This window comes from Celeribacter sp. (assembly GCF_048261515.1).
GTDB lineage: Bacteria > Pseudomonadota > Alphaproteobacteria > Rhodobacterales > Rhodobacteraceae > Celeribacter.
Genome location: NZ_JBLXFZ010000012.1, coordinates 1 through 57120, shown reverse-complemented (window position 1 = coordinate 57120; position 57120 = coordinate 1). Strand labels below are relative to the sequence as shown.

General features: G+C 62.1%; 52 protein-coding genes and 1 tRNA gene. 28 read left to right on the top strand and 25 right to left on the bottom strand.

All coding sequences use genetic code 11. The features are described 5' to 3' along the window. Positions 1–167: 167 nt before the first annotated feature. The 4 genes from kdsA to ACN0SC_RS16260 all read left to right on the top strand — a co-directional run bounded on the left by kdsA (position 168) and on the right by ACN0SC_RS16260 (position 2018). Entirely contained in the window at positions 168–998 is an 831-nt protein-coding gene (gene kdsA, locus ACN0SC_RS16275) for a 3-deoxy-8-phosphooctulonate synthase (protein ID WP_417250749.1), read from the top strand. Between the two features lie 181 nt (positions 999–1179). Beyond that, entirely contained in the window at positions 1180–1302 is a 123-nt protein-coding gene (locus tag ACN0SC_RS16270; RefSeq protein ID WP_417250748.1) for a hypothetical protein, read from the top strand. A gap of 78 nt (positions 1303–1380) precedes the next feature. After that, on the top strand, positions 1381–1719 hold the full coding sequence (locus ACN0SC_RS16265) for a TfoX/Sxy family DNA transformation protein (protein WP_417250747.1): 339 nt from the start codon (positions 1381–1383) through the stop codon (positions 1717–1719). Positions 1720–1844: 125 nt separating this feature from the next. Beyond that, the gene (locus ACN0SC_RS16260) at positions 1845–2018 is read left to right on the top strand and encodes a YqaE/Pmp3 family membrane protein (RefSeq protein ID WP_417250746.1); all 174 of its coding nucleotides are present in this window, start codon (positions 1845–1847) and stop codon (positions 2016–2018) included. A gap of 140 nt (positions 2019–2158) precedes the next feature. On the opposite strand, the gene ndk is transcribed toward ACN0SC_RS16260, so the two are convergent. Beyond that, positions 2159–2581, bottom strand: a complete 423-nt coding sequence (ndk, locus tag ACN0SC_RS16255) for a nucleoside-diphosphate kinase (RefSeq protein WP_417250745.1) — start codon at positions 2579–2581, stop codon at positions 2159–2161. 155 nt (positions 2582–2736) lie between these two features. Here ndk and abc-f point away from each other — a divergent pair, with 155 nt between their 5' ends. From abc-f to ACN0SC_RS16240, 3 genes are all read left to right on the top strand, one after another. Beyond that, positions 2737–4605, top strand: coding sequence for a ribosomal protection-like ABC-F family protein (abc-f, locus tag ACN0SC_RS16250; protein WP_417250744.1), 1869 nt, complete (start codon positions 2737–2739; stop codon positions 4603–4605). 77 nt (positions 4606–4682) lie between these two features. Next, positions 4683–5318 carry a MarC family protein gene (locus ACN0SC_RS16245; RefSeq protein ID WP_417250743.1) on the top strand — a complete coding sequence of 212 codons (636 nt, stop codon included), beginning with the start codon at positions 4683–4685 and terminating at the stop codon, positions 5316–5318. Positions 5319–5349: 31 nt separating this feature from the next. Further along, positions 5350–5928, top strand: coding sequence for a retropepsin-like aspartic protease family protein (locus tag ACN0SC_RS16240; RefSeq protein ID WP_417250742.1), 579 nt, complete (start codon positions 5350–5352; stop codon positions 5926–5928). Between the two features lie 9 nt (positions 5929–5937). On the opposite strand, the gene ACN0SC_RS16235 is transcribed toward ACN0SC_RS16240, so the two are convergent. Together ACN0SC_RS16235 and ACN0SC_RS16230 are read right to left on the bottom strand one after the other, a co-directional pair. Beyond that, positions 5938–6399, bottom strand: a complete 462-nt coding sequence (locus tag ACN0SC_RS16235) for a DNA polymerase III subunit chi (RefSeq protein WP_417250741.1) — start codon at positions 6397–6399, stop codon at positions 5938–5940. Between the two features lie 8 nt (positions 6400–6407). Continuing rightward, a complete protein-coding gene (locus ACN0SC_RS16230) occupies positions 6408–7886 on the bottom strand; it encodes a leucyl aminopeptidase (protein ID WP_417250740.1) in 1479 nt (492 codons plus the stop codon). 154 nt (positions 7887–8040) lie between these two features. Here ACN0SC_RS16230 and ACN0SC_RS16225 point away from each other — a divergent pair, with 154 nt between their 5' ends. From ACN0SC_RS16225 to rsmA, 6 genes are all read left to right on the top strand, one after another. Further along, a complete protein-coding gene (locus ACN0SC_RS16225; RefSeq protein WP_417250739.1) occupies positions 8041–9171 on the top strand; it encodes an LptF/LptG family permease in 1131 nt (376 codons plus the stop codon). Beyond that, entirely contained in the window at positions 9168–10265 is a 1098-nt protein-coding gene (gene lptG / locus ACN0SC_RS16220; protein WP_417250738.1) for an LPS export ABC transporter permease LptG, read from the top strand. Before ACN0SC_RS16225 ends, lptG begins: the two co-directional genes overlap by 4 nt. Continuing rightward, a complete protein-coding gene (locus tag ACN0SC_RS16215) occupies positions 10262–12460 on the top strand; it encodes an LPS-assembly protein LptD (protein WP_417250737.1) in 2199 nt (732 codons plus the stop codon). The genes lptG and ACN0SC_RS16215 overlap by 4 nt, the downstream gene beginning before the upstream one ends. A 113-nt stretch (positions 12461–12573) precedes the next feature. Next, positions 12574–13959 carry a peptidylprolyl isomerase gene (locus ACN0SC_RS16210; protein WP_417250736.1) on the top strand — a complete coding sequence of 462 codons (1386 nt, stop codon included), beginning with the start codon at positions 12574–12576 and terminating at the stop codon, positions 13957–13959. An 11-nt stretch (positions 13960–13970) separates the two neighbouring features. Beyond that, positions 13971–14993 carry a 4-hydroxythreonine-4-phosphate dehydrogenase PdxA gene (gene pdxA, locus ACN0SC_RS16205; protein ID WP_417250735.1) on the top strand — a complete coding sequence of 341 codons (1023 nt, stop codon included), beginning with the start codon at positions 13971–13973 and terminating at the stop codon, positions 14991–14993. Next, on the top strand, positions 14993–15835 hold the full coding sequence (gene rsmA, locus ACN0SC_RS16200; protein ID WP_417250734.1) for a 16S rRNA (adenine(1518)-N(6)/adenine(1519)-N(6))-dimethyltransferase RsmA: 843 nt from the start codon (positions 14993–14995) through the stop codon (positions 15833–15835). Before pdxA ends, rsmA begins: the two co-directional genes overlap by 1 nt. Before the next feature lie 119 nt (positions 15836–15954). Here rsmA and ACN0SC_RS16195 read toward each other — a convergent pair whose 3' ends face one another. The 7 genes from ACN0SC_RS16195 to ACN0SC_RS16165 form a co-directional block, all read right to left on the bottom strand. After that, complete coding sequence (locus ACN0SC_RS16195) at positions 15955–16596, bottom strand: DUF4167 domain-containing protein (protein ID WP_417250733.1); 642 nt, start codon at positions 16594–16596, stop codon at positions 15955–15957. Between the two features lie 317 nt (positions 16597–16913). Beyond that, positions 16914–17807, bottom strand: coding sequence for a peptide chain release factor N(5)-glutamine methyltransferase (gene prmC / locus ACN0SC_RS16190; RefSeq protein WP_417250732.1), 894 nt, complete (start codon positions 17805–17807; stop codon positions 16914–16916). Next, positions 17804–18856, bottom strand: coding sequence for a peptide chain release factor 1 (gene prfA, locus ACN0SC_RS16185; protein WP_417250731.1), 1053 nt, complete (start codon positions 18854–18856; stop codon positions 17804–17806). The genes prmC and prfA overlap by 4 nt, the downstream gene beginning before the upstream one ends. Positions 18857–18908: 52 nt before the next feature. Beyond that, complete coding sequence (locus ACN0SC_RS16180; RefSeq protein WP_417250730.1) at positions 18909–19352, bottom strand: DUF1499 domain-containing protein; 444 nt, start codon at positions 19350–19352, stop codon at positions 18909–18911. Between the two features lie 156 nt (positions 19353–19508). Further along, positions 19509–20102: an outer membrane protein gene (locus ACN0SC_RS16175; protein WP_417250729.1), complete on the bottom strand. Its 594-nt coding sequence runs from the start codon at positions 20100–20102 to the stop codon at positions 19509–19511. 205 nt (positions 20103–20307) lie between these two features. After that, a complete protein-coding gene (locus ACN0SC_RS16170) occupies positions 20308–22146 on the bottom strand; it encodes an ABC-F family ATP-binding cassette domain-containing protein (RefSeq protein WP_417250728.1) in 1839 nt (612 codons plus the stop codon). A 50-nt stretch (positions 22147–22196) separates the two neighbouring features. Continuing rightward, entirely contained in the window at positions 22197–22955 is a 759-nt protein-coding gene (locus ACN0SC_RS16165) for a GNAT family N-acetyltransferase (RefSeq protein ID WP_417250727.1), read from the bottom strand. A gap of 165 nt (positions 22956–23120) precedes the next feature. Here ACN0SC_RS16165 and msrB point away from each other — a divergent pair, with 165 nt between their 5' ends. After that, positions 23121–23561: a peptide-methionine (R)-S-oxide reductase MsrB gene (gene msrB, locus ACN0SC_RS16160; protein ID WP_417250726.1), complete on the top strand. Its 441-nt coding sequence runs from the start codon at positions 23121–23123 to the stop codon at positions 23559–23561. A gap of 86 nt (positions 23562–23647) precedes the next feature. Here the strand turns inward: msrB and ACN0SC_RS16155 are convergent, their stop codons facing one another. After that, positions 23648–24121 carry an outer membrane protein assembly factor BamE gene (locus tag ACN0SC_RS16155; protein ID WP_417250725.1) on the bottom strand — a complete coding sequence of 158 codons (474 nt, stop codon included), beginning with the start codon at positions 24119–24121 and terminating at the stop codon, positions 23648–23650. Positions 24122–24266: 145 nt separating this feature from the next. On the opposite strand from ACN0SC_RS16155, the gene ACN0SC_RS16150 reads away from it, so the two are divergent. The 8 genes from ACN0SC_RS16150 to ACN0SC_RS16115 all read left to right on the top strand — a co-directional run bounded on the left by ACN0SC_RS16150 (position 24267) and on the right by ACN0SC_RS16115 (position 30501). After that, positions 24267–24833: a YceD family protein gene (locus ACN0SC_RS16150; protein WP_417250724.1), complete on the top strand. Its 567-nt coding sequence runs from the start codon at positions 24267–24269 to the stop codon at positions 24831–24833. Positions 24834–25048: 215 nt separating this feature from the next. Beyond that, positions 25049–25255: a 50S ribosomal protein L32 gene (rpmF, locus tag ACN0SC_RS16145; RefSeq protein WP_417250723.1), complete on the top strand. Its 207-nt coding sequence runs from the start codon at positions 25049–25051 to the stop codon at positions 25253–25255. Positions 25256–25277: 22 nt separating this feature from the next. After that, a complete protein-coding gene (gene plsX / locus ACN0SC_RS16140; protein WP_417250722.1) occupies positions 25278–26432 on the top strand; it encodes a phosphate acyltransferase PlsX in 1155 nt (384 codons plus the stop codon). A 24-nt stretch (positions 26433–26456) separates the two neighbouring features. Beyond that, the gene (locus ACN0SC_RS16135; protein WP_417250721.1) at positions 26457–27431 is read left to right on the top strand and encodes a beta-ketoacyl-ACP synthase III; all 975 of its coding nucleotides are present in this window, start codon (positions 26457–26459) and stop codon (positions 27429–27431) included. A gap of 149 nt (positions 27432–27580) precedes the next feature. After that, the gene (ihfA, locus tag ACN0SC_RS16130; RefSeq protein WP_417250720.1) at positions 27581–27880 is read left to right on the top strand and encodes an integration host factor subunit alpha; all 300 of its coding nucleotides are present in this window, start codon (positions 27581–27583) and stop codon (positions 27878–27880) included. A 14-nt stretch (positions 27881–27894) separates the two neighbouring features. Beyond that, positions 27895–29139, top strand: coding sequence for a MerR family transcriptional regulator (locus ACN0SC_RS16125; RefSeq protein WP_417250719.1), 1245 nt, complete (start codon positions 27895–27897; stop codon positions 29137–29139). Positions 29140–29227: 88 nt separating this feature from the next. Further along, positions 29228–29304 (top strand) — tRNA-Pro (locus tag ACN0SC_RS16120). A 123-nt stretch (positions 29305–29427) separates the two neighbouring features. Further along, positions 29428–30501: a 2'-deoxycytidine 5'-triphosphate deaminase gene (locus ACN0SC_RS16115; RefSeq protein ID WP_417250718.1), complete on the top strand. Its 1074-nt coding sequence runs from the start codon at positions 29428–29430 to the stop codon at positions 30499–30501. 19 nt (positions 30502–30520) lie between these two features. On the opposite strand, the gene ACN0SC_RS16110 is transcribed toward ACN0SC_RS16115, so the two are convergent. From ACN0SC_RS16110 to ACN0SC_RS16065, 10 genes are all read right to left on the bottom strand, one after another. Continuing rightward, complete coding sequence (locus ACN0SC_RS16110) at positions 30521–31975, bottom strand: GGDEF domain-containing protein (RefSeq protein WP_417250717.1); 1455 nt, start codon at positions 31973–31975, stop codon at positions 30521–30523. A 266-nt stretch (positions 31976–32241) separates the two neighbouring features. Then, positions 32242–32463: a hypothetical protein gene (locus ACN0SC_RS16105; RefSeq protein WP_417250716.1), complete on the bottom strand. Its 222-nt coding sequence runs from the start codon at positions 32461–32463 to the stop codon at positions 32242–32244. A 132-nt stretch (positions 32464–32595) separates the two neighbouring features. Then, a complete protein-coding gene (scpB, locus tag ACN0SC_RS16100; RefSeq protein ID WP_417250715.1) occupies positions 32596–33282 on the bottom strand; it encodes an SMC-Scp complex subunit ScpB in 687 nt (228 codons plus the stop codon). Beyond that, positions 33279–34073, bottom strand: coding sequence for a segregation and condensation protein A (locus ACN0SC_RS16095; protein ID WP_417250714.1), 795 nt, complete (start codon positions 34071–34073; stop codon positions 33279–33281). The genes scpB and ACN0SC_RS16095 overlap by 4 nt, the downstream gene beginning before the upstream one ends. A 21-nt stretch (positions 34074–34094) precedes the next feature. Further along, positions 34095–35096, bottom strand: coding sequence for a glycoside hydrolase family 3 N-terminal domain-containing protein (locus ACN0SC_RS16090; RefSeq protein ID WP_417250713.1), 1002 nt, complete (start codon positions 35094–35096; stop codon positions 34095–34097). Between the two features lie 8 nt (positions 35097–35104). Then, on the bottom strand, positions 35105–36364 hold the full coding sequence (locus tag ACN0SC_RS16085; protein ID WP_417250712.1) for an SPOR domain-containing protein: 1260 nt from the start codon (positions 36362–36364) through the stop codon (positions 35105–35107). Between the two features lie 189 nt (positions 36365–36553). Beyond that, positions 36554–38272 carry an arginine--tRNA ligase gene (gene argS / locus ACN0SC_RS16080; RefSeq protein WP_417250711.1) on the bottom strand — a complete coding sequence of 573 codons (1719 nt, stop codon included), beginning with the start codon at positions 38270–38272 and terminating at the stop codon, positions 36554–36556. Between the two features lie 97 nt (positions 38273–38369). Next, entirely contained in the window at positions 38370–40361 is a 1992-nt protein-coding gene (locus tag ACN0SC_RS16075; RefSeq protein WP_417250710.1) for a cation:proton antiporter, read from the bottom strand. Positions 40362–40415: 54 nt separating this feature from the next. Beyond that, positions 40416–41375 carry an aldo/keto reductase gene (locus ACN0SC_RS16070; RefSeq protein WP_417250709.1) on the bottom strand — a complete coding sequence of 320 codons (960 nt, stop codon included), beginning with the start codon at positions 41373–41375 and terminating at the stop codon, positions 40416–40418. Positions 41376–41422: 47 nt separating this feature from the next. Then, positions 41423–42610: a deoxyguanosinetriphosphate triphosphohydrolase gene (locus ACN0SC_RS16065; RefSeq protein WP_417250762.1), complete on the bottom strand. Its 1188-nt coding sequence runs from the start codon at positions 42608–42610 to the stop codon at positions 41423–41425. 195 nt (positions 42611–42805) lie between these two features. Between ACN0SC_RS16065 and ACN0SC_RS16060 the strand changes: the two genes are divergently transcribed. From ACN0SC_RS16060 to xth, 3 genes are read left to right on the top strand one after another with little or no spacing between them, the layout of a single operon-like run. Then, a complete protein-coding gene (locus tag ACN0SC_RS16060; RefSeq protein WP_417250708.1) occupies positions 42806–43138 on the top strand; it encodes a HesB/IscA family protein in 333 nt (110 codons plus the stop codon). A 55-nt stretch (positions 43139–43193) separates the two neighbouring features. Continuing rightward, the gene (locus ACN0SC_RS16055) at positions 43194–44390 is read left to right on the top strand and encodes an NAD(P)/FAD-dependent oxidoreductase (RefSeq protein ID WP_417250707.1); all 1197 of its coding nucleotides are present in this window, start codon (positions 43194–43196) and stop codon (positions 44388–44390) included. A gap of 58 nt (positions 44391–44448) precedes the next feature. Next, positions 44449–45279 (top strand): exodeoxyribonuclease III, encoded by an 831-nt coding sequence (xth, locus tag ACN0SC_RS16050; RefSeq protein ID WP_417250706.1) that lies wholly within the window; start codon positions 44449–44451, stop codon positions 45277–45279. A 69-nt stretch (positions 45280–45348) separates the two neighbouring features. Here xth and der read toward each other — a convergent pair whose 3' ends face one another. From der to ACN0SC_RS16035, 3 genes are all read right to left on the bottom strand, one after another. Beyond that, positions 45349–46866 (bottom strand): ribosome biogenesis GTPase Der, encoded by a 1518-nt coding sequence (gene der / locus ACN0SC_RS16045; RefSeq protein ID WP_417250705.1) that lies wholly within the window; start codon positions 46864–46866, stop codon positions 45349–45351. Between the two features lie 156 nt (positions 46867–47022). Then, positions 47023–48429 carry a PQQ-binding-like beta-propeller repeat protein gene (locus tag ACN0SC_RS16040; protein ID WP_417250704.1) on the bottom strand — a complete coding sequence of 469 codons (1407 nt, stop codon included), beginning with the start codon at positions 48427–48429 and terminating at the stop codon, positions 47023–47025. A gap of 60 nt (positions 48430–48489) precedes the next feature. Beyond that, the gene (locus ACN0SC_RS16035; protein WP_417250703.1) at positions 48490–49152 is read right to left on the bottom strand and encodes a tetratricopeptide repeat protein; all 663 of its coding nucleotides are present in this window, start codon (positions 49150–49152) and stop codon (positions 48490–48492) included. 613 nt (positions 49153–49765) lie between these two features. Here ACN0SC_RS16035 and ACN0SC_RS16030 point away from each other — a divergent pair. Both ACN0SC_RS16030 and ACN0SC_RS16025 read left to right on the top strand, forming a co-directional pair. After that, positions 49766–50896, top strand: a complete 1131-nt coding sequence (locus ACN0SC_RS16030; RefSeq protein WP_417250702.1) for an efflux RND transporter periplasmic adaptor subunit — start codon at positions 49766–49768, stop codon at positions 50894–50896. After that, the gene (locus ACN0SC_RS16025; protein WP_417250701.1) at positions 50893–54726 is read left to right on the top strand and encodes an efflux RND transporter permease subunit; all 3834 of its coding nucleotides are present in this window, start codon (positions 50893–50895) and stop codon (positions 54724–54726) included. Before ACN0SC_RS16030 ends, ACN0SC_RS16025 begins: the two co-directional genes overlap by 4 nt. A gap of 96 nt (positions 54727–54822) precedes the next feature. Here the strand turns inward: ACN0SC_RS16025 and dusA are convergent, their stop codons facing one another. Beyond that, a complete protein-coding gene (dusA, locus tag ACN0SC_RS16020) occupies positions 54823–55764 on the bottom strand; it encodes a tRNA dihydrouridine(20/20a) synthase DusA (protein WP_417250700.1) in 942 nt (313 codons plus the stop codon). Positions 55765–56091: 327 nt separating this feature from the next. On the opposite strand from dusA, the gene ACN0SC_RS16015 reads away from it, so the two are divergent. Next, positions 56092–57120, top strand: a 1029-nt coding sequence (locus ACN0SC_RS16015) for a tyrosine-type recombinase/integrase (RefSeq protein WP_417250699.1), incomplete at its 3' end; no start/stop codon positions are given.

Below are 57120 nucleotides of genomic sequence, written 5' to 3'. Positions count from 1 at the left end.
TCACGAGTAGAGCCAATGCGCCATTCCCGACATGCACAATACGCATATCTATGCACCAGTTCGCATACCTCCGTCCCGCAGGCATCAACCCTCACATGCCCCCACACAGGCTTGCCCCGCCCCGCTCACCTGTGGTCTATGGGCAGCAGGAAATTCAGGAGCGCATCATGACCCCCGCAAAAACCGTCGAGATCGGCAATGTCACCCTTTCGAACGCCCTGCCCTTCGGATTGATCGCGGGGCCGTGCCAGTTGGAAAGTCTCGACCACGCGCGGATGCTGGCGGAGAAAATCGCCGAAGCCTGCGCGCCGACGGGCACGGGGTTCATCTTCAAGGGCAGCTATGACAAGGCCAACCGCTCCTCGCTTTCAGGCAAACGCGGGCTGGGCGCGGAGAAAGGTCTCGAAATCCTGTCGAAGATCCGCGACGAATTTGGCTGCCCCGTGCTGACAGATGTGCACGAGACGCACCATTGCGCCATGGCGGCGGAAGCGGTGGACGTGCTGCAAATCCCTGCCTTCCTGTGTCGTCAGACCGACCTGCTTCTGGCTGCGGGCGAGACAGGCAAGGCCATCAACGTCAAAAAGGGTCAGTTCCTCGCACCGTGGGACATGGACAACGTGGCGGCGAAAATCGCCTCCACGGGGAACGAGCGGATCATGCTTTGCGACCGAGGCACCTCCTTTGGCTACAACACGCTGGTCAGCGACTTCCGTGGCCTGCCGCGCATGGCGCAGACGGGCTATCCTGTGTGTTTCGACGCGACCCATTCCGTCCAGCAACCTGGCGGTCAGGGCAACGCCTCGGGCGGGGATCGCACCATGGTGCCCCCCTTGGCACGTGCGGCGGTGGCCGTGGGCACGGCCTGCCTCTTCATCGAGACACACGAAGATCCCGAGAACGCGCCTTCGGATGGCCCCAACATGATCCGCATCGAGGATCTCGGGCCACTCCTGCGCACGCTGAATGCCATTGAAGGGGCCGTCAAAGGCGCGTGACATCAAGCGCATATTGCCGCCGAAACGTTACCCGTTCCTTACCTGAACGGGCGCGTTCTTTGGGCAAATTTACCACAACTTCGCGTCAGATATCTTTGCAAGGTCTCATTTGAGGCCTCTCTATGGCATAGTTTTGTAACCGAATGGGCCCACAAGAGGCTCCAACAGATGAGGCATAGCAATGGCAAGTAAAGAGCATCCCGTCTCACGCGAGACGGCTCCCAGCGACCCGAAAGCACCGCGTCCCACGCCCGCGCCGCAACCGAAACCTCCCGTCAGTTTTAACGACTGGGCCGACATCTAGCGGCTGGCAAACGGGCGCGAAACGGGTAAGCTGCGTGCAAGTTACCAGCTCCCGCAACAACCGACCGTAAAAGCCGCAATGACCGCGCCCGTCTCCTCGATCCGCAACCTCGGCCCCGCCTCCGACGCGAGCTTTGCCCGCGCGGGCATCCATACGGCGGAGCAGTTGCGCGAGATCGGCCCTGACGCGGCCTACGAGATGCTCTTGCGCGCGGGAAGCGCGCCACATTTCATCGGTTACTACGCCATGGTGATGGGCCTTCAGGGGCGTCCATGGAACGACTGCAAAGGCGCGGAGAAAACAGCTCTGCGCGCGCGGTTCGACGCGATCAAGGCGCGGATCGCCGCCGACAAAAGCGCCCCACCCTCAGGGATCGAACGCATCCTCGACGAGATCGGCACGGGCACCAGACGCTAATTCGCGCCGCCCCATTTTGCCCGCAAGCCCCGTTCACCTTGGAAATTTCTTGGAACAATCCGCGCGGGGCACGCGTTCCTTTCCCAACACGACGGCAACGCTTTGCCACAGGAAAGGACACCGCAATGGACATCATTCGTATCATTCTCGCCGTTATCCTGCCGCCGCTCGGCGTGTTCGCGCAGGTCGGCATCGGCAAGCACTTCTGGCTCAATATCCTGCTCACGCTTCTGGGCTATATCCCTGGCATCATTCACGCCGTGTGGATCATCGCCCGAGAGCCGCAAGTCGCCCGCTAACCCGCTTCACAGATGCGTGCAGCGGTTCGCTCCCACATTCCGCGCTGCACGCGAAAAAGGCCGCTCCATTCAGGAGCGGCCTTTGACCGTTTCAAACCTTCCACCCGCGACCTTTGTCGCAGGTTTGGAAAATTTCGCGCTTAGCCGACCAGTTCGAGGCCGGAGAAGAAGAAAGCGATTTCCTGAGCAGCCGTTTCAGGCGCATCGGAACCGTGGACGGAGTTTTCGCCGATGGAGAGAGCGAATTCCTTACGGATGGTGCCTTCGGCAGCGTCGTCAGGGTTGGTTGCGCCCATGACTTCACGGTTTTTCGCAATCGCATCTTCGCCTTCGAGAACCTGAACAACGATCGGCTCGGAGATCATGAATTCGCAAAGTTCGTCGAAGAAGGGGCGGTCCTTGTGAACGCCGTAGAATTCTTGCGCTTGAGCGAGGGTCAGCTGGATGCGCTTGGATGCGACGATGCGCAGGCCGGCTTCCTCGAACTTGGCAATGATCTTGCCTGTGAGGTTGCGCTTGGTGGCGTCGGGTTTGATGATGGAGAAGGTGCGCTGGATAGCCATGGTTCAGCCTCTTTGATTGAACGGGCAGATGCCCTGAAAATATGGGGTTACGACGTGGAACACCCGCGCCGCGCGATTGGCGGCGGATTAGCATGGGGCGATGCGTTTGAAAAGCGGTGATTGACGCGGCCCCAAAGGTCGGGCAAGGGAGCGTCATGTTAAAAATCCAAGACATCTCTTACGCCGTCGACGGCCGCCTGCTGATCGAAAATGCCTCTGTCACCATTCCCACGGGTCACAAGGTCGGCATCGTGGGGCGCAACGGCGCGGGCAAAACCACGCTGTTCCGCCTGATCCGTGGCGAACTCGTCCTTGAGGGCGGCTCCATCGAAGTGCCGCGCGGCGCACGCATCGGCGGCGTTGCGCAGGAAGTGCCAGGCAACGAGGTGTCGCTTCTGAACACCGTTCTGGCCGCAGATACCGAACGTGCCTCCCTTCTGGTCGAGGCGGAGACCGCCACCGACCCGCACCGAATTGCAGAGATCCAGACCCGTCTGGCCGATATCGACGCATGGAGCGCCGAGGGCCGTGCCTCAAGCATCCTCAAGGGGCTTGGCTTCACCGAGGAAGAAATCCACATGCCCTGCTCCGCCTTCTCTGGCGGCTGGCGGATGCGTGTGGCGCTGGCGGGCGTGCTATTCTCGCAACCCGATGTGCTGCTGCTCGACGAGCCGACCAACTACCTCGACCTCGAAGGGGCGCTGTGGCTGGAGAATTACCTCGGCCGCTACCCGCACACCGTGCTGCTGATCTCCCACGACCGCGCGCTTCTCAACCGTGCCGTAGGGGCGATCCTGCATCTGGAGAGCAAGAAGCTCACGCTTTACACGGGCGGCTATGACACCTTCGCCAAGACCCGCGCCACGCAACGCGCGGTGCAGGCGGCAGCGGCGAAGAAACAGGACGCGCACCGCGCCCACCTGCAAAGCTTCGTGGACCGATTCAAGGCCAAGGCGTCCAAGGCGAAGCAGGCGCAAAGCCGCGTGAAGATGCTTGAGAAGATGGAAACCATCACCGCGCCCGAAGATGCCGCGCGGGTGGTCTTCTCCTTCCCCGAACCCGAGGAATTGTCCCCGCCGATCATCCGCATCGAGAACGGAACGGTCGGCTATGATGGCAAGGCGGTGCTGTCTCGCCTCGACCTGCGCATCGACCAAGACGACCGAATCGCGCTTCTGGGCCGCAACGGCGAGGGGAAATCGACGCTTTCCAAACTGCTCTCCGACCGCCTCGACGCGATGGAAGGACGGATCACACGCCATTCCAAACTGCGCATCGGCTTCTTCGCGCAGCACCAAGTGGACGAGTTGCACCTCGACGAAACACCCATCGACCACCTGCGCCGCGAATTGCCTGAAATGGCTCCGCCGAGACTGCGGGCCAAACTGGCAGGCTTCGGCCTTGGCGCCGATCAGGCGGATACGGAAGTGGGTCGTCTGTCGGGCGGGCAAAAGGCGCGTCTGTCGCTGCTGCTGGCCACGTTGGATGCCCCGCACCTGTTGATCCTCGACGAACCGACCAACCACCTCGACATCGAGAGCCGCGAGGCGCTGGTGGAGGCGCTCACGGCCTATACGGGCGCGGTGGTGCTGGTCAGCCACGACATGCACCTGCTCAGCCTCGTCGCTGACCGCCTGTGGCTGGTGAAGGACGGGCGTGTGTCCACCTATGAAGAAGACCTCGACGCCTATCGCAAATTCCTTCTTCAAGGCGACGATAAGCCCGAAAAGGCAAAAGCCGCCAAAGCCAAGGCGAAGGCACAGCCTGCGGCCCCTGCCCCGAAAGTCACCCGCGAGCAACGGTTGGCGCTCAAAGCGGAAGTGCGCAAATGCGAGGAGCGCGTGGCCAAGCTCGAAGACATGAGCAAGAAGCTCCAGAAGAAGCTGGCCGATCCCGACCTCTACGAGGACAAAGAGGCCGCAATCGTGTGGCAAAAGAAATACGCCGAAGTCTCGCAAGCACAGGAACGCGCCGAAGAGATGTGGATGGCCGCCCTTGAAAAGCTGGAGAAGGCGGGCGCCTGACCGCCCCCTTCACGCCGCCCTTTTCTCCGACACCACAGCCTCTCGACAGGCGCGTGCTTTTGGACTTTAGTGACCGCATGGATTTGCAAAGCCTCATAACCGCCTTCTTCACGATGTTCGTCATCATCGACCCCGTTGGTCTGGCTCCGCTCTTCGTGGCGCTGACGACGGGAACGGATGCGCGTCACCGTCGTGCCGTGGCCTTCCGTGCCATTGCCGTGAGCGCAGGGGTTCTCCTGCTCTTCGGTCTCTTCGGTGAGGCGGTGTTGGGCTTTGCGGGGATTTCCATGCCCGCCTTCCGCATCGCGGGCGGGGTGCTTTTGTTCCTGACCGCGCTCGACATGCTGTTCGAGCGCCGCACCAAACGGCGCGAGGATCAGGCCTCCCAAAGTCAGGCCGACGATCATTCCCCTGACGACCCGTCCGTTTTCCCACTGGCCACGCCACTCATTGCGGGGCCGGGCTCGATTGCCTCCGTCATCCTGCTCACGGGACAGGCGGGCACGCCTCTGGAAACCGTTGCGGTTTTTGCCGTGGTGGGTCTGGTGTTGCTGCTCGTCTTGCTGTTCTTCCTCGCGGGCGGCTTGCTCGAACGAGTGCTTGGACCGACGGGGATCAACGTGGTCACACGGCTCTTGGGGATGCTTCTGGCCGCGCTCTCTGTCCAATTCGTGATCGACGGTTTGCGTGAAATGGGCGCTTTGTCCTACTGACATCCTGCGCCCGCGTCCCTATCTTTGAGGGATGACAGCCGATGATACCGCCCGCATCCTATACTTGTCGCTCCTGCTGGGGGCGATTGGCTTCTATTACGTAATCGCCAACCGCCGTCGCATGGGGCAGATGCTGCGCCACGCCGTGCTGTGGGCGCTGATCTTCATCGGTGTGCTGGCGGCTGTGGGTCTGTGGCAGGATGTGAAGCCGCGACTAGCCCCTGCGCAGATCACCCATGGCGATGGTGTCGTCGAAGTGCCCCGCGACCGCAGCGGCCATTACGTGCTCTGGGCTAACGTGAACGGCACGGCGACCGAGTTTCTGGTCGACACAGGAGCGTCCAACGTGGTGCTTTCGATGGAAGATGCCCGCCGCGCAGGGATCGACGTGGACAGCCTCGCCTTCATGGGACAGGCACAGACCGCCAACGGCACCGTGCGCACCGCGCCCGTCTGGATCGACGCGCTTGAACTGGGCGGTATTCGTGATGAACGGGTAAAGGCCTATGTCACCGATGGTGAGTTGTTCGGCTCCCTGCTCGGCATGGACTACCTGCGCCGCTACGAGAAAATCGAGATTGCCCGCGACAAGCTGATCCTCACACGCTGAGGCTCGGCGTCACGGGGCGTTGGCCTCGGCCTTCTTCTCCCAGCGACCATCGGCCTCCGACCAGTATTGCGCCGCCACGCCCGCGTCCGTGAGGGATTTCCATTGCACGCGCGCACGGGCAACGGCCTCCTCGGAATGGCCATCAAAGAGGATGCAGACGCGCGAAAGCGCCGCGACCTCTTCCGCCGAGACATCCACCCCGTCAATCGCCATTAGGCAGGCCGTTCCCTCGGCGCATGTGGGGGCCGTGGTTAGCAGGATGGGCTGATCGGCATCATGCGGACCACCCGCAAGACCATGAGGAAGAAAACCCTCGCGCTGCCAGAGTGTTACGTCGATATTTTCAAGTAACGCATGAGCGCGGCCACGCACCTCCACACGCCACCCCGCCGCAAGAGACTTCTCGGCCAGCATGGCGAGAGTCACAGCAACGGGATTGCGTGTCAGGTGGTAGAAATAGGCCGCGCCCATGGGTTCGTTTACTCCTTGGCGTCCGCTGCGACGAGGTCATCGACAAGGCGGTTGAGCGCACGCACACCCCAGCCAGTCGCCCCCTTAGGCGCAAGCGTTGTGGGGGCTGCGACCTTGGCCACGCCCGCGATATCGAGGTGAATCCACGGCGTGCCCTCTTTGACGAAACGCTGAAGGAACTGCGCCGCCGTGATCGAGCCTGCGGGGCGTCCTCCGACGTTTTTCATATCGGCCACGGGGGATTTGAGTTGCTTGTCGTAGCTTGCGCCCAAAGGCATCCGCCATGCGCCCTCGCCCTCAGCCTCGGCGGCTTTGAGGAAGCTCTTGCAGAAGTCGTCGTCGTTTGAGAAGACGCCCGCGTTGTCATGGCCCAAACCGATGATGATCGCGCCTGTCAGCGTGGCCAGATCGACCATGGCACGCGGGGCGAAACGCTCCTGCGCATACCACATGACATCGCAGAGCACGAGGCGGCCTTCTGCGTCGGTATTGATGATCTCCACCGTGTCGCCCTTCATGGACTTCACCACATCACCCGGACGGATCGCATTGCCATCGGGCATGTTCTCGACCAGACCAACGAGGCCCACCACATTGGCAGAGGCCTTGCGCATGGCCAGCGTGCGCATCACGCCGGCGACTACACCCGCGCCGCCCATGTCCATGGTCATGTCTTCCATACCGGCGGCAGGTTTGATGGAAATGCCGCCCGTATCAAAAACCACGCCCTTGCCGACGAGCGCCAGTGGAGCATCATCTTTGTTGCCGCCCTGCCATTGCATCACAACGACCTTGGAGGGCGCGGTCGAACCCTGTCCCACAGCGAGAAGCGTGCGCATTCCGAGTTTTTCCAGTGCCTCTTCGTCGAGCACTTCCACCTCGACGCCCAGATCGCGCAGGGTTTCGAGGCGGGCGGCGAACTCGGTGGTGGTCAGCACGTTGGAGGGTTCGGAGACCAGATCGCGGGTAGTAAACACGCCCACGGCCTGTGCAGTCACGGCATCCACATCGAGGGTTTCGGGCTTGGTGTGGGCCACGGTGACGGTCGGCACATCCTTGGCCGCACCCTCGCCCTTATGATCGGTGAAATCATAGTGACGCAGGAGTGCGCCGAGCGCCAATTCGCCGATGCGTTTGAAATTACCAGCCAGAACCAAGGCATTGCGCCCCGAAAGCACCTTGCCGATCTCGGCCCCCGCCGCACGCGCCACATCTGCCTGCGCATTGCGCGCAACCTTGACGACGAGAAGGGTCTCGGCGGCCAGTCCCACGGGATAGGCAAGCTCGACCGCCCCGCCCGCATCGAGCTTTTCGAACCGCTCGGAGGCCACAAGACGCGCCAGCGCGCCTTTGGTCAGCCGGTTCACCCGCCGTGCAGCCTTGCCCAACGATCCATCTTCTTCGACGAGGAGCGCGACCACCCCTTCGGCGTCTGCAATGGTATCAATATCGAGCGCGATGGCAGAAAGTCTGGCGGGTGTGGTCATGAAAACCTCCATTTGGATAGGTGTCGGGATTGTTGCCCTATAGGTAGCGACCCGCCGCGCGGCTTACCAGAGCACTTTACCGCTTTCTCCGCCCTGCTTTGACCGTTAAGGTCGCCGCAGTTGCTAATCGGTCCTTCCGGGGGGGACGCATTAATTGGGACGATTCGACAGATACCTGCTGGGGCAGCTGCTCATGTTGTTCGGGTTCTTCGCGCTTGTCCTCGTGCTCGTGTTCTGGGTCAACGCGGCGGTGGCTTTGCTAGATAGCCTTCTGGGCGACGGGCAAGCGGTAGGCACCTTCCTGCTGCTCTCGGTCCTGACATTGCCCTCGGTGATGACCAAGGTGCTGGCCATTGCGGGCTTCGCAGCGACGGTCTTTGTCATCAATCGCCTCTCCTCGGAAAGTGAGCTGGTGGTGGCACAGGCTTCGGGCTTTTCGCCCTTCCGTCTGAGCCGCGCGGTTTTGATCTTTTCCCTCTTCGTTACCTTGATGATTGCGGCGCTCAGCCATGTGCTCGTGCCACTGGCGCAGCGCGAAAGCGATCTACGCCGCGCAGAGATCACACAAGACCTCACCGCGCGTTTTCTCAACGAAGGCACCTTTGTCCACCCTGCGAGCGGGATGACATTCTACGTACGTGAAATCAGCCCCGCCTCAGAGTTGCTCGACATCTATCTTTCATGGCATGACGAAGCATCAGGCACTCGCGATAATTTCACGGCGAAACGCGCGCTGATCGTGCGTGAGGAGGACGGGCCGATGTTGCTGATGTTCGACGGAATGTCGCAAAGCTATACCATCGAAGACCGCCGTCTTGCGGTGACGCGGTTCGACAGTTTTGCCTATTCACTGGCGGAATTCATGGGGGGCGACACAACGCCTGCGCAACGGATATCCTCAACGACGAGCTATGAGCTGCTGACGGGCGGCGCGGCTTTGCGTGAGGAACTTGACGCGACACAAGCTGAAACGCGCCTCGCCATTCACGAACGCACAGGTGAAGCGCTTCTGGCCGTGGCTGCCGTAATGATCGGCTTTGCGACCCTGATAGCCGGCGGTTTCTCGCGCTTCGGCCTGACGCGCCAAATCCTTTTTGCTGTGGTGCTTTTGGTTTCGGTAAAACTGGTGGACAATGCCGCCGCCACGCGCGCCTATGACGGGGCATGGCCTCTGCTCTACCTACCCGTCGCTTTTGGTGCGACGATTGCCTATGCGCTCTTGTGGCGCGCAGGGCGTCCCGATCTGGGGCAAAGGCGCATTCGCGCACGGGGAGCGGGCACATGATCCTCGATTTCTACTATGCTCGGCGTTTTGCCCGCGCCCTGATCATTGTTCTGGCCGTTCTTGGCGGCTTGATCATGATGATCGAGAGCATTGAGGCGCTACGACGGTACGGAGACACCGACCTGCCCGCCACGGGATTGCTCTACCTTGCCTCGCTGCGTCTGCCAGCCACTCTTTACGACATTTTGCCTATCGTCGTGGTCCTGTCCACGCTGGTGTTGTTTCTGGGCATGGCGCGCTCCTCCGAGCTTGTCGTGACACGCGCAGCGGGTCGGTCGGTCCTGCGTGCGCTTGTGCCGCCGCTGATGATGGCGATGCTATTCGGCGTCTTTGCCGTGGCCGTCATCGGCCCCGTCGCCGCCACGGCGACACGCACCTACGAGCAACGCACCGACGAGCTACGCGGCAGGGTCGGACAGGCTTTCTCGGTCTCCTCGGAAGGCCTATGGCTGCGTGAAGGCGATGAGCTTGGCCAGACGGTGATCCGCGCGGGACATTCCAATCTCGACGGCTCAGCGCTCTATGATGTGTCCTTCCTCGCCTTCGGCCCAGACGGCACTTTGGTGGAGCGCATCGAAGCAGGAAGCGCGCGGATCTATGGCGACGAATGGATTCTGACCGACGCCAAACGTTGGCCACTGAGTTCCGAATCCAACCCCGAAGCCGCAGCAACAACCGCCTCGAGCATGACACTGCCAACCGCGCTGACGCTCGACGAAATCCGCGACAGGTTTGGCACACCCAAGGCGGTGTCTATCTGGGACTTGCCTGCCTATATCGAAAAACTCGAAACCGCAGGTTTCTCCGCCCGTGCCTACAGGATGTGGATGCAATCCTCCTTCGCGCTGCCGCTGACCTTTGCCGCGATGATGCTGATCGGTGCAGGATTTACCATGCGCCACACCCGACTTGGCGGCACGGCCACTTTGGTTGTGACTGCGATCCTGTTGTCTTTCGGCTTTTTCTTCCTGCGCAGTTTTGCCCTGATACTCGGCGAAAACGGCGAAATTCCTGTGCTTCTGGCGGCATGGGGGCCTCCCGTGGCGGTGATCCTTGCCTCTACCGCACTTTTGCTTCACTTGGAGGACGGATGATGCCGAACGTCCCTGCCCCCCGTATGACCCGATTGTCACGCACGCTGCGCGCCAAGCCCGCACGCTATGTGTCCAGCCTCGCGCTTGCACTCGCGCTCGGCCTTTCCTCTCCTGTCTTTGCGCAGGATGCGACACCACCCGCAGCCCTTCTCGCCGATAGCATCTCCTTCGACGGCACGACCCTCACCGCGCGGGGCAGCGTTGAAGTTCTCTACGATGGCGCACGCCTGACCGCCACGCAGATCACCTACACCCGCGAGACAGGGGCGCTCGACATCAAGGGACCGCTGCGCCTGACGCAAGCGGACGGGGAGTCGGTAATCCTTGCCGATAGCGCGGCCCTCGACAGCGATCTGCGCAACGGCATCCTCAATTCCGCGCGCCTCGTCCTCTCCAACCGCTATCAACTCTCGGCTGCTCGGATCGAGCGTGCCGAAGGCCGCTACACGCGCCTGTCGAAGACCGTCACCTCCGCCTGCGACATCTGCGAGGGGTCGCCCGTACCCCTGTGGGAAATCCGCGCCCGTGAGGTGATCCACGACAGCGACGAGCACCAGATCTATTTCACGGACGCGCAGTTCCGTCTTGCGGGTGTGCCGCTACTCTACCTGCCGCGTCTGCGCATTCCCGATCCCTCGCTTGAGCGGGCCACTGGGATGCTGACACCCGAATTCGTCAGCTCCTCCTCGCTGGGCATCGGGGTCGAGGCGCCATATTTCATCACCCTCGGGCCACACCGCGACCTTACCGTCAGCCCGCTTCTGACCACGGAAACCAACACTCTGAAACTGCGCTACCGTCAGGAATTCGCGCGCGGCTCGATTACCGCCAACGGTGCGATCACCTCCGACAGCCTGCACGACGGGTTGCGGGCCTATGCCTTCTTCGACGGGACGTGGGACCTCGGCAACGACCTGACCTTCGGCGCACACCTCAAGGCAACCTCCGATATCGGCTATCTAGTCGACTACGACTTTTACGGACGCGACCGCCTGCCCTCGCAGCTGACCCTGACGCGCTACCGCGAAGGCGAGGCGCTCGATGCACAGATCATCGGGCTGCGCACCCTGCGGGAAGCGGAAGTGCCGATCGAGGACACGCTGCCCTTCCTCATTGGCGAGGCCACCTATACCCGCGACATCGACACCGATCTTGTGCCAGGGCGCCTGTCATTCGACCTCTCCGCCTCAGGCCATATCCGCGAATCTCATGTCGACGAGGATGGCATGGACGTCTTCCGCTTCGGAGCGGCGCTCGACTGGCAGCACAGCCATATCCTCGGCGCGGGATTGAAACTGGACGCCGCCGCACGCACCGCCGCCGATCTCTATTTCGTCAACGAAAACTCAAGCTATGACGACGTGACCCTTCGGCTCACTCAACAGGCTGCGTTGCGTCTGTCCTACCCGCTGATCCGCCAAGGTTCGACACGCGATGGCGGGACCGCATCGGAAGTCTTCACCCCCTTCGTGCAACTGGGCTGGGCCTATGCCTCGGGCAACGATGTGCCAAATTCGGATGCGCAACTGGTCGAGTTCGACGAGGGCAATCTCTTTGCGCTCAACCGCTTCCCCGGATCCGACGGGATCGACACGGGCACATCCGTCACCTTGGGCATGAATTACACGCGCTCCTCCGCACAGGGAAGCTATGGCATCACCCTCGGACGCGTGCTGACCGACAGCATCTCCACCGGTTTTACCGAAAGCTCGGGACTGGCAGGGAACACCTCCGACTGGCTTCTGGGCGGGCACCTCGATTTCGACATGGGGCTCAGTCTGGCCACCCGTGCGCTCTTCGACAGCAACCTGTCGATCACCAAGCTGGAAACGCGGCTGGCGCTTGAGCGCCCGCGCTACGACATTCAGGCCACCCATGCCTATGTCATTGCAGATGCAGATGAAGGCCGCTCCGACCCGATCAGCGAAGTCACCTTTGACGGGTCGGTCAAACTCGCGCCCAACTGGACCGCGACAGGCGCGCTGCGTCACGATCTGTCGGAGCGGGTCACAAACGAGGCGCGCATCGGCGTCACCTATCAAAACGAGTGCGTCCGCCTCGGCCTCGATGTCTCACGCCGGTTTACCGAAACATCCGCCATCGACCCCGAGACGAAATTCTCCTTCACCGTGGGCTTTGGCGCTTATGATACGCAAAACGGCGCAGCAGGGCATTGCGGCGTCAGCGGGCTGTGACCTTCCTTGGCGATGCGCGGCGTCAATCCGCTTGGCCCGCGCGGCGAAACCCCGTAAGAAGGTCACGAGAAACGGACGAAGAAACGACACGAGGGTTGGGCATGAAACGCATCATGAAAGCTGTAGCAGACGCAAGCAGTCGCGCGGCAACACGCACGCAACGCACCATCGCCTCCGCACGCGCGGCGTTTGGGGCCGTGGCGGGGCTGACAGCACTCACGCTGGCGCTTGGCCTTACGCCTCCGCCCGCCCATGCGCAAGGCAACCTCTTCGCCCCCGTTGTTCTGGTCAACGATCAGGTCATCACACGCTACGAGGTCAACCAGCGCATCGCCATGATGTCCGCTCTTGGTGGCAGCGCGACCGAAGAGGTCGCCATCGATGCGCTCATCAACGAACGCCTGCAACGCGAAGCCGCCTCACGGCTCGGCATTCAGGCCACACAAGCAGGGATCGACGCGGGTATTGCCGAGTTTGCCGAGCGTGGCGGACTGGAACCCGAAGCCTTCCTTAAATTCCTCGAATCCCGTGGCGTGGCCATCGAAAGCTTCCGCGATTTCGTGGTCGCAGGTGTGGTTTGGCGCGAATTTGCACGTAACCGCTTTGCGCCGCGTGTCAGCATTTCAGAGGCCGAGATCGACCGCGCCTTGCAGACCCAAGGCCCCACGGGCGGTCTGCGCCTGTTGCTGTCAGAGATCTTCCTGCCTGCACGCACACCTGAAGAGCGCGCCGAATCCGAGCGTCTTGCCTCCCGCATCGCCTCTGGCGCGACGCTGGGCAGTTTCGCAGCCGCCGCACGTCAATATTCCGTCGCCCCCTCGCGTGAGCGTTCAGGCCGTCTCGACTGGACACCCGTGGGCAACCTGCCCGCCCCCCTGCGCGCGGCGGTTCTGGCTCTGAAACCGGGTGAGGTCACTGCGCCTTTGTCTACAGGAAATGCCATTGGCTTCTTCCAGTTGCGCGCGATTGAAGAGACCGAAGTGCCCACACCCGAGCCTGTCTCCATCGAATACGCCGCCTATTACATCGACGGTGGCCGCACCGAAGCAGGCCTCGCCCGCGCTGCAAAAGTCGCCGCGAATGTGGACACCTGCAACGATCTCTACGGCATCGCGAAGGGTCAACCCGCCGAAGTGCTGCAAATCGACACCCTGCCTACGGCAAGCATTCCGCAGGACGTGGCGCTTGAGTTGGCGAAGCTCGACGCGGGCGAAGTCTCCACCGCCCTGACCCGTGCCAATGGTCAAACGCTCGTCTTCCTGATGCTGTGTCAGCGCAACTATAGCGAAGTCACGGTCGAAGCCTCCGCGCCCGCGCCCCGCGCCGATGACGAGGACGAGGCGCAGGACGAAGCCATGACCGAGGAAGAAGCCGCCGCCGCAGCCCGCGCCGAGCAGCGCGAGACCATCCGCAACCGCCTGCAAGGTCAGCGGCTGAATGCAATGGCCGCGAACTACCTTGCCGAGTTGAAAGCCGATGCTGTCATCGAGCGGCCCTAAGGGGCTGCACCATGGCTGACCCGCGCCAAAGCACATCATCACAAAACGCCCCCGCACCGATCGCCCTGACCTGTGGCGAACCTGCGGGCGTTGGGCCTGAACTGGCCATGCGCGCCGCCGAACGGCTTGAGGGGCGTGTGCCCTTCTTCTGGATCGGCGACCCGCGCCACCTGCCCTCTGGCGCGCGGATCACGGAAATCGCCGCCCCGAAGGATGCTGTCCACGTGCCCACGGGCACCCTGCCCGTCCTGCGCCACGACTTCCCTGCACTTGCCACAGCAGGCACCCCGAACCACGCCAATGCGCAAGGGGTGATCGACGTGATCACCCGCGCCGTGGGTCTGGTGCGGCAGGGTCTCGCGGGAGGCGTAACCACCGCGCCGATCAACAAGCGTGTGCTCAAGGACGGGGCCGATTTCGCCTATCCTGGCCATACCGAGTTTCTTGCCCATCTGGGCGGGGTCGAGCGCGTTGTGATGATGCTCGCCTGCCCTGCGCTGCGCGTTGTGCCGACAACGATCCATATCGCGCTGAAGGACGTGCCCGATGCCTTCACACCCGACTTGCTCGACGACACCATCCGCATCACCGCGCGCGACCTCAAACGCTATTGGGGCCTGAGCAATCCGCGTATCGCCGTGGCGGGGCTAAACCCCCACGCAGGCGAAGGCGGGGCCATGGGCCATGAGGAAGACGACTGGATGCGCACGCTGATCGAAGGGCTGCGCCGTGAGGGCTATGCCATCAAGGGGCCGATGCCCCCCGACACCATGTTCCACGAACAGGCCCGTGCGGGCTATGACGTGGCGATCTGCGCCTACCACGACCAAGCCCTGATCCCGATCAAGACACTGGATTTCGCGGGCGGGGTCAATGTCACCCTTGGCCTGCCCTTCATCCGCACTTCGCCCGATCACGGCACAGCCTTCGACATCGCGGGACAAGGCAAGGCCGACCCGACATCGCTTGTCGCCGCCCTTGATATGGCGTGGGACATGGCCCGCGCCACACCGCCCGCACAAGGAGCATCGTGATGGCCACGATAGACGGCCTGCCGCCGCTGCGCGATGTGATCGCGACCCACGATCTTGTCGCCAAGAAATCACTGGGTCAGAACTTCCTGCTCGACCTCAATCTCACCGCGAAGATTGCACGCCAGGCGGGTGATCTGTCGGCCTGTGACGTGCTGGAGGTCGGGCCGGGTCCGGGAGGCCTGACCCGTGGGCTACTGGCAGAAGGCGCGCGCAAGGTGCTTGCCGTGGAGAAGGACAAACGCGCGATGGCCGCTCTTGCGGAAATCTCCGCGCGCTATCCCGACCGCCTTGAGGTGATCAACGCCGATGCGCTCGACATCGACCCGCTGGAGCGCCTCACGCGCCCCGTGCGCGTGATCTCGAACCTGCCCTACAACGTGGGCACGGAACTGCTGGTGCGCTGGCTCACGCCGCCCGAATGGCCGCCCTACTGGGCCTCTCTGACGCTGATGTTCCAGCGCGAAGTGGCCGAGCGTATCGTCGCGCAGCCCGGATCGAAGAAATACGGCCGCCTCGCAATCCTGAGCCAGTGGCGCGCTACCCCACGAATCGTCATGGAGCTTCCGCCCGAAGCCTTCACGCCGCCGCCGAAAATCCACTCCGCCGTGGTGCACATCGAGGCCCTGCCCGCCCCGCGTTTCGAGGCCAATCCAAAGGTGCTCGAACGCATCGTCGCGGCGGGGTTCAACCAACGGCGCAAGATGCTGCGCGCCTCGCTCAAGGGCGTCGCGCCCGATATCGAGGACCGCCTCACAGCGGCGGGCATCAAACCCACTGACCGCGCCGAACAGGTGCCGATCGAAGGTTGGTGCGCACTGGCGCGCAACGTGGCTCAGGGGTAGGCGCACGCCGCGCCCCCTCACCCCAACCACCCACACGAGAAAAAAAGCCCCGCTCGACGAGCGGGGCTTTCTCTATACTGAATGGACCGAAGAGGTCGCAGGACGAAAGCGCCGCGCGCTTACTCTGCGGCCTCTGTTGAACCGTTGGTGTCGGAACCGTCAGATCCGTCGTCAGCCTTCTTCTCGACTTTCTCGGTCTTTTCAGACTTTTCAGTCTTTTCGGCCTTCTCCGCTTTCACCTCGCCATCAGCCGCTTTCGGCTTGCGTGGCTTGCGGGCGCGACGCGGTTTTTCCTGACGCTTCTCTTCGGGCGTCTCGACAAGGGCACTCTCGCCCCCTTCGCTCTCGCCGTCCTTGTTCTCGACAAAGACCAGATCGCCCTGATCACCGCCCGCGCTGGCCGCCTCGGCGGCGCGTTTTTCCTCTTGGCGGCGCTGGCGCTCAAGGCGCTCGGCCTCCTGACGCTCGCGGCGTTCCTCACGCTCGCGCTCCTCGCGCTCGCGCTGCGCCTCCTGCTCCCGTTGAGCCTCACCAAGCAGACGCAGATAGTGTTCCGCGTGCTGCTGGAAGTTCTCGGCCGCAACGCGGTCGTTGGAAAGCTGCGCATCACGTGCGAGCTGGTTGTATTTGTCGATAATCTGCTGCGGCGTTCCGCGCACCTTGCCCTCTGGGCCGGAGCTGTCGAACACGCGATTGATCACATTGCCGACGGAGCGGTTGCGGTTGTTCTTTGACCGCGCACGATTCTTCGAAGATCTCATATGAATATGTCTTTCGAGCCTTACTGAGCCGCCACCGAAGGGCGACTTACCTTGCTATGCCGAATCTCGGGTTCGGCTTACCTTACTCTGCGTTGGTATCGTCCTGCGCCGCGACTGGCGGGTGAATGAAACCTGCACAATTTGATTGAGTAGATGTGCCGGGGCAAACGCCCACTGGACACACATCTGAAAAAGCATGTCCCGCCCCCGTTTACAAGACGTTTTTTACCAAATCCCTTAAAAGGAGCGAAAAACGAGGGAAAAAGGCCCGTTTTCCCGCGCAAACGGGCGTCAGACGGGTCGCGCGCCTCACTTCCCTAACGGCCGAGATTGCGCGGATGCGGATTTGGCACCTGCGCGCGCACAACGCGGTCGCGGCCGTCGAGATCGGCAATCACCCGCACGCCTTTGAAGCCCGCCTCCAACAGCATGTCACAGACCGCCGCGCCCTGTGTCGGACCGATCTCCAAAGCGATCCGTCCCCGTGGCGCGAGATGCGCCCGTGCGCCTCGTGCAATCGCACGATAGGCCTCCAGACCATCGGCCTCGTCGGTGAGCGCCATGCGCGGCTCGTGGGAAAGTTCAGGCGCAAGCCCCGCCATTTCCTGCGCCGCGATATAGGGTGGGTTGGAAACAATCAGGTCAAATGTACCCTCGACACCCTCGAACCAGTCGGCCTGCACAAAGCGCACCTTGGAGGACAGACCAAGCGCCTCGGCATTGCCACGAGCCACCTCCAACGCGGCCTGCGACAGATCGGTGCCCACCCCCTTCGCCAAGGGTTGCTCGGCGAGAAGTGTCAGCACGATGGCCCCTGACCCCGTACCGAGATCGAGCACCGAGGAAAACGGGCGGCTCATGGCCTCCGCGATCAGTGTTTCGGTTTCGGGGCGCGGGTCCAGCACATCGCGGGTGACGCGGAAATCCCGCCCGTAGAAGTGCCGCCGCCCGATGATATGGGACACAGGTTCGCGCAGTTTACGGCGGTCCACATAGGCGTTGAATGCCAAAAAGGCCGGCGGGTCAATTTCGTCGGGCAGCACCAGCGTTAGGCGCTCAGGCGCGATATCGAGCGTATGGGCCATCAGGATACGGGCATCGCGCGCCGCGCCCTCGATCCCTGCCTCGGCGAGCCGTTTCGCGCCCTGAGCGAGGGCCGTTTTGACCGTGGGCGGCAACTTGGCGCCCTTTTGATCGGGCGGGAGCGTCATGCCGCACCCATCTCCGCCAGTTGCGCGGCTTGGTGGTCGGAAATCAGCGCGTCGATGATCTCGTCGAGATCGCCGCCCATAACTGCGTCGAGCCTGTAGAGCGTGAGATTGATGCGGTGGTCGGTCAGACGCCCCTGCGGGAAGTTATAGGTACGAATGCGCTCGGAGCGGTCGCCCGATCCGACCTGTGCCTTGCGGTCGGCGGAGCGTTCGTCATGCAGCCGCTGGCGCTCCAGATCGTAAAGCCGCGCTTTCAGCACATCCATCGCGATCTCGCGGTTGCGGTGCTGGGACTTCTCGGAGCTTGTCACGACGATGCCCGTGGGCAGGTGGGTGATCCGCACAGCCGAGTCGGTGGTGTTGACGTGCTGGCCGCCCGACCCGCTGGCGCGCATGGTGTCGATGCGGATGTCGTTGGAGGAAATCTCGATATCGACGTTGCGCGCCTCGGGCAGAACCGCCACGGTTGCCGCCGAGGTGTGGATGCGTCCACCGCTCTCGGTTTCGGGCACCCGCTGCACACGGTGCACGCCACTCTCATATTTCAGCCGCGCAAAGACCCCCTCGCCCGCGACATTGACCGTCACGGCCTTGATCCCGCCAAGCTCGCTTTCCTGCATTTCGATGATCTCGCAGCGCCAGCCACGCGCCTCGGCGTAGCGTTGATACATGCGCAAGAGATCGCCCGCGAAAAGCGCCGCCTCGTCGCCCCCCGTCCCAGGACGGATCTCGATAATGGCAGAGCCGCTGTCGGCGGCGTCCTTGGGCAAAAGCGCGATTTGCAGCGCCTCTTCGGCGGCAGGGATCTTCGCACGCAAGACGGGCAGCTCTTCCTCGGCCAAGGCGCGCATGTCGGGGTCGTCCAGCATCGCCTCCGCCTCGGCCAGATCGCCAAGCAGCGCCTGATAGGCGCGTATCTGGTCCACGACGGGTTTCAACTCCGAGTATTCACGGCCCAAAGCGACGATATCGCCGCCTGGCTGGTTCATAGCCGCTTCGACATACTCGAAACGTTCGATAATCTGGTGAAGGCGATCCTGTGGTATCATGCGCCATGTGTTGCCCGTGAAATCGGACGGGGTCAAGAGCGTGTGCGCGGTGTTACGGATCGGTGGGGTTTGCGGCCAGACCCGCCGCGTCAAGCCATGCCGCCACACGCCGCCCGTTGACGCCCACGTCTGACTTCCCAAAGCGCAGGCGCGCAAGGATGGTCAAAGTGGACCCTGTCGCGGTCGGGGTTGCGGCAATGGTCGTGTAATCGGGAAACCCCCAGAGAAACGACCGCGTGCGATAAGTGATGCGCCCGTCCTCGACACTACCCGCAATGCGGGTGGTTCGCGCAGTGGCCTCGGCGACATTCGCGAGCTTTGCGAGCACCTCATCAGGTGAGAGATCAACCTCGACCCGCTGCAATGTGCCCGCCTGCCCCGGATCGCCTGCGACAACCGGATCAACGTGCCAGCGCGCGGTATCGGTTGGCGCAAGACGGATCGCGGCCTGCAAGGCGAGGAACACGCCCGCGAGCGCAAGCAAGGTTAGTTTCAAGGCATATCTCCCGTGGTTTCCCCCTGACTATGCCTGCGCGCAGACCGCGGCAAGCCCATATAAAACCCGCCACGCGAGGGGGGCGCGCGGCGGGAGTGGCCCCTGCGTCGGGAAGAGAAAAACGCAGGGAGGGAGAGAGAAGATCTGGACGTGCGATCAGAAGCGCATCGACAGGCGCGCGCCAAGCGTGGTTGCGCCGACATCCGAACTGCTGTCATCGAACTCACTGAAGTCGGTGTGCAGCAATTCAACGCCCGCCGTCCACGCATCGTTGATGGCGTAGTCGACGCCAACACCGTAGCTCACGCCCGTGTCGGAATAGTCATTGCCGCTGATCGTGGCATTGGCATAGGTCGCGCCGAGGACACCGTAGAACAGCATGTCGCCCGCGTCATAACCTGCGCGCAGTTTCACACGCGCCATGTCGTCGATCTCGTCACCCGCTTCGGACATGCCCGAGCCGAGATATTCCACCTCGCCGCCGATCACATAGTCTCCAAAGTCGTAGTTGTAGCCGCCGTGAATCCCGTAGACTTCGCCGTCCACGCCATCGGCGTCATCAGCCCCCCAGCCGTAGCCGAGCGTTGCACCGGCATAGCCACCCGTCCAGTCGGTGCCCGTGGCGATGACGGGTGCTGCCGTGGTGATCACGGGCTCGGGGATGGCGGCTTCGGGCGACCCTGCCCAAAGGGGGCTCGCGGCCATCATTACGGCGGTTGCTGCCACGGAAGATTTGATAAAAGTTGTCATTGTTGTCTCCTTTTCTGCCTCAGTCTGGCGAATGCACTTGGCGCGCAACGGCGCGCTTTTCTGCGTTGCTCGATGAGGCATATGGGACATCTGCGGCAGGAAAAAACCCTCGCGGCAGTCACGGCTTCGTGAGAAGGTAAATGCGCGGAAATACAGGACAAATTCCGCCTATCGACAGGGTGAAATCGGCCAGTTTCTGCCGAGTTTACTCTTCCGTGGAACGTTCTTCGAGGGTGAGCCATTCCTCTTCTGCTGTCGCGAGCGCCTCTTGGCGTTGCGTCAACATTTCGGTGGCCTTGGCAAATTTCACAGGTTCACGGGTAAAGAGGTCGGGATCGGCCAGAAGATCACCGAGCTTGGCGATCTCCGCCTCGATCCGCGCAATCTCGTCGGGCAGTTCCGCCAAGCGGTGCTTCTCGGTGAAGCTCAGCCCGCTGCCTGCCTTTTTCGCCGCCTGCGCGGGTGCGGGCTTCTCGGCAGGTTTGGCCTTGGGCTTTGCGCCCTTGGTGGACGCCCCTGCCGCCGCGCCCGCTTTTGCGCCGCGCTGGTTGACGTAATCCGACCAACCGCCCGCGTAAACCGTGGCCTCACCATCGCCCTCCATCGCCACAGTCTGCGTGGCCACACGGTCGATGAAGTCACGGTCGTGGGAGACCAGAAGAACGGTGCCCGAGAAATCGGTCAGCAATTCCTGCAACAGATCAAGCGTCTCGATGTCGAGGTCGTTGGTCGGCTCGTCGAGCACCAGAAGGTTAGACGGTTTTGCCATGATCTTCGCCAGAAGCAGGCGCGCTTTTTCTCCACCCGACAGGGCCGCTACGGGAGCACGCGCCTGCGCATCGGTGAAGAGAAACTCCTTGAGATAGCCCACGACGTGCTTGGGTGTGCCGCGCACCATGATCTGATCGGCCTTACCAGAGACCGTCAGCCCCTTCTCCGAGGTCATCGCTTCCCACAGGGACAGGTCATCGCGCAGGTTCGAGCGGGTCTGGTCAAAGACCGCCATCTCCAGCTTCGTGCCCAGTTTCACAGTGCCCGTATCGGGGGCCAACTCGCCCGTGAGCATTTTCAACAGCGTCGTCTTACCCACCCCATTGGGGCCGACAAAGGCCACGCGATCTCCGCGCGCGATCTTGATGGAGAAGTCGCGCAGGATGGTGCGGTCGCCAAAGGATTTGGAGATCCCTTCGGCCTCCACCACACGCTTGCCCGAGGCTTCCCCGACATCCAGATCCATCGCCGCTGTGCCTTGACGCGAGATTTGGGCGCTGCGGGTGGCGCGCAAATCCTGAAGCGCGCGAACACGGCCCTGATTGCGCTTGCGGCGTGCTGAAATGCCTTCGACCGCCCAGCGGGCTTCGGCCTTGATCTTGCGGTTGAGCTTGTGGCGCTCCTGATCCTCTTCGTCCCAGACCTTGTCGCGCCACGCCTCGAACTCGGTGAACCCCTGCTCCTGACGCCGCACCATCCCGCGATCGACCCAGAGCGTCGCCCGTGTCAGCGCGTTGAGGAAGGCGCGGTCGTGGGAGATGATGACATAGGCGGTTTTGGTGGTCTTGAGTTCGTTTTCCAGCCACGCAATCGCCTCGATATCAAGGTGGTTGGTCGGCTCGTCGAGCAGCATCAATTCGGGCGCTTCGGCCAGAAGTTTAGCCAGAGCCGCACGCCGCCGCTCCCCGCCCGATGCGGTTTCGATCAGGCCTTCAGGGTCGAACTTCAATCCTTCGGCTACCATATCGACCTTGTAGCTCTCGGATGGATCAAGACCGCTTGAGGCAAATTCGCCCAAAGTGGAGAAACCGCTCATGTCGGGATCTTGCTCCATGTAGCCCACGGATGTCGCGGGGCCGAGCACACGGGAGCCCGTATCGGCCTCCACAAGTCCAGCCATCACCTTCATCAAGGTGGACTTCCCCGACCCGTTGCGCCCAACGAGGGCAACGCGGTCGCCCTCTTGGACCACCAGATCAAGATCGGCAAAAAGGGGATCACCGCCGAAAGTCAGCGAGATATTCGAAAGCTGGAGTAAGGGTGCGCGTGCCATGCGCAACCGCTACTTCGGCACGGCGCGAAGGTCAACGGGAAGCGCGCGCCCTACCCTGCCACGGCACGCAAAAGCCGCTTGCGCGCAGGCGGAATCGCGGCAATCTCGACACCTGTGAAGACATGCATCGTGCCAAGCGCACGATCCACCACCGCGTGATCAGACACCCAACCGCCCATCATCAGGTAGGTCTTGAGCAAGGGCGGCATGGCGCGCATGGCGCGTTTGGCATCGGGTTTACGCCGCAAGCGGGCGGCGAATTTAAACACATTTGGCGCTTTCACCCGCGGCAGCAGGCGTTTAGGCCCGAGGTGGCGATGCTTGAGCATGGCCAAAGCATCGGCATGGACGGCCCAATCAGTCCCCATGAAGGACGAACACCCGAACAGCAGGTCGATCCCGCGTGTATCAACATATTGCGTGAGCGCCCCCCACGCGACGCGCAGCACATCAGGGTCGTGGCATTCGGGATGGATACAGAATCGCCCCATCTCCAACATGCGCCCCTCATAGCTCTCCAACGCCTCCAGCCCGTAGTATTGCGCCGAGTAGCTTTGAGAAATCGCGGCACCATTATCGAGATCCATCATACGAAAGGTGCAAACAAGCCGTCCCGTCGCACGCTCTTCGATCAGAACGTGGTGACAACAGGCGTCAAAGGCATCGGCATCCGCGCCATCCCCCTCCGCAACCGCCCCATCGGCGCGGTTGGAAATAAAGGCGAGATAGCGGAGCCGTTGCGCGGCTTCCACATCCGCGGCCCTTTCGGCCAGTCGAACAATATACCGCCCCTTGCGCAGTGCGAACATCGCGGGTGCCTCCTTACGTGGCTGACTTCAATATGTGCCTGCGCCAGACTGCACGCAAGATGTGACGGTCATGTGACCCGCCCCTTGCCGAAAGTCGCGCACCGCATAGATTGAACAGACAGCCCCCCCGATTGGCGCACATCCGCCACAAACCAGAGGACCGCCATGACACAAGATGACAGCAAACGCAGCGCCGCCGCCGATCGCAGCGAGGAGGAATGGCGCGAGATTCTCGACCCCGAAACCTACCGCGTCACCCGCCAGCACGGCACAGAACGCGCCTACTCACACCCTGGATTTCCCGCCGTGGCAGGCGTTTTCACCTGCGCCTGTTGCGGAGAGGAACTGTTCACGCAGGAAGAGAAATACGAATCCCACTGCGGCTGGCCCGCCTTTTACGCCACCAAGGAGGGCGCGCCCGTGGGCGAAAGCCACGACACTTCCTTTGGCATGGTGCGCACGGAGGTGCATTGCGACAATTGCGGCGCGCATCTGGGCCACGTCTTTCCCGACGGACCGCAGGACAAAACGGGGATGCGCTACTGCATCAACGGGGTCTCGCTGCGCTTCACCCCCGCAGAGGGTGCCACGGAAAGCGACGGATAACGCAGGCGACATTTGCGAGAGACACGCATGAAAAAGGCGCGGCGACCATCGGTCCCGCGCCCTTTTCTTGTCCGTGAAGGCTCATCCTATTGCAGCAGGGTCGCCGTATCGAGGCGGCCAAGGTTGCCAAAGAGCTGTTGCAGGAAGGTGATCCCGCGCGTGTTCGACGTGGTCACGCGCCGCGACAGCGCGACGACATTTCCGCCCTCAAGTCCGAAACGCTCGACATTCGAGACAACGCCCGCATCGTCAAAGCTGATAGCAACGACCTGACGATCCACTTCCTTGGGGGCGAAGGCACCAAGATGGCGGAACTCGGAGCGCACGTAATACCAGCCCGACGAGGCCAGAAGACCCTCGGTGCCTGGACGCCCTGCGATTTCGGCCACGCTCTCGCGCGTGTCCTCGCCGACCGTGATCTCGGCCAGTGTCTCATCACTGGGCACATAGCCGTGGTAACGTGCCTGTGAGACACAGGCGCTCAGAACGATCCCCGCAATCAAGGCCAAGGCGACACGTAGGGCGCGCGGTGCGGTACTGGGCACGGTTCGGATTTGCATCTGCTCAATCGTCCTCATTCTCTGTCGGGCGCGCAGCGGACGATTCCCGCCCGACACGCCATTGCCTGCTCCCTCTTGCATCGGGGCCGCGTGGCTTCTACTTCCACCTACATCAAACACTGCGCTGCGATCAAGGAGAACGCACATGTCCGCCGAAGGTCTGAACAAATGGGGCGCAACCCTGCGCCTTGGCGATCTGTCACCCGCACGCACCCACGCCTTTTCCATTGAGGCGGATGCGCAGGCCATGGCGGCGATTGCTGACGAGCTGGAACTCTCCAGCGTGAAAAAGCTGCGTTTCGAGGGCACATTGGTCGCCGCAGGGAAGCGTGACTGGCGTCTTGAAGGCATGTTGGGCGCAACAGTGGTCCAGCCCTGTGTCGTCACGCTCGATCCCGTCACCACGCGGATCGACAGCCCCGTGGGGCGCACTTATCTGGCCGATTTCACCGATCCCGCCGAAGCAACTGCGGAAGAAGAGGTGGAAATGCCCGAGGACGACACGGTCGAGCCCCTGCCCGCCACGCTGTCACTGTCTGCCGTGGCCATAGAGGCGCTCGCGCTTGCCGTACCTGCCTATCCGCGCGCCGAAGGGGCCGAGCTGGGCGAATTGCGCGTTACCGAGCCAGGAAAGGATCCGATGAGCGACGAGGATGTAAAACCTTTCGCGGGGCTCAAAGCTCTACGTGACAAGCTCGGCGGAACCGACTAAGGAGGGCGCAAGCGGGTCCGTCTGGGCCTGCGCGAAAAAGCGGGAAACAAAAGGGTTGCATGATGTGCGATTCCGAGTATGTTCCCGCCCTCGTTTACACCCTTCGCCAAACGCATGTGGCGCCGCACCCGCAGCGCCCGCATTTGTCGAGAATACCGGGGGCAGATGCCCCGCCCATCGGGGCCGTTTTGCCCCCTAAATACCGAGGTTGAGACATGGCTGTCCCTCAGAATAAGATTACCCGCTCCAAGCGGAACATGCGTCGCGCACACGATGCGCTGGTGGCCGGCAACCCCGCCGAATGCCCTAGCTGCGGTGAACTCAAGCGTCCGCACCACGTTTGTGCCGCTTGTGGCACCTACGATGACCGTGAGGTTATCGCGCAGGCCGACGAGATCGACCTCGACGAAGACGCGGCATAAGCACCCCTGATACGGTGCCCCTATGAGCCCGACGACCACGCCCGAGACCGAAACTGCCCAATCCCCTACCCCGACTCCGGTCGCGGCAGGTGACGGCACTGAGGTTAAAGGCCGTCTTGCGGTTCGCTCAGGCACCAAGGTCACCCTGTCCATTGATGCAATGGGCGGGGATCGCGGACCGGCGGCAATTGTCGCCGGTATTTCGCGTTCTGCGGCCAAGAATCCCGCGCTGGATTTCATCCTGCACGGCAATGCTGCCACGCTCGAAAAACTTGTCGCCAAGCGCAAACACCTGCGCGGGCGTGTCGAGATACGCGACGCGCAAGGTGTTGTAACCATGGACGAAAAACCGTCGCAAGCCATGCGCCGCGCGGATACATCCATGCGTTCGGCCATTGATGCAGTGCGCGATGGCGAAGCACAGGCCGTGGTGTCATGCGGCAACACGGGGGCGCTCATGGCGACCTCGATGATCCGCCTGCGCAAGCTCGAAGGCGTCAACCGCCCCGCCATTGCCTGCCTGTGGCCCTCGCGCAATGCGGGTGGCTTCAACGTCATGCTCGACGTGGGCGCCGACATCCGTGCCGACCAGCAAGACCTGCTGCAATACGCGATGATGGGTGCCTCCTATGCGCGCAACGGTCTCGGCCTGTCCGAGCCGCGCGTGGGCCTGCTCAACGTGGGCACCGAGGAGCACAAGGGCCGCGCCGAACTCAAGGTGGCCTCCGACCTCATCGAAAAGACCCAGCAACTCGGCAACTACAGCTATGTCGGCTTTGTCGAGGGTGGCGATATTCCTGGCGACAAGGTGGATGTGATCGTCACCGACGGCTTTACCGGCAATGTCGCGCTCAAGACGGGCGAAGGCACGGCGAAATTCGTGGGCGACTCGCTCAAGGAAGCCTTCAAGGCCACGCCGCTGTCGCGTATTGCCGCCCTGCTCGCTCTGACCTCCCTGCGCCGTCTCCAAAAACGAATCGACCCCCGCCGCGTTAACGGCGGTGTCTTCCTCGGCCTGCGTGGCACGGTGGTGAAATCCCACGGCTCAGCGGATGCAACAGGCGTCTCTGCCGCGGTCAAACTGGCTTATGAACTGGCCGCCAGCGGCTTTACCGAACGACTGGCTGCGCGGGTTGCATCTGCCGCTGCGTCAGCGCAAACTGACAAACCAGAATAACAAGAGCGAAAGTTGGTGGAATCCATGACCGTTCGGGCAGTCATCGCAGGCGTCGGCCATTACCTACCCGAGCGCGTCGTAGAAAACGCCGAGTTCGAGAAAACCCTCGACACATCGGACGAGTGGATTCGCACCCGCAGCGGTATCGAACGCCGCCATTTTGCCGCCGTGGGGGAAACCACCTCGATGATGGGCACGGCAGCGGCGAAAAATGCGCTCGCGGACGCAGGCATTGAAGCCTCTGATGTGGATGCGGTGATCGTAGCCACCTCGACGCCAGACCTCACCTTTCCCTCCGTCGCCACCATGATCCAAAGCGAATTGGGTATGCGCACGGGCTTTGCCTTTGATGTGCAGGCAGTCTGCGCGGGCTTCATCTATGCGCTGTCCAACGCCAATGCGCTGATCGTATCGGGTCAGGCAAATCGGGTGTTGGTGATCGGGGCCGAGACTTTCTCGCGCATCATGGACTGGACCGACCGCTCCACCTGTGTGCTCTTCGGCGATGGCGCGGGTGCGCTCTTGCTCGAAGCGCAAGAAGGCGCAGGGACCGCCGACGATCGCGGCATCCTCTCCTCCGATCTCAACTCCGACGGCACCTACCGCGACATGCTCTACGTCGATGGCGGGGTCTCCACCACGGGAACGGCAGGGAAACTGCGGATGCAGGGCAATCCCCTCTTCCGACAGGCCGTCTCCAAACTCGCCTCCACCGCCACCGCCGCTCTGGAGAAGGCGGGCGTGGACCCCGAGCAGATCGACTGGATCGTGCCGCATCAGGCCAATATCCGCATCATCGAGGGCACGGCGAAAAAGCTCGGCCTGTCGATGGATAAGGTCGTTGTGACCGTTCAAGACCACGGCAACACCTCCGCTGCGTCGATCCCGCTGGCCTTCTCTGTGGGCAAGGAGCGCGGACAGATCAAAAAGGGCGATATCTGCGTCGCCGAAGCCATTGGTGGCGGTCTGGCATGGGGCGCGGTCGTGCTACGCGTCTGACGCAGGCACGGCGCCACATCCCTCCTCTCAAGCAATCCGTGACGCGCTTCCGTCGCGGAAATCGGCAAGAACAATGCCGCACAAGTCATTGATATTGACGCCTGCCGCCCGACCTGCCACTCTCACCACAAACCTAACAGGGGGACGCAATGAGTAAGACTTTGACGCGCATGGATCTCAGCGAAGCAGTGTTTCGTGAGGTCGGTCTGAGCCGAAATGAATCCGCCCAGCTTGTCGAATCGGTGCTGGCCCATATTTCCGATGCGATCGTTCAGGGCGAGACTGTGAAAATCTCTTCGTTCGGTACATTCTCTGTGCGCTCCAAATCCGCGCGCGTGGGCCGCAACCCCAAGACAGGCGACGAGGCCCCGATCCCCGCACGCCGCGTACTCACCTTCCGTCCTTCGCATTTGATGAAAGACCGCGTTGCCGCTGGCAACAAAAGCTAAGGCTCTGAATTATCATGCAAAAGTCTCCCGACGCCTTTCGCACGATTAGCGAGGTTGCGGACTGGCTGGACACGCCCGCCCATGTCCTGCGGTTCTGGGAGAGCCGTTTCACACAGATCAAACCGATCAAACGCGCGGGCGGGCGGCGATACTATCGCCCTGCCGACATGGCGCTTTTGGGCGGAATCAAGAAACTGCTGCACGAGGATGGCCTGACCATCCGCGGGGTGCAGAAACTGCTGCGCGAACACGGCGTCAAATACGTGGCGGCTATGTCCCCCGATATCGACGGTTACACACCCGAAGGCACCGATAGCGCAGCCGAATCTCCCGTGCCGCCCGCTCCCATGGCCGAGGATGTGCCCCAAGCACAGGACCTGCCGCAAAGCGAAGCGCCCAAGGTTCTGCCCTTTGCGCGCACGCCGACGGACACGAAAGAGACTGCGCCCGCTCAAGCCGCGCCACAAGGTACCGCCGAAAGCATCACACCTACGCCCGCCGTCGCGCAGGACGAGGCAGCAAAGGTCACGACAGACGCACCTCTCTCCGCGCCAGCGCCATCCGAGCCGCTTGAAACGTCTGACACCTCGACGGAAGAGCCCAGTGATGCGCAGGCAACAGATGACACGAAGGCTGGTGACAACATGACCGAGGACATGGGGAACCAACCGTCCTTCGCCTTTGACCTGCCCGATGAGGCACCACAGGAGCGCACGCCCGCCGCGGCCCCGCTGGCAGAGGAAAAAAGGGCTGCGCCTGTCGCGAGCGAGGCCGCTCCCGCGACGCCCGAATCCGACGAGACCGAGCCCGCGGAAGTTGAGGCCGCCGAGCCAGTGTCGACTGATTCTACGCAAGCCGATCCAGAGACAGCCGAACCCTTGGCCGCAATTTCCAATATCCTGCGTCGCGCCGATCCAACGCATGTCGAAGAGCCCGCATCGCTCCTCACCAAAGACACGGCAGAGGGCACGCCCGCACCGCTCGATCTTGGCGCTCCGAGCGATACGGCGGCTCCTCAAGACGCCGACACACCCGAAGCCACATCCGAAGAGCCGCCTGCCGCTGCGCCGACCGAGCCTCCCCTGCCCGCCGACGGACCCAGCATTCAGGCTTCGGACGACCAAGACCCGAGCAACGATGCATTGCCGCCCGATTGCGCCCCCGTCCTGCGCAGCCGCGATGCCCTGCGCGCCGCTGATCCCGCCGCGCTGGCCGCCGTGCTTGCCCGCGCCGAAGCCCTGCGCACCACCCTCGGCTAGCCGCAAAACCGCAAAACAACGCAAGAGCGAAAAAACCGAAATTTCCTGCTTGCCCCCCGCATCAAAATCATTATGTAGGGCTGCACGTCGGGCTATAGCGCAGTCTGGTAGCGCGTCCGTCTGGGGGACGGAAGGTCGCAGGTTCAAGTCCTGCTAGCCCGACCACTAAACCCCACAAAATCGCTCGTAAGCCTCTAGGCCTGCGGGCGATTTTGCGTTACTCCCGATGAAAACCACCCCCGCCTCCATCTCCACACGGGCGGGAGGCGCGCCAAGGAGGGGGATGACATGGGTGTTCTTGCCGATAGTGCAATTCGCGAGATGATTGAAAGCGGGGCGATTTCAGCCACGCCCGCCGTTGCTGATGCGCAAATCCAACCTGCCTCGCTCGACCTGCGTCTGGGCACCCGCGCATGGCGCGTGCGCGCCTCCTTCCTCGCGGGTGACGGGCGCACTGTTGCCGAGCGGCTGCAGGAATTCGAGATGCACCAGATCGACCTCACCGACGGGGCCGTGCTGGAGAAGGGCTGCGTCTATGTCGTGCCGCTGATGGAGGGGCTCGACCTCCCCCACGACGTCCACGCGGTCGCCAACGCCAAAAGCTCGACAGGGCGGCTTGACCTGCTCACCCGCACGATCACCGATGGCGGCACCGAATTTGACCGCATTGGCGCGAGCTACAGTGGCCCGCTTTATGCCGAGATCTGCCCCCGCTCCTTCTCCGTCCTTGTGCGTCCAGGAATGCGCCTCAACCAGATCCGTTTCCGTAAGGGGCACGCGGTCCTCTCGGATGCCGACCTCAAGGCGCTTCATGCCAAGACGCCATTGGTCGATGGCACGGCGGTGATTGATCAGGGGCTTGGCTTTTCCGTCGACCTGCGCCCCGAGACGGGCGACCTCGTGGGCTTTCGCGCCAAACCCCACACAGGTGTGATCGACCTCGACCTGATCGGCCATTACGACCCGACCGAATATTGGGAACCGATCCATTCAAAAGACGGCCGCATCATCCTCGATCCGGGTGCTTTCTATATCCTTGTAAGCCGCGAGGCCGTGCATATCCCGCCCGATACAGCCGCCGAGATGGCCCCCTATCTGGCGATGGTCGGTGAATTCCGCGTGCATTACGCGGGTTTCTTCGACCCCGGTTTCGGCCATGCCAACGCGGGCGGCGAAGGCTCGCGAGGGGTGTTGGAAGTGCGCTGCCACGAGGCGCCCTTCGTGCTTGAACACGGGCAGATCGTCGGTCGCCTTGTCTATGAGACGATGGAGCATCCGCCTGAACGCCTCTATGGCGCAGGGCTGAAATCGAATTATCAGGGACAAGGTCTGAAACTGTCGAAGCACTTCAAGCCCGTCTGACCCCGCATCCGCGCCGCATTCAAACAGGCCGAGCAGCCGAAGTCATGTCGTGCGGGGCAATCAGCCTCTCCGCCTCATCCGCGTTTTCCTCGACACGGTTGCGCCCGTGTTCCTTGGCCGCATAGAGCGCAGTATCGGCCATCTGGATCGCTTGCTCCAGCGAATGCGCCCCATCTGAGGCGAACATCGACACGCCGAGCGACAGGGTGATCGGATGAACCTTATCGCCCTCTGTCCAGACCACGGAAGTCTCCACGGCTGTCCGTAGCGCCTCGGCAATCTTAACCGTCTGATGCAAATCCGCGCCAGGCAAGAGCAGCAGAAACTCCTCCCCGCCCCAACGAGCCAGAATGTCGGCCCCTCGCACATTGGCGCGCAGCACCTTGGCCACGTTACACAGCACCGCGTCGCCCGCCTCATGCCCCGCCGTATCATTGACGCGTTTGAAATGATCGATGTCGGCGAGAATGATACCAACGCCTTCGGGCGCTTCGCCACAGCGATCCCGATCCGACTGAACAAGGCTGCGCACTGCACGACGGTTGAGCAGCCCCGTCAGCGGATCAATCCGCGCCTGACGCTCCAACTCGCGTTCCAACATGCGCCGCGCATGATCGGTGCGTTCATAGCGTGGGCCCGTGATCAGCACGAACAGCACGAAGAACCAGACTGTTCCCGCCGTCAGCACCTCGGGCGCATGGGACGAGGTCGGGAAGAAAATACGTGTCACGGCACCGAGGATCAGCACCCCGACCGAGACAAACGCCAGTTGTCGACGCACGAAGTTGCCCCATTCTGACCCAGCGAAAATGTGCCTCAGGAAAGGCGCGCGAACAAAGACCAAAAGCTGCGTCAGGCCCAACAGGTTGATCACCACCGCCGTCGAAATGGCCACACCTCCCGCAGCCCCCGTGTTGTAGACATAGGCGATCAGGGAAATCGACGGGACGAAGGTGCCCATGAGCGTCAGGACATAGGCCACAAAGGACCACTGTTGACGCAAAAGTGCGCCCAGTGACAGGCAAACGAAAGACAGGCAGGTGCTGAGCGACATATAGACATCATCGGCCTGCTCCAGACCGAAGAGCTGCTCGGCAAAGCGTGACAGGGGCTCAGAGGGAAAAAATGCCATCTCGGCAATCCGCAGGAGCGGAACTGCCAGCGCGAAGCAAAAGAACATGCGCCGCACCCTGCTTTGTCGTTTGAACACCCCGCCGCCAAACAAGGCTATGGCGTAAAACAGGGCCGAAATGGCGGACAGGATGTGCGGGGCGTTACGGAATTCTTCAAAGACATAGAGCCAGTTGTTCGTCACCGCGGTCTCAAAATAGACGATGGTGAACATCAGGCAAAAGACTGTCAGAACGCGACGGATGCCGATGGCATAGAGCACGGGCGTGAAGTCACCCGTGGCCCCTGTCGGCGCGACCTTCCGTGTGCGTTGGAACGCTTTGGGCAATAATGTGAGAGCCATTTCGCGCTCCCTTTTTCTCTGCACCCCCATCACGCGCAGAGCGAAGACGCCCGCGAGAGAGTCAGTTGACGTAACGGAACGCAGTCATCTGCCACAGAAGTTAACAAAAGGTTAACAAATTCGGATGGCGGAAAATGTAACGTTACGTCCTGCCGCAAAAGGCAGGAATCCGCCGAAAACACAGGGCGAAAACCCGCACAGTCACGGTCAGCGCACGAAACGCGCAAAGCCTACTATCGCTGAAGTCGTTAGCGCTCACTGGCGCGTTAGAACTTGCCCATGCGTCGCGCCATACGTGCCGCGCGACGGGCTTTCTTCGCGGCGCCAGCACTAGCCACCTGCGGACTTTGCGCCCCGCCGCTGCTCGCGCTTTGCGCCGCTCCGTTGCCGCGTTTCGACATCGCATTCACCCCCGATGAAATACCCTTGTTCACCGCACGTCGCATCACGCGCCGCAAGATCATCGAGATCAGTCGGTTCATATCCATCGCGTGTCCCCTTCACAGGCTCGTTGCGTCACATGCCCTCGGTGGGGCGGGCTACATCTCACCCTATCAAAATGGCGATGTCATGGCGAGGGCCCTCCGCAAACGTGATACCGTGCGCGGAAGGCGTGATGATCAGCTTTCATCCTCGAAGAGATCGTCCTGATCCTCGTCATCCTCATCGCTCCCCGCCCCCAGATCGGGCGCAGGACGGCTTTCGAGAAGACCTGCAGCACGCAACTCCTTAAGCCCCGGCAAATCGCGAGCGCTTTCCAACCCGAAGTGGTCGAGGAATCCAGGTGTCACCACGTAGGTCACGGGGCGGCCCGGCGACATCCGACGACGCCCGAACCTGATCCACTCCATTTCAAGAAGCTGGTCGATGGTGCCGCGCGAGACCGACACGCCACGGATTTCCTCGATCTCGGCGCGGGTGCAGGGCTGGTGGTAAGCAATGATGGCCAGTGTCTCGATCGCAGCGCGCGAGAGTTTGCGGGTCTCGACGGTTTCCTTCTGCATCAGGAAGCCAAGGTCGGGTGCGGTGCGGATGGCATAGGCCTCCCCCACTCGCGTCACGCGCACCCCGCGCCCCTCGTAGCGCTTCTGGAGTTGTTCAACAGCAACCTTGGCATCGCACCCATGCGGCATCCGCCCGTTCATCTCCGCGATGGAGACGGGATCGGCGGAAGCAAAGAGGATGGCCTCCACCATGCGTTCCTGCTCGGCCAGCGGCGGCGCTTCGAAAAGGCTTTCCTCGCCGTGGGAGGCGGGTTCCTGCGATTGCGGTGCGTCAATCTTTGCTGCGTCGGTGCTCTCGGTCATGTCTGCCCCTTGGCGCGAATTTCGATGGGGGCGAAGGTGCCGCCCTGCCTCAGTTCCAATTTGCCCAGCTTCGCCAGTTCCAGCGAGGCCGCGAAGGTTGCGGCGGTGGCTGAGCGTCGGCGTTTGGGGTCAAGTTGCCAGCCTTCGGGCAGATAGCTCGTCAGGTCGGCCCATTCGCCGCCGAACCCTAGCATCCCCCGCATCCGCTCCAATGCCTGCTCCATCGTCAGGATGCTCTCGCGATCCATCACGAAGGGGCGGAATTCGTCCTTGGTTCGGATGCGCGCATAGCCCTGCATCAGATCAAGGAGTGTCGCGGTATATGTTACATTGCGCACCCGCTCGACGGTTTCAGGAATGCCGCGCACAAAGAAATCACGCCCCTTCTGGTCACGCGCCATCAGCCGCGCGGCCGATTTGCGCATGGCCTCCAGCCGTTCCAGTTGGAAGGCCAGATGCGCGGCCAGTTCCTCGCCCGACGGTCCCTCGTCGGCGGGATCGGGCGGCAGGAGCAGACGCGATTTGAGGAAGGCGAGCCATGCGGCCATCACGAGGTAATCGGCAGCGAGTTCGATCCGCAACTCGGAGGCCTTCTCGATGAAGGCAAGGTATTGCAAAGACAGCTGCAGAACGGAGATCTGGCGCAGGTCCACCTTCTGCGTGCGCGACAGTTGCAGGAGCAGATCAAGCGGCCCCTCGAAACCGTCCACATCCACGATCAAGGCCTCGGCCGCAAGCCGTTCCTCGACGCTCAGGCCGGTGTCGATTGTGAACTCGTCCTCATCGGCCATGAAAGCCTTTTGCCCCGTCCGTCACCCTGTCAGGCTTCGAAATTCGGCGTCTATCTCGCGGATGTCAATGGGCTCGTAGGTCGGGCGAGCATCGGCGGCGGCATTGGCGCGGGTCTGTGCCGCCTCTCCAAGCGCACCAAGGGCGGCGAGCGCCTCCATCTCGGCCATGTCACCGTTGCAATGGAGCGCAAGATCGCAGCCCGCCGCAATGGCCCGCTGCGCGCGTTCCACCACCGTGCCCGAAAGCGCTTCCATAGAGACATCATCGGTCATCAGAAGCCCGCCGAAACCGATTTCCTCACGGATAAGCGCGATGGCCTTTTCGCTATGGGTGGCAGGCACTTCAGGCTCAATCGCGTCGATCACGATATGCGCACTCATCGCCATGGGCAGGTCATTGAGCGCCTTGAAGGGGGCGAAGTCGGTCTGCAATTCTTCCAGATCGGCGGTGACACGCGGCAGGCCCAAGTGGCTGTCCACCGTGCCGCGCCCGTGCCCAGGCAGGTGCTTCATCACCGCCGCCACGCCACCAGCGGCCATGCCCTCGACAAGCGCCTGCCCCATGGCGGCAACCAGATCGGGACTGTCGGAGAAACAACGGTTGCGCAGGAAGGGATGAGTATCAGGCCGCGCCACATCCAGTGTCGGCGCGCAGTTCACGTCGATGCAAACGTCGTGCAGGTCTTCGGCAATCAACCGGCCGCGCAGCCACATCGCGCGCAAGGCCCCCTCCTCGCCGTGGCGTTCAAGGGTCAGATCAACCTGCTCCATAGGCGGCAGAAACTCGCGCCAGTCAGGCTCGCGCATCCGCTGGACCCGCCCGCCCTCTTGGTCGATGAGGATCGGCGCCTCACGGCCCACAGCCTCGCGCAATTCGTTGGTCAGACGGTAAAGAAGATCAGGTGTATCGACATTGCGCGCAAACAGGATGAAGCCCCAAGGGTCGGCCTCACGAAAGAACCTCGCTTCACGCGGCTCAAGCCGCGCGCCCGCACAGCCGAAGATAAACGCTCCCTGTCCCATCGTGCGCCTTATTCGACAACCACGGGGACGCAGGAGGCATTCATCGCGTCAAGCGCGGCACAGAAACGGTTGCTGTCTTCTATGCCATCGAACCCCACAGCGCGCAGGCGGTAGAAGGTTTTGCCCCCCGCGCTGGCTTCAACGATCATACGCTGCTTGCCCTCCATGAAATCGGAGAACTGATCGACCAGACTGTCCCATTTCAACCGCGCGGCCTCCTGTTGGGCGAAGGCACCGAGCTGCACCACGGCGGTGCCTGCGGGCACGGCGGCAACGTCGACTTCACCGACTACCCCCACGGCTGCAAGAATATCTCCCGCAACGCCGTTAAGCGATGCACCGCCATCAGCCGAGGCCAGTTTGATGGCGCGCGCGGGGCGCGGTGTTGGGAAAGGCGAGATGAAGGCAGCGGGCATGGTCTCGATCGCGTCTGCCTCAGTGGCGGCGAGTTCCTGCATGGCGTCTACGTCAGGATTGACGGGAGCCGATGTCGGCTCGACCTGCGTCAGCTCTTCCGCGTAAGGGTTTGTATTTTCGGCATCTTCCACAGCGGTCAACGTTGCGGGTGCAATCGTGCCCATAGGCAGATCCTCATCCGTCAAGCCGATCTGACGCGGGGCAAGTGTGAGGCTGTCGGCGGGAGCTGCGGCGGAGCCGTCAGCGGTCACAGTGTTCACCGCGAGCCCTTGATGCACAGCCAGTTGTCCGCCCGGATCGTCGGGGATTACCCGCGCCTCGCCCTCAAGCGCGCGGATCACAGGAACGCCCGACACATCACGCACCATCTGCTTGTAGCCCCAAACGCCAATCATCACGATTAACGCCAAAGAAACCGTCGCCCCCGCCCATTGCGCAAAGCCAAGGCGGGGCATACCGCTCATATCCCGATCGTCAGTGGCAAGAGCGTCATCGCCGGCGAAACCGTCGTTATACCCGTCATGCCCGTTGTCATATCCCTGAGCATACTGACCCGCCGCACCATAACCCTGCGGCGCGAAACCTTGCAGGGCGGCATAGTGAGAAGCCTGCGCTTGTGTAGGCTGGGCATGATAGCCGGGCGCTTGCGGAGCGGCTTGCTGCTGATAGCCACCCTGCGGGGCTGCCTGCGCCGCCGTGTGCGACATATGCGCGACAGGTTGCGCGGGAATGTGAGGATGTCCGCCGCCTTGCTGCGCGCCATAACCGGCACCAGCCTGCGCATAGCCTCCATCGCGGGAGGTCGGAACATGAGGGGCACTGCGCCCGTGTGGATCTATATAGTCCTGCATCTTAACGCGCCTCAACGTCTATGGATCGACTGGACCCGCGCCACGACAATCGCCGCAGGCAAATCCGCCAACCTCGTCCCGCCTTTATTTTCAGCGGGTTATGAACTGCTCTTAATGCAACATGTGAAGTTGGCACTTTACGCTCGCCTCACATGCCCCATCAAAACCCTCTGCAAACGTGCGCTTTTATCAGCGCATCTCTTCCGCAGGGGTCACACCCAGAATACCCAAACCTTGCGAAATAACAACGGCCACGGCGCGCGGCAGGGCAATTTTCGCCGCCGACGCCGCCGCGTCATCTTGCAGGAAGCGCAAGGAAACATTGTCGTTGCCCTTGTTCCACAGCGCGTGGAATTCGGAGGCAAGGTCATAGAGGTAGAAGGCAATGCGGTGCGGCTCGTGCGCCTTGGCCGCGATCTCGACCTGACGCGGCCAGTCGGCAATCTTCTTGGCCACGGCCAGTTCGGCGGCATCTTCGATCACGGGGATATCGGTGAGCGCAATCCCCTGCTCTTGCGCCTTACGCAGCACCGAACGCACCCGAGCGTGCGCGTATTGCACGTAGAACACTGGGTTGTCTTTAGACTGCTCCAGCACCTTGTCGAAATCGAAATCGAGCGGCGCGTCGTTCTTGCGGGTGAGCATGATGAAACGGGTCACATCCTTGCCCGCCTGGTCGACCACATCGTTGAGCGTCACAAAGGTGCCCGCACGTTTGGACATCTTGAACGGCTCGCCATTGCGGTAGAGCTTCACCAGTTGCACCAGCTTGATGTCACAGGGCACCTTGCCATCGGAGAGCGCGGAAACCGCCGCTTTCATCCGCTTGACGTAGCCGCCGTGGTCGGCGCCGAAAATGTCGATGATCTCGTCAAAGCCGCGTTTCACCTTGTCATAGTGATAGGCGATGTCGGGGGCGAAATAGGTCCATGCGCCGTCCGATTTCTGGATCGGGCGGTCCACATCGTCGCCGTGGGCGGTGGAGCGGAAAAGGGTCTGCTCGCGCGGCTCCCAGTCCTCCAGCATCTTGCCTTTGGGCGGCTCCAAAGTGCCACGATAGATCAACCCCTTCTCACGCAGCTCCTCAATGGCGCTTTCGATCAGCCCCGTGTCATAGAGCGACTTTTCGGAGAAGAAATGGTCCATCTCGACGCCGAGCATTTTCAGGTCGGCACGGATCATGTCCATCATCGCATTGGTCGCAAAGACGCGCAGATCGGCGAGCCATTCCTCTTCGGGACGGTCAACGAGGCTGTCGCCGTATTTCTCCTTGAGCGCCGCGCCCACGGGCACGAGGTAGTCACCTGGATAGGTGCCTTCGGGGAACTCGACCTCTTTGCCGTGCTGTTCGAGATAGCGCAGGTAAACGGAACGGGCGAGTACATCGACCTGAGCGCCACCGTCGTTGATGTAATACTCGCGCGTCACGTCATGGCCCGCATAGGCCAGAAGGCTGGCCAGCGCGTCACCAAAGACCGCGCCACGCGTGTGCCCCACGTGCATCGGACCCGTGGGGTTGGCGGAGACATATTCGACGTTGACCTTGCGCCCCTGCCCCAGATCGGAGCGACCATAGCCCTCGCTGCCCAGAACTGTCTCGATCAGACCGCCCCAGACCGCAGGATCAAGCCGCAGGTTGATGAACCCCGGCCCTGCCACATCGACACTTGCGACACGGGCATCCGCACCCAGCTTGGCCGCCAGAGCCTCGGCAATGGCGCGCGGGTTGGACTTGGCGGGCTTGGCCAGCACCATCGCGGCATTGGTCGCCATATCCCCGTGCAACGGATCACGCGGCGGCTCGACGGCCACATTGGCGTAGTCGAGGCCCTCGGGCAACGTGCCCTCGGAGACCAGTGCATCGAGACTGTCGAGCACCAGAGCGCGGATATCGGCGAACAGGTTCATAGTGTCATTCCTCAAACGTCTGGCCCCATCGGCGGGGCAAGGCGGGGTTTAACATGCGGGACGGTCACGTCAACGGGGCAGCGGCGAGATGGCACTCTCAGGGCAGCTTGCCCACAGGACGGGGACGGTCGGACTTCTGATCGCCATTGGCCTGCGCCTCAGCCTCCGTTCGCGGCGGGACGAGCGCCACGATACGCACCCCCGCGCCGACCTTGGCCTGCGCGGCGCTACGACGCGCTTCCGTGAGACGGGCCTTGAGCGCCTCGCGGGCTTTCTCGCGGCGGTCCTCTGGCATCTTGTCAATCGCCGCCTCCGCATAGGAGGGGAAGAGCGCATCCACCTCGTCGGGCGTCAGTCGCATCAACCCGCCATCATCGCCAAGGTAGCCCAACAGGATGCCGCCCTCGCGCGCCTCGGCCCAATCGTGCACGGTGTATTCCTCCGAAAGCCGCGTGATCGAGATCTTCCACCCCGCGATCATCAGGTCTTCCAACTCGCGGAATGTCTTGCCCGCACCGAAGGGACGCCCGCCCAATTGCGAGGGCAGCGCGTGTCGCGCCAACTCGCCACGGTGCCGCGCGATCTGCCACGTCTGGTCCCGCCCGAACTCGGGGGCAAGGTCGGTGGCCACAAGCGTGTTATAGGCGTCGTTCTCCGTGGCCGCGATGATGGTGCGATAGCTCAGTACCTCTAGCGAATGTTCGGCGGCCTCGGAGAGAACATCACCGAAAAAGACATCAAGCCCCGCCGACCGCGGCCGCACAAGACGCGCGTGGTTCGGATCAACGATGAGCACGGGCACGTCCGCCTTGGTCAGCGCCTCGCCAAGCGCGGTGGAGAACCGCGAGCCGCCCAGCACGAGGACACCTGGCGTGCCTGTCTGCGCAAGGCCAAGGAAACGGCCGAATGGCGCCAGCGAAAAGCCGTGGATCACCACCGTCACCGCCACCAGCAGGAAGGCCAGCGGACCAAGCACGGCCCCATCCACCACGCCCGCCGCCGCCAGACGCTCGCCAAAGAGCCCCGCAACAGCAACCAGCACGACACCGCGCGGCCCTGTGAAGGCGATCAAAATGCGTTCCTTGCTCGGAATATCCGTGCCCAGCAGCGACAAAAGCACCGTCAGCGGGCGCGCCACCAGCACCACGAGCGCCACGAAGAGACCCGCGCGCCAGTTGAGTTGACCCAGCGAGGCGAAATCAAGCGAGGCGGCCAGCAGGATGAACACCCCCGACACCAGCAGGATCGTCGCGTGTTCCTTGAAACGGCGCAACTCGACGAAGGACGGCAGATCGGAATTGGCAATCACCAGCCCCATGACTGTCACCGCGAGAAGTCCGCTTTCATGAAGCAGCATGTCGGGCATGGCGAAGGCCACGAGCATCACGACGAATAGCACGGGCACCTTCATGTATTCGGGCACCCATGCGTTGCGGAAGGCGCGCGCGACACCAAAGCCCGCCGCGATCCCGACCAGCGATGCTACAAGGACGCCTGCGACCAGCGCGCCGAGCGCTTCCGAAAGGCTCGCCGCATCGCGGTAGACCAACACAAATTCAAAAGCCAGCACCGCTGCAAGCGCCCCGATAGGGTCGTTCACGATAGCTTCCCATTGCAAGAGGTTGGCGGGGCGGCGACTGAGTTTGGCGGTGCGCAAAAGCGGCGCGATCACCGTTGGCCCCGTGACGACCATGATGCCGCCAAAGACCGCTGAGGCCTCCCAGCCAAGCCCCGCCCCCCAATGCAGCGTTGCCGCCGAGAGCGCCCAGCCCAAAGGCGCGCCGATCAAAACGAGGCGCTTCACCCCGTTGCGGGCATCGCCCAGCTTGCTCAGTTCCAGCGTCAGCCCGCCCTCGAAAAGGATCACGGCCACCGCCATGGAGATAAGCGGCTGCACAATCGGACCGATGTCGCGGGCAGGATCAAAAACGCCCAGCACAGGGCCCACAATCAGCCCCGCCACCAGCATCACCACGATCGCAGGCAGGCGCAGGCGCCACGCCACCCATTGCGCGCCCACACCGAGCGCGCCCACAAGAGCAAAGGCTTCCACGGGCGCCAGCCCCCCCGTCACCACTTCCGTTGCCATGTCACTCGCGCCTTTCGCTTGGGAAGATCATTCGTGATGTCCGTGCGCGGACGATCAGCCGTTTTTGTAGACGCGGTCAGCCTCGGGGTCGCTGGTCGCAGAACCGACCTCCCCAAGCGCCTCCCACAGATCATCAGGGATCCCGACCGCCGCCCAGTCAAGCGCTTGAGCAACGCGCTCAGGCTTGGTCACGCCCAGAAGCGTCGTTGTCACACGCGGGTCACGCATGGAGAATTGCAAGGCCACCGCGCCAACAGGCACACCAAAACGCGCGCAAATTGCTTCGATCTGGCGCACGGGGGCAAGTTTCTCCTCCCCGACTTCCTGATAGCTGATGCGCGGGAAGGCCTCGGCTCCCTTGGCCAGAACCCCGCCCGCAAAGGGCGCGGCATTAATCACGGCAATCTCCTGTTCGGCGGCATAGTCGAACATCGGCGCAGCGGAACGGTTGAGCAGCGTGAAACGGTTGTGCGAGATCAGCGCATCGAAGGGACGCGAGCGCAGCATAGGCTCCATAATGTCGAGCCGCCCCATGGCCAGCCCCACAGCCTTTGCACGGCCCTTCTCCTTCATCTCGAAGAGCGCGTCGAGCGCCCCGCCCTTCTCCTCGATCTCGCCCAGATCGCGGGCGTGTTCGGGGTCGTGCAGGAAGAGCAGCGGGATCTCATCGACGCCAAGCCGTTCACAGCTTTCTTCCAGCGAGGCCCATGCGCGTGCCGCGTCGAACCGCCCTGTGGCGTTGTCGCGATCAAGCTTTGTGGAGAGCGTGAACCCTTCGGGCAGGCCATCGGCCTTGATCACCGCGCCGACCCGCTGCTCGGAGCGTCCCTGACCGTAGTTGTTGGAAGTATCGATGAGCTGTGCAGGCCCGTCGAAAATCGCACGCACCGTGTCTTGCGCCCGTGCCTCATCCACCGAATACCCATAGGTGTCGGGCATATCGCCCAGCCCCGATGTGCCAAAGCCCAGCGGCGTCAGATACACCCCCGTCGCCCCGATCTCGCGCTTTTCCATCGCCGTTCTCCCATTTATTCTGTTCCCGCCCTCGAATGGAGCGGACCTCAGAGCGTGCGCGGCGTGCCGCACAGACGCTCGTATTCCTGAATGGCGAAACGGTCTGTCATCCCCGCCACATAATCAAGCACGATCCGCGCCAGTTCGGTATCATTGCGCGCTTCGGCCACTTCCTGCGTCCATTCCTCGGGTAGCAATTCGGGCCGTTCCATAAAGAGCGGAAATAGCGCGTTCACCATCGCTGTCACGCGTTTGCGTTCCTTCACCACCGTGGGCGCGCGATACATCCGCTTGAACAGGAAGCTCTTGATCGACTTGAGGTTCTGGAAGAAGGGTTTGGAAAAGCGGATGATCGTGCGATCCATGTCGCGGATATCCTGCGCCGTCTCAGGCTGCGCGCTTTCAAGGCGGTTGGTGGCGATGGCGATCACATCCTCGACCATATAGCCAAACACCCGCCTGAGCGCCTCATGGTCACGCCGCGAGGTCTCAAGGCTCGGATAGAGCGCATCCACCTCCGCATAGGCGCGGTCGGTGAGCGGCAACCCCATCAGATCCTCCGCCGTGAAAAGCCCCGCCCGCAACCCGTCGTGCAGGTCATGGTGGTTATAGGCCACGTCATCAGCAATCGCGGCGACCTGTGCCTCGGCACTGGCGAAGGTATGAAGTTCGAGATCGAACTGATCGTTCACCTCCTTGAGCGCATAGGAAAGCGGCGCGCCTTCGGGGTGCTTCTTGGGGTCGGCGTTCGGCCCGATGATCGGCCCGTTATGCTTGGCAATCCCCTCAAGGCTCTCCCACGTAAGGTTCAACCCGTCGAAATCGGCGTAGTGCTTTTCGAGCTTGGTGACGATGCGAAGCGCCTGCGCATTGTGGTCGAACCCGCCATAAGGCGCCATCAGCACCTCCAGCGCATCTTCCCCCGTATGGCCGAAAGGCGAATGACCAAGATCATGGGCCAGCGCAATCGCCTCCGCCAATCCCTCATTCAGCCCTAAAGCCCCCGCAATCGTGCGCGCCACCTGCGCCACCTCGATAGAATGGGTCAGCCGCGTGCGGTAGTAATCGCCCTCATGTTCGACGAAGACCTGCGTCTTGTGCTTGAGGCGGCGGAAGGCCGAAGAATGGATGATCCGGTCGCGGTCGCGCTGGAATGGCGAACGGAAGGTGGAGAGTTTTTCGTCATACAGCCGCCCGCGTGTTTCGAACGGCTGGCTCGCATAGGGTTTCAACAGCCCCGTCATGGCGTGTCCTCATCTGTCCCCGCAAACGGGGGTATCCCAATTCGCGCATCTTGTCGGCGCGTCTTGCTCCCCTTATATTCAACACGAAGCCGCGCCACAAACCGTTCTCCCGCAAAGACTTGACGGTTTCGGAACTGGCGCCACATCAACGGCACAACCACACCGCACCAACCAACGGATTTGCACATGTCTCTCGCCCTGCCCCCTTCCGTGACCGACCGCGCATTCGCCCGCCTCAAGGAGATCAAAGAGATCACAGGCGAGGACAAGGCGCTGCGCGTCGCTGTCGAGGGCGGCGGCTGTTCGGGTTTCCAGTATGACATCTCGCTCGACACCCCCGCCGAGGACGACATCCGCCTAGCCAAGGGCGACGAATTGGTCGTGGTCGATCCTGTTTCCCTGCCCTTCCTTGAGAACGCCGTGATCGACTTTACCGAAGAAGTGATCGGTGCACGGTTCGTCATCGACAACCCCAATGCCGAAGCCTCCTGCGGCTGCGGCACCTCGTTTTCGATGTAGGTTGATGTAGCGCGCGCCCCTTGCGCCCCTGCCCGTTTCACGGCACATCAGGCGCATGAGCGCACAACACACCCACTACGACACAATCATCCTCGGCGCAGGTGCGGCGGGGTTGTTCTGTGCCAAGTTCGCGGCGGCGCAAGGCGGCTCTGTTCTGGTCGTCGATCACGCCAAACGCCCCGCCGAAAAGGTGCGCATCTCGGGTGGCGGGCGCTGTAATTTCACCAACCTCTACGCGGGGCCTGAAAATTTCTTCAGCAGCAACAAGCACTTCGCCAAATCCGCACTGGCACGCTACACGCAATGGGATTTCATCGACCTGTTGGCCGATCACGGCATCACATGGCACGAGAAAACCCTCGGGCAACTGTTCTGCGATGATAAATCGCAGGCCATCGTGGACATGCTCTTACGCGAGGCACGCGGGGCGGAAATTGCGCTCCAGACCACCGTGGACGAGGTCGCTCATGACGGCACCGCGTTCCGCCTCACCCTGTCAGGCCGCAAAGTCACCGCCCGCCACCTCGTCGTGGCCACGGGCGGCAAATCCATCCCTAAAATGGGGGCAACGGGACTGGGCTACCAGATCGCGGAGGATTTCGGCCTACCTGTGACCGAAACCCGCCCCGCCCTCGTGCCGCTGACCTTCGCGCCGCAAGAACTCGACTGGATCGCACCGCTTGCAGGCACAGCCCTCCCCGCGCGTGTCAGCGCCAATGGCACCCGTTTCGACGAGGCGTTGCTCTTCACACACCGCGGGTTGTCGGGACCGTCAATCCTGCAAATCTCCTCTGTCTGGCGTGAGGGCGATCCGATCACGGTAGACCTTCTGCCCGAGGGAGATGCCTTCGCCGCGCTCAAAGAGGCACGTGGCGAGAACGGGCGCCGAGCACCCGCCACGGCACTGGCCACGATCCTGCCCGCCAAACTCGCCGCAACCATCGCAGAACGCGCCAACCTTGCGGGCAATCTCGCCGATCAGTCCGATGCCACCTTGCGCACTCTGGCAGACAGAATTCACGCCATGACGCTCAAACCCGTCGGCTCGGAGGGCTACCGCACCGCCGAAGTGACCCTTGGCGGCGTGGACACGGACGCACTTTCGTCCAAGACGATGGAAGCGAAAACCCTCCCCAACCTCTTCTTCATCGGAGAAGTGGTGGACGTGACGGGCTGGCTCGGCGGTTACAACTTCCAATGGGCGTGGGCCTCGGCGGCGGCAGCGGGCCGCGAGATCGCCACACGCGGCTGATCCGCCCTTCCCTCCCGCCCGCGCCCTGCGTATGGTGCCAGAAAAACGGGGGCCGCTCATGAAAATCGCCAGCTTCAACATCAACGGGATCAAGGCACGGATCGAGGCGCTCACCGACTGGCTGAAAGAGGCCGAACCCGATGTGGTGCTCCTCCAAGAGATCAAATCCGTCGACGAGAACTTCCCTCGCCAACACTTCGAGGACATGGGCTATATCGTTGAAACCCATGGGCAAAAGAGCTTCAACGGCGTTGCAATCCTCTCCCGCCTGCCGCTTGAGGATGTGACTCGCGGGCTGGCGGGTGCGCAAGGCAACGGACGTGACGGCAAGGATGACGAGGAGGCCCGCTATATCGAGGCCACCGTGATGGGCAAGACCACGCCCTTACGGGTGTGCGGCCTCTACCTGCCCAATGGCAACCCCGTCGATCTGAACGCCGATGGCACCCCCGTGGCGGGGTCCAAATACGACTTCAAACTTAAATGGTTCGCTCGGCTAGAAGCGCGTGCCAAGGAGCTTCTGGCGCTGGAAGAACCTTTCCTTATGGCGGGCGATTACAACCTGATCCCGCAGCCCGAGGACGCCAAACGCCCTGACGCTTGGCGCGAGGATGCACTGTTCCGCCCCGAGAGCCGCCGCGCCTTCCGCCGCCTGGTGGCTCTGGGCTTTACCGATGCGCTGCGTGTGCGCAACTCCGCGCCCGAGACCTATACCTTTTGGGACTACCAAGGCGGCGCTTTTGACAAGAACGACGGCATCCGCATCGACCATTTCCTGCTCTCGCCACAAGCCGCCGACCACCTCGTGACCTGCGAAATCGACGCCTATACGCGGGCGAAGGCGAAACCCTCCGATCACGTGCCGATCTGGGTAGACCTCGACATCTGACACGCGCAAAAGAAAACGCGCCGAAGTCTCCCTCGGCGCGTCTACTTTGCTGTCAAAATACTCGAAATCCTACCGTTTCGGCGGGCGCTGCTTCTTCACCTTGGGGGCGTCAGGACGCTCTTTTCCGAGGTGTTTACGCAACCGCGAGGGGGTCGATTTCGTCTTGTTCTTGAACGGGTTCTTCTCCGCCTGTGAACGGAAGAAAAGGCGGATCGGCGTGCCAGGCATGTCAAAATCTTCGCGCAACCCGTTGACAAGATAGCGCTTATAAGAGGCATTCAACTCGTCGGGGTGGGAACACATCACCACGAATTGCGGTGGCCGCGCCTTTACCTGCGTCATGTAGCGCAAGCGGATGCGTCGCCCGCCCGGTGCGGGGGGCGGATGCGCTTCGGTCATGGCTTGCAGCCAGTTGTTGAGCTTGGAGGTCGGGACGCGGCGGTTCCAGACTTGGTGCGCGCGCAGGATCGCCTCTTGCAACTTGTCGAGATTCTTGCCCGTCTTGGCGGACACGGTGACAAGATCGGCCCCGCGCAACTGCGGCAGAAGGCGGGAGAACTCTTCGCGCAACTCACGCGCCTTGTTCGACTTGTCAGTCTCCACGTCCCATTTGTTCACCGCGACGACCACGGCCCGCCCCTCGCGTTCGGCGAGATCGGCGATGCGCAAATCCTGTTGTTCAAACGGGATCGAGACATCGAGCAGAACGACGACGACTTCGGCGAATTTCACCGCACGCAGACCGTCGGCCACGGAGAGCTTTTCGAGCTTTTCCTGCACCTTGGCCTTTTTGCGCATCCCTGCGGTGTCGAAGATCCGAACAGGCAACCCGTCCCAGTCCATCGTCACCGAGATCGCGTCGCGCGTGATGCCCGCTTCTGGCCCCGTCAACAGGCGGTCTTCGCCAAGAAGCTTGTTCACCAGCGTGGATTTGCCCGCGTTCGGGCGGCCCACCACGGCGATTTGCAGCGGCTTGTCGAGGGTGAAGTCGCGCGAGGCGCCCTGCTCCATGCCCTCTTCGCCCAACTCGGCCTCTTCTTCGGTGAGCGCCACATCCACCTCGGGCGCTTCCTCGGCGGCGCGCTCGTCGAACTGGGAGGCCAGCGGTTCGAGAATGGTATAGAGATCAGGCATCCCCTCGCCATGCTCGGCAGAAAGACGCAGCGGATCACCGAGCCCCAGAGAATAGGATTCCAGAAGACCGGATTCGCCTGCTTTCCCCTCGGCCTTGTTCGCCGCCAGAATGACATGTTTGGCGCGTTTGCGCAGAATATCGGCAAAGACTTCGTCGGCGGGCAAAACACCCGCACGCGCATCGATCATGAACAGGCAAACATCGGCCATCTCGACCGCACGTTCCGTCAGCGCCCGCATCCGCCCCTGAAGGCTTTCGTCGGTTGCTTCCTCAAGACCCGCAGTGTCGATCACGGTAAACCGCAGATCGCCAAGACGCGCCTCACCCTCGCGCAGGTCGCGCGTCACGCCAGGCTGGTCATCGACCAAGGCCAGACGGCGCCCGACAAGGCGGTTGAAGAGCGTCGATTTGCCCACATTTGGACGGCCGACGATGGCGAGCGAGAAACTCATGGAACACTCCCGTGGGACAGGGCCCGATGGCTGGAGCCGCCCGCGCATAGCGAGGACGGCCCTGAAAAGAGATTAACCCGACAGGTCAGGCAAGTGCGCGCGATATACCCGTTCGGGGCCGCTTGGCAAGCAAAACCCCGCGCAATGGCCCGTGCCCTAGCGCAATGCAGCCAATTCGCCCGTTGCCAACAACAGATACATCACACCGCCCACCACGATCGGATCGGAAGCGGCGGGTGCGGGCAAGGCGATTTGTGTGACGAGCTGACCGCTTTCGGGTGCGAACCCGCGCAGAGCGCCATCCGAGGAAGCCACCCAAAGGCGTCCCCCCGCAGCAATGGGCCCGTAATGCGCGTAGACACCCTTGCGCTTGCGCGGTTTGTCGGTGGTGTAGAGCGGCAGTTGCTGGCCCCAGATGCGTTCCCCGTTGGAGGCATCAAGGCGCACCAACTCGTTGCGGTCCGTGACGATAAAGACCGAACCGCCGACAACACTCGCCGGACTATAGGCACCCTCGGAGGCGGTCCAGATGCGCGCGCCCCCCTCGACGGCGAAAGCGCCGAAACGTCCCGCTTGGTTGCCGACGTAGAAGGTATCGCCCTTGATCACGGGATCAGCGGTGATGTCGGAAGTCTCGGCGTAGACCACGCCTTTGCGCGAGCCTGCGAGGCTGGCCGACCATGCGCGCACCCCGCCCTTACGGAAGGCCGCGACGAGATCGCCCGAAGCGAAGGGGAAAATCGCATATTTAGACGTGAGCGCAGGGGTTGCGGCTCCGATGCGCGAAGTCACGCTTTCGGTGCCCGAAAGTTGCCAGCGCACGCGCCCGTCGTCGGTTTCTACCGCCCATGCACGTCCATCAGCGCCAGTCACATAGACAACGCCCTCAAAAACAGTGACGCCCGAAGCGCCCGCCGCATCGATCTTCTGACGCCACTTGACCCCGCCCGAGGTCAGGTCAAGCGCAACCAGCTCGCCGTAGCCCGTCGTGGCGTAGACCGTGCCGTTGTCGATGGCCAGTGTGCCGCCATTGGCATCGCCCGCCCGCTCGCCCAGAGGCGTCAGATCGACCGACCACACGGGTGTGCCCGCGCTGGCCGAAACGGCGGTTAGGGTTGCTTTCGCATCAAGCGTCACAACCAACCCATTGGCAGCAACAGGCGTGGTGGAAAGGCGGTATTTGCGATTGTCGCCCGTGCCGATGGGTGTTGCCCATGCAAGCGTCGGCGTCCCCGATGTGAAAGCGTTGTGCCCGGCATCATGGCCCGGCCCAGCACCAACATGTGTCCATGCCGAGCGGCTGACCTGTTTGCCCATATTGATCTTGCGGGTGGTGTTCTCTTGCGCAGATGCGGCTTCAAGCCCCACCTGTCCCACAGGTTCGCCCGTGCGCGGATCGAGCCTTTGGCCAGAGAGGATCACATCCTTGTTGCCCGTGCAGCCTGCCAGCAGCAAACAAAGTGCGGCAACACCGCCAATCATTCGGCCACGTGAGCCGCGCTGTGCGCGTAGGCTCGATGCCCCTGTGGTCTTGTCCTGTGCGGTCATGGTCAGTGCGGTCATGAACCCCCCCTCGCATTCGGCGCTTTTGCCGACATCATTTCACCTTGTGCGCATACGACCTCAGCCATCGGCCGAAGCAACGGGGTCGCCACCCAGTGCCACAATCATCTGTCGCGCGCGCTGGCGCAAGCCCTGCGATGCGCCACCGTCTTCAGCAATCGCGCGCAAGCCTTCAATAGCGGCATCTACATCACCCGCCTCAACCTGAGCCACGGCGATCTGCTCTTCGGCCAGAAGGCGATAAGGCGCACGAGGTGCGGCAATGCCCGCCAGCATGGAAATGCGCTCGTCCACGGAAATCTCGCCCGCGCCCATCATCGCCGTTTTCAGCACGGCAAGATCGCGGTAACCCGCATCAAGCGTCGCATCACCCACGAAAGGGGCAAGCGCGGCAATCGCACCCGCCGCATCGCCGGCGGCATAAAGCTCGCCCGCGCGGATCATCTCGGCCAGAAGACGCGGACCGCCCTCAGCATCAATCGCGCCAAGAGCCTCGGCGCGTTCGGCAGCCTCGGACGCACCCAATGCCGCCGTGATCGCATCCCCCGCCGCCTGCGCGGCATTGGCCCGTTTGGCCTTGCTATATTCGTTAAACGCCGCACCGCCAACAATGCCGACCACAAGAACAACGCCAATCCAGCCGTATTTGCGCAAAGTGGCGTAGAGTTTGTCGCGGCGGACCTCTTCGGTCACCTCGTCGATGAAACTGTCGGTGTTGCTCACGGATGGCCCCGTCTTTGTTCTTCGGTTCACGTCTGTTGCGCCACTTCTACCCCGAAGAGGGCGGCAATGCCAAGGGGCCGCAACACGCCTGCGCCACACTATTGATAGACGTGCCCGAATAGCGCGCAGGCCTCGAAAACCCGAACGCGCGGTTATGAGTGCCGTCAAATGACCCACATTCCACTCTTGAGTGCTGCAAAAGCTTCCCCTATAGCTAAACCAAACGGTTCACTTGTGAGGATTGTTGCACGACCAATGCTCTGAATTCTGCACATCCCGCAACCACAACTGCGAAGGAAACCTGCCAAGGATCGCTCCTGTGTGACGTATTTTTCGCGCACAGGCGCATCGAAACCCGACAATTGCCCCGTGGCTTTAGCGGATTTGGCCAATTGTGGAGGGAAAAATACACCCACACCTTGCCATGACCATTGGACAGCCCCATCTTGGCCCCAATGTTAATCACATTAACGTCATATCAAACGCATCACACACTCCGCGGCGACCGCGAAAAGACATGTGAAAACACATCCAGTCGCCGACGAGCAACGTAACGAATATAGAGCCGCGCACATTCCCACGCGGACGAATAAACGGACACACGAGACACGCCATGCGCATCGCCTCCATTATCACTGCCCTCCTCGTCGTCACTGGCATCTATTTCTTTGTCTTTGAACGCGACGCCGTGAAAGATTTCGCAGGCACCGACCCTGCCGCCGAACAGGCAGGCGGCGAGACCGCAGAAACGCAGGTTGACGCCACGCCCCCCGCCGCACGCGAAAAGGGTGAAACCGCCGCCATCAAGGTCGTCGCCCGTCACTCGGTTGCGCGCGAACTCGATAGCGCCGTGGTGTTGCGCGGCGAAACGGAAGCCGCCCGCTCCATTCAGGTGGCTGCCGAGACATCAGGACGTGTGATATCCACGCCGCTACGCAAAGGGGCCTACGTGGATGAGGGCCAGATGCTGTGCGAATTGGATGCAGGCACCCGCTCCGCCTCACTGGCGCAAGCCCGCGCCGCCGTGAAAGAGGCAGAAGTAGCGCTGGCCAATGCGCGCAAACTCTCCGAGGGCGGATATGCGTCGGAAACGGCTGTTCTCTCCGCCGAAGCCGCTGTCGAAGCCGCGCGCGCTGCGCAGGCGCAGGCCGAAAACGAGATTGAAAACCTCACGATCACCGCCCCTTTCGCAGGACTTCTGGAAAGCGACACAGCCGAACTGGGCCAGTTAATGCAACCTGGCAGCGTCTGCGCCACGGTGATCCAGCTTGATCCGATCAAACTTGTGGGCTTTGCCCCTGAAGCGGAGGTCGATCGCATCGAGGTCGGCACGCTGGCAGGCGCGCAACTCATTTCGGGACAGGAAGTCACGGGCCGCGTCACTTTCCTGTCGCGCTCCGCCGACCCCGCCACCCGCACCTTCCGCGTCGAAGTTGAAGTCCCCAACCCCGATTTCGCCATCCGCGACGGTCAGACCGTTGAAATGGCTGTGCGCTCGGAGGGCAAATTGGCCCATCTCGTTGCGCAATCCACATTGACGCTCGATGACGAGGGCGCGCTCGGCGTGCGCATCGTGGACGCTGACAACCGCGTGGCTTTTGTCCCCGTTTCGGTCGTGCGCGACACGCGCGAGGGCGTCTGGGTCACGGGTCTCCCCGAGGAGGTTGACGTGATCACGGTCGGTCAGGAATACGTGCGTTCAGGTGTTCTGGTCGAACCGCACTTCGAGGAGATTTCCCAATGACGGGTATCGTCGACTGGGCGGGCGAACGCGCCCGCATGATCATGGCCTTTATCGCGCTGACCCTGATTGCGGGCGGCGCGGCCTACGTTGGTCTTCCCAAGGAGGGCGAGCCCGACATCGAGATCCCCGCGCTCTTCATCTCCGTGCCCTTCCCCGGCATCTCCGCCGAGGACGCCGAGCGCCTGCTTGTGGAGCCGATGGAAACCGAGATGTCCGACCTCGACGGGCTGGACGTCATGACAGGCACGGCCGCCGAGGGCTATGGCGGTCTGGCGATGCAGTTCGAATTCGGCTGGGACAAGACGAAGATCATCGCCGATGTGCGTGACCGCATGGGTCGCGTGGAGGCCAATTTTCCCGCAGGCGCAGACAGCTATTCGATCAACGAGATCAACTTCTCCGAGTTTCCGATCCTGATCGTCAACCTCACGGGCCCCGTGCCCGAACGCACGTTGGTGAGCTACGCCAAGCAGATGCAGGACCGCCTCGAATCGTTGGAGCCTGTGCTAGAAGCCCAGCTCACAGGCGAGCGCGACGAGATGGTCGAGGTGGTCATCGACCCGCTTCTGCTTGAGGCCTACAACGTCACCGCGCAGGAACTGGTCGCCGTCGTCACCAGCAACAACCAGCTTGTCGCCGCCGGCGAAGTCGAAACCGATCAAGGCACCTTCTCGATCAAGATCCCGTCGAGCTTCAAAGACCAGCGCGATGTGATGGAACTGCCCGTTAAGGTCAACGGCGACAGCGTGATCACCCTTGGTGATCTGGCCGATATCCGCGTGACGTTCGAGGATCGCGAGGGCACGGCACGTTTCAACGGCGAAACCACCGTGGCGCTACAAATCGTCAAACGAAAAGGCTTTCCCATCATCGACACCGTCGACAGCGTCAAAGCGGCGGTGGAGGCGGAAGTCGCTACATGGCCCGATGCCCTGCAGCAGGTGATCGAAGTCGGCACCTCCAACGACCAGTCCCGTCAGGTGGAGTCGATGGTCAGCCAGCTCGAAGGTTCGGTCATGACCGCCGTTGCGCTGGTCATGATCGTCGTGCTGGCTTCGTTGGGCATTCGGTCTGCGTTGCTCGTGGGCTTTGCAATTCCGACGTCCTTCCTGCTGTGTTTCATTCTGCTGGGGATCATGGGCATCACCATTTCCAACATCGTGATGTTCGGCCTGATCCTCGCGGTTGGCATGCTCGTCGATGGCGCCATCGTCGTGGTTGAGTTTGCCGACAAGAAAATCCGCGAGGGCGAAGGACCGATGACCGCTTTCGTGGAGGCTGCCAAACGCATGTTCTGGCCGATTGTCTCCTCGACAGCCACCACGCTTTGCGCCTTCCTGCCGATGCTCTTCTGGCCGGGTGTGGCGGGAGAATTCATGGGGATGTTGCCCGTCACGATTATCTTCGTGCTTTGCGCGTCGCTCATTGTGGCTCTGATCTACCTGCCCGTCATGGGGGGCGTCTCGGGGCGGATCGCGCGTGTCTTCAACCGCATATCCGCGGGCCTGCGCCGCACCACGCCCTACTGGTTTCGCTTCCTGCTGGCGATCCCAACGGGCTACCTTGTGTTCATCGCGCTGATGCAATCGGTGAACAAATCCTATATCGCCCCCCCTGCCCTTGCGGCCTCACCCATCGGCCCCTTCGTCGGGCCGCTGATGTTCGTCGTCGCCGCCTCCCTTTTCGGCATTACCCTGTCGGCGGCACGTATCGAGCGCACAAAAAAGAAGGTGGCCGCGGGCTACCAACGCTCCCCCTTTGGCTGGTTCACTTGGGCCATCGCGGGCAACCCCGTCATGCCGCTGGTCGTCATCGTTACTGTGCTGGGCGCCGTGGGGTCGGTCTTCGTCTACTACGGGGCCAACAACAAGGGCGTGGAGTTCTTCTCCTCCTCCGAGCCTGAACAGGCCATCGTCTACGTGCGCGCACGCGGCAACCTCTCAGTCGCCGAAAAGGATGCACTTGTGGCGCAGGTCGAAGAGGTCGTTCTCAGCCAACGCGGCGTCGACAACGCCTTTGCCTTCGCAGGCGCAGGCGGGCTCAACGCCAATACGGGCGGAGCCGCAGGCCCGTCCGACACCATCGGTCAGGTGCAGGTCGAGTTGATCCCGTGGGAAGACCGCCCGACCACCACCGAAGAGACAAAGCTGCTCGGCTTCATCCCGTGGCGCAACACGCATGTCGCCGACGAGTTCGACGGTGATCTTGTGCTGGCGGAACTGGGCGAACGCCTTGCCGAAATTCCAGGCATCTATACCGAAATCCAGAGCCTCGCTATGGGCCCCGCCTCGGCCAAACCTGTCCACCTGCGCCTCAAGGGCGATGATTGGGACGCATTGGACGCCGCGACCGAAATCGTGCGCGCCAAATACGAGACCACCACAGGTCTGGCCGATATCGAAGACACCCGCCCCCTGCCGGGCATTGACTGGCAAATCGACGTGGATGTTGAAAAGGCGGGCCGTTACGGCGCGAACGTGGCCACGGTTGGCGGCATGATCCAGCTCGTTACACGCGGCATCCTGCTCGACACCATGCGCGTTGACAGCTCCGACGAAGAGGTCGAAATCCGCGTCCGCTTCCCCGAGGAGGACCGCACCCTCTCGACCCTCGACACGTTGAAAGTGCGCACCGCCGACGGGCTTGTGCCTCTGTCCAACTTCATCACCCGCGAACCCGTGGCAAAACTGGCGCAGATCGACCGCGTAGATCAGCAACGCTACTACGACGTGAAAGCGGCCGTGGACCCTGGCCTTGAAACCGAGGATGGCGTCACGATCACCCCCACCGAGCGGATCGCCACGCTGACCGAATGGTTGGAGACCGAAGCCGAGTTGCCCGATGGCGTTACGTGGGAATGGACAGGCGACGACGAGGAGCAGCAGGAAACGGGTGCCTTCCTTGGCAAAGCCTTTGCCGCTGCTCTCGCGCTGATGTTCATCATCCTGCTGGCGCAGTTCAACTCGTTCTATAACTCGGTGCTGGTGCTGCTCGCCGTGGTCATGTCGACCGCAGGTGTTCTGGTCGGCCTTCTCGTAATGGACATGACATTCGGCATGATCATGACGGGCACGGGTATCGTGGCACTGGCAGGGATCGTGGTGAACAACAACATTGTTCTGATCGACACCTATCAGGAATACGCCCGCTACATGCCGCGTATCGAGGCCATCGTGCGCACCGCCGAAGACCGTATCCGCCCCGTTCTGCTGACCACCATCACGACGATGGCGGGTCTGGCACCCATGATGTTCGCGCTCTCGCTCGATTTCATCGGCGGCGGCTATACGATCAATTCGCCTACGGCCCAGTTCTGGACCAACCTTGCCTCCGCCGTGGTCTTCGGTCTGGGCATTGCCACCGTTTTGACGCTGGTTTTCACCCCCGCCATGCTGGCGCTGCGCGTCTGGTTCTGGGTGATCATCCATCGGGCGGGCATGATGCTGGCCACTGCTCTGGGCCGCCGTTCACGCACCGCACGCGACCACCGCCTGCAACGCGAGGCCCGCCGTGCGCGCAACCCCGAGTTCGTTTGGGGCGTTGCTCCAGGAAGCTGGGGATCGCCCGACTATGAGCCCGAGGTGGCAGACGCCCCCGTGACGGATGAGACGGAAGAAGCCTCCAAGCCCGACACCTCTACGCCACAAGAGGACGTGGAGGAAAAGGACGCCTCAGAGACGGAACAGGCCAAGGCTGACAAAGCGCAGCGCAAACGCCGCAAATCTGCTGCCAAAAGCAAGGGTGGCGCGCAGGAAGAAAAGGGCGAGACCAAAGGTGATGAGGCGGGCGACACATCCTCCTCCAGCGGCGACATCAAAGCCGCCGAATAGCCTCGCACTCCACGACAAAGAGAAAGCAAAGCGCCCCCAAATCGGGGGCGCTTTTCAGTTGGGAAAACTTGTTGGGGTTGTCTGAGCTGAAACCGCTCAGACCTCGCGTGACGGTAGCGCCTCACGCACCAGAGCGAAATCCGCGCCCTCTTTATGCGCACCTTCCGAAAGCACCCGCTTCCACCGCCGCGCACCTGGCTGGCCCGCGAAAAGGCCAAGCATGTGCCGCGTGATCTGCGCGAGCTTGCCGCCCGCCGCCAGATGCCGCCCCGTGTAGTCCTCCATCCGCAAAACCACCTCCTCGCGGCTTGGCGTGTCTCCTGTCTCGCCGAACACTCGCCTGTCAACCTCGGCGAGGGTGTCATAAGGCTGGTGATAGGCCGCCCGCCCGATCATGGCCCCGTCCATCACCTCAAGATGCTCCAACGCCTGATCGAGGCTGGAGATCCCACCGTTGACCGACAGGTGCATCGCGGGAAAGCGCGCCTTCATCTCGTGGACGAGCGGGTAGTCGAGCGGCGGAATATCGCGGTTCTCCTTCGGCGACAGCCCTTGCAACCACGCCTTGCGCGCATGGATTTGCACCCGCGTCACCCCTGCTCCCGCCATCTTGGAAAGGAAGTCGGGCAGCACCTGCGCGGGGTCTTGGTCATCCACGCCGATGCGGCATTTAACGGTCACGGGCACATCCCCCGCCGCCTCCTGCATCGCCGCTACACACTCCGCCACAAGTTCGGGCTTCGTCATCAGGATCGCGCCGAAGGTGCCCGACTGCACCCGATCAGAGGGGCAGCCGCAATTGAGGTTCACCTCGTCATAGCCGTGATCCACACACATCCGCGTCGCCTCCGCCAACTCGCGCGGGTCCGAACCGCCAAGCTGCACCGCAACGGGATGCTCCTCGGCGTTGAAATCAAGCAGATGCACAGCACCACCCCGCACCAAGGCAGGCGCCGTCACCATTTCCGTATAAAGCAACGCCCGCCGAGACATCAGCCGATGGAAATAACGACAGTTGCGATCCGTCCAATCCATCATGGGTGCCACGGATAGACGAGAAGCCCTCCGAACGACTGAAACCTCTTTTTTTATTGGCTCTGCGCTCATGGCTCCCTGACCCGTTCTTCTCTATTTCGAGGCCTTTTGCCCCCGTTTTTGGGGGTGGTGCAACAAAATGTTGCACCGAACCCGAATTGTTGCACCGCTCTCCAACGCCTCCAGAACATCGCCGTCACGACACAAAAGCGAGGTCTCCCCCAAGATCTCCGATGAGACATATCGAACCCTGGACAAAGTTCCTATCGGCACACGCTGCCTGGTTCCATCTCCAAAACATCGACAACCATTGCCCGAAAGGAGGCCCGAATGGGTACCATCATGGCGCGCCAGAAGAAAGACGGCAGGAAAAGTTTCACTGCAGTGATCCGAAAGAAAAAGGGAGGGAAGGTAGTTCTTACCCTTAGCGACACCTTTAAAAGTCGCAAGGCTGCTGAACGGTGGATGAAGAAGACAGAGCGAGACCTGAAAGTCAAAGGCGCACTCGACCGCGCGGTTGCTGCTCGGCAACGCAAAACATGGGCGGACGTGATTCAAGATTATTGTGATGCTTTATCTGAAGGGTTCGGCAAGACCAAGTCGGCGAACCTCTCATACCTCCAGCGCCTCGACTTTGGAAAACTGGCAGTTGAGGAGACCGATGAACACGATTTTTTCCGCCTGGCTCAGGACCTTCTGAACGGGGTCCAATCACCGCCAGCCGACCCTCTGGTGGACTGTCCCGAGCATTACTCACTGAAACCCCGGAAACCGCAGACAGTAAACAGCTATATGGCAACTCTGCGGACAGTGGTTTCTTACGGCGGTCCAATCAGTAAAGTCGACATGCCCATTGCAGCGTTCGAGGTTGCTATGAGGACACTAAAACACCAGCGCATGATTGGACGATCAGAAACACGAAACCGTCGCCCTACTATGGACGAACTCGATAAGCTGCTGACCCACTTCCTCGACCGGTATCGTGCTGACCCACGACGTGTTCCGATGCACAAAGTTATAGGAGGCGCGATAACTCTTGGCCATCGTCAGGAAGCCCTATGTCGCATTCCGTGGGAAGACATAGATCGAGAAAAAGCCCGTCTAACTATTCGAAATATGAAACATCCGCGCCGAACTCAGGGAAACGACGTCGAGACGTGGGTGACGGAAGAGGGCATGAAACTAATCATGTCTATGCCCGACAACAAAGACCGTATTTTCCCATATATCCCGGATACAGTCAGCCGCCTCTTTACGGAAGCATGCCAAATTCTCGGCATTGAAGATCTGCACTTCCATGATCTTCGCCACGAGGCGATCTCACGCTTCTTCGAGATGGGGCTGGGTGGAGGCAGCCGG

Coding starts and splice junctions, on each gene's coding strand:
- ACN0SC_RS16070 (WP_417250709.1), bottom strand. CDS start 41,375: ATGGAAAAGCGCGAGATCGGGGCGACGGGGGTGTATCTGACGCCGCTG.
- prmC (WP_417250732.1), bottom strand. CDS start 17,807: ATGACGCTCCCGCCCGATCAAAAGGGCGCCAAGTTGCCGCCCACGGTC.
- ACN0SC_RS16260 (WP_417250746.1), top strand. CDS start 1,845: ATGGACATCATTCGTATCATTCTCGCCGTTATCCTGCCGCCGCTCGGC.
- rpmF (WP_417250723.1), top strand. CDS start 25,049: ATGGCTGTCCCTCAGAATAAGATTACCCGCTCCAAGCGGAACATGCGT.
- pdxA (WP_417250735.1), top strand. CDS start 13,971: ATGGCTGACCCGCGCCAAAGCACATCATCACAAAACGCCCCCGCACCG.
- ACN0SC_RS16095 (WP_417250714.1), bottom strand. CDS start 34,073: ATGGCCGATGAGGACGAGTTCACAATCGACACCGGCCTGAGCGTCGAG.
- dusA (WP_417250700.1), bottom strand. CDS start 55,764: ATGATGGATTGGACGGATCGCAACTGTCGTTATTTCCATCGGCTGATG.
- plsX (WP_417250722.1), top strand. CDS start 25,278: ATGAGCCCGACGACCACGCCCGAGACCGAAACTGCCCAATCCCCTACC.
- ACN0SC_RS16125 (WP_417250719.1), top strand. CDS start 27,895: ATGCAAAAGTCTCCCGACGCCTTTCGCACGATTAGCGAGGTTGCGGAC.
- ACN0SC_RS16030 (WP_417250702.1), top strand. CDS start 49,766: ATGCGCATCGCCTCCATTATCACTGCCCTCCTCGTCGTCACTGGCATC.
- ACN0SC_RS16135 (WP_417250721.1), top strand. CDS start 26,457: ATGACCGTTCGGGCAGTCATCGCAGGCGTCGGCCATTACCTACCCGAG.
- ACN0SC_RS16150 (WP_417250724.1), top strand. CDS start 24,267: ATGTCCGCCGAAGGTCTGAACAAATGGGGCGCAACCCTGCGCCTTGGC.
- ACN0SC_RS16155 (WP_417250725.1), bottom strand. CDS start 24,121: ATGCAAATCCGAACCGTGCCCAGTACCGCACCGCGCGCCCTACGTGTC.
- msrB (WP_417250726.1), top strand. CDS start 23,121: ATGACACAAGATGACAGCAAACGCAGCGCCGCCGCCGATCGCAGCGAG.
- ihfA (WP_417250720.1), top strand. CDS start 27,581: ATGAGTAAGACTTTGACGCGCATGGATCTCAGCGAAGCAGTGTTTCGT.
- ACN0SC_RS16165 (WP_417250727.1), bottom strand. CDS start 22,955: ATGTTCGCACTGCGCAAGGGGCGGTATATTGTTCGACTGGCCGAAAGG.
- argS (WP_417250711.1), bottom strand. CDS start 38,272: ATGAACCTGTTCGCCGATATCCGCGCTCTGGTGCTCGACAGTCTCGAT.
- ACN0SC_RS16115 (WP_417250718.1), top strand. CDS start 29,428: ATGGGTGTTCTTGCCGATAGTGCAATTCGCGAGATGATTGAAAGCGGG.
- ACN0SC_RS16175 (WP_417250729.1), bottom strand. CDS start 20,102: ATGACAACTTTTATCAAATCTTCCGTGGCAGCAACCGCCGTAATGATG.
- ACN0SC_RS16055 (WP_417250707.1), top strand. CDS start 43,194: ATGAGCGCACAACACACCCACTACGACACAATCATCCTCGGCGCAGGT.
- ACN0SC_RS16085 (WP_417250712.1), bottom strand. CDS start 36,364: ATGCAGGACTATATAGATCCACACGGGCGCAGTGCCCCTCATGTTCCG.
- ACN0SC_RS16105 (WP_417250716.1), bottom strand. CDS start 32,463: ATGGATATGAACCGACTGATCTCGATGATCTTGCGGCGCGTGATGCGA.
- ACN0SC_RS16025 (WP_417250701.1), top strand. CDS start 50,893: ATGACGGGTATCGTCGACTGGGCGGGCGAACGCGCCCGCATGATCATG.
- scpB (WP_417250715.1), bottom strand. CDS start 33,282: ATGACCGAGAGCACCGACGCAGCAAAGATTGACGCACCGCAATCGCAG.
- ACN0SC_RS16245 (WP_417250743.1), top strand. CDS start 4,683: ATGGATTTGCAAAGCCTCATAACCGCCTTCTTCACGATGTTCGTCATC.
- ACN0SC_RS16235 (WP_417250741.1), bottom strand. CDS start 6,399: ATGGGCGCGGCCTATTTCTACCACCTGACACGCAATCCCGTTGCTGTG.
- ACN0SC_RS16110 (WP_417250717.1), bottom strand. CDS start 31,975: ATGGCTCTCACATTATTGCCCAAAGCGTTCCAACGCACACGGAAGGTC.
- ACN0SC_RS16215 (WP_417250737.1), top strand. CDS start 10,262: ATGATGCCGAACGTCCCTGCCCCCCGTATGACCCGATTGTCACGCACG.
- ACN0SC_RS16075 (WP_417250710.1), bottom strand. CDS start 40,361: ATGGCAACGGAAGTGGTGACGGGGGGGCTGGCGCCCGTGGAAGCCTTT.
- ACN0SC_RS16270 (WP_417250748.1), top strand. CDS start 1,180: ATGGCAAGTAAAGAGCATCCCGTCTCACGCGAGACGGCTCCCAGCGAC.
- ACN0SC_RS16060 (WP_417250708.1), top strand. CDS start 42,806: ATGTCTCTCGCCCTGCCCCCTTCCGTGACCGACCGCGCATTCGCCCGC.
- ACN0SC_RS16170 (WP_417250728.1), bottom strand. CDS start 22,146: ATGGCACGCGCACCCTTACTCCAGCTTTCGAATATCTCGCTGACTTTC.
- prfA (WP_417250731.1), bottom strand. CDS start 18,856: ATGATACCACAGGATCGCCTTCACCAGATTATCGAACGTTTCGAGTAT.
- der (WP_417250705.1), bottom strand. CDS start 46,866: ATGAGTTTCTCGCTCGCCATCGTCGGCCGTCCAAATGTGGGCAAATCG.
- kdsA (WP_417250749.1), top strand. CDS start 168: ATGACCCCCGCAAAAACCGTCGAGATCGGCAATGTCACCCTTTCGAAC.
- ACN0SC_RS16210 (WP_417250736.1), top strand. CDS start 12,574: ATGAAAGCTGTAGCAGACGCAAGCAGTCGCGCGGCAACACGCACGCAA.
- ndk (WP_417250745.1), bottom strand. CDS start 2,581: ATGGCTATCCAGCGCACCTTCTCCATCATCAAACCCGACGCCACCAAG.
- ACN0SC_RS16230 (WP_417250740.1), bottom strand. CDS start 7,886: ATGACCACACCCGCCAGACTTTCTGCCATCGCGCTCGATATTGATACC.
- ACN0SC_RS16040 (WP_417250704.1), bottom strand. CDS start 48,429: ATGACCGCACTGACCATGACCGCACAGGACAAGACCACAGGGGCATCG.
- ACN0SC_RS16240 (WP_417250742.1), top strand. CDS start 5,350: ATGACAGCCGATGATACCGCCCGCATCCTATACTTGTCGCTCCTGCTG.
- ACN0SC_RS16265 (WP_417250747.1), top strand. CDS start 1,381: ATGACCGCGCCCGTCTCCTCGATCCGCAACCTCGGCCCCGCCTCCGAC.
- ACN0SC_RS16090 (WP_417250713.1), bottom strand. CDS start 35,096: ATGGGACAGGGAGCGTTTATCTTCGGCTGTGCGGGCGCGCGGCTTGAG.
- abc-f (WP_417250744.1), top strand. CDS start 2,737: ATGTTAAAAATCCAAGACATCTCTTACGCCGTCGACGGCCGCCTGCTG.
- rsmA (WP_417250734.1), top strand. CDS start 14,993: ATGGCCACGATAGACGGCCTGCCGCCGCTGCGCGATGTGATCGCGACC.
- ACN0SC_RS16195 (WP_417250733.1), bottom strand. CDS start 16,596: ATGAGATCTTCGAAGAATCGTGCGCGGTCAAAGAACAACCGCAACCGC.
- lptG (WP_417250738.1), top strand. CDS start 9,168: ATGATCCTCGATTTCTACTATGCTCGGCGTTTTGCCCGCGCCCTGATC.
- xth (WP_417250706.1), top strand. CDS start 44,449: ATGAAAATCGCCAGCTTCAACATCAACGGGATCAAGGCACGGATCGAG.